Below are 57,671 nucleotides of genomic sequence, written 5' to 3' on the forward strand. Positions count from 1 at the left end.
ATGTGCAGGCGGGCGTCGCGGGCCTGCTTGAGGGCCGCGGCCAGCACCGAGGCCGGGATGCCGTCGAGCTTGGTGTCCAGCTGCAGCGCGGTGACGAACTGCTTGGTGCCGGCGACCTTGAAGTCCATGTCGCCGAAGGCGTCCTCGGCGCCGAGGATGTCGGTCAGCGCCACGTAGTGCGTCTCACCGTCGATCTCCTGGGAGATCAGACCCATGGCGATACCGGCGACCGGGGCCTTCAGCGGCACACCGGCGTTCAGCAGCGACATGGTCGACGCGCAGACCGAGCCCATCGAGGTGGAGCCGTTGGAGCCGAGCGCCTCGGAGACCTGACGGATGGCGTACGGGAACTCCTCGCGGGTCGGCAGGACCGGCAGGATGGCGCGCTCGGCGAGCGCACCGTGGCCGATCTCCCGGCGCTTGGGCGAGCCCACGCGGCCGGTCTCACCGACGGAGTACGGCGGGAAGTTGTAGTTGTGCATGTAGCGCTTGCGCGTCTCGGGCGCCAGCGTGTCCAGCTGCTGCTCCATGCGGAGCATGTTGAGGGTGGTGACGCCCAGGATCTGGGTCTCGCCGCGCTCGAACAGGGCCGAACCGTGGACCCGCGGGATCGCCTCGACCTCGGCGGCCAGCGTACGGATGTCCGTGACGCCACGGCCGTCGATGCGCTTGCGCTCCTTGATCACGCGCTCGCGGACCAGGCTCTTGGTGAGCGAGCGGTACGCGGCGGAGATCTCCTTCTCGCGGCCCTCGAACTGCGGCAGCAGCTTGTCGGCGGCGACGCCCTTGATCCGGTCCAGCTCGGTCTCGCGCTCCTGCTTGCCCGCGATGGTCAGCGCCTGGGCCAGCTCCTCGCGGACGGCGTCGGTGAGCGCCTCCAGGACGTCGTCCTGGTAGTCGAGGAAGATCGGGAACTCGGCGACCGGCTTGGCGGCCTTCGAGGCCAGATCGGCCTGCGCCTTGCAGAGGACCTTGATGAAGGGCTTGGACGCCTCCAGACCGGCGGCGACGACCTCCTCGGTCGGGGCCTCGGCGCCGTCCTTGACCAGGGTGATGGTCTTGTCGGTGGCCTCGGCCTCGACCATCATGATCGCGACGTCGCCGTCCTCCAGGACACGACCCGCGACGACCATGTCGAAGACGGCGTCCTCGAGCTCGGTGTGGGTCGGGAAGGCCACCCACTGGCCCTTGATCAGCGCGACGCGGACGCCGCCGATCGGGCCGGAGAAGGGCAGGCCCGCCAGCTGGGTGGAGGCGGAGGCGGCGTTGATCGCGACCACGTCGTAGAGGTGGTCGGGGTTGAGCGCCATGATCGTGGCGACGACCTGGATCTCGTTGCGCAGGCCCTTCTTGAAGGACGGGCGCAGCGGGCGGTCGATCAGCCGGCAGGTGAGGACCGCGTCCTCGGAGGGGCGGCCCTCACGGCGGAAGAACGAGCCGGGGATCCGCCCGGCCGCGTACATCCGCTCCTCGACGTCCACCGTCAGCGGGAAGAAGTCGAGCTGGTCCTTGGGGTTCTTGGAAGCAGAGGTGGCCGACAGCACCATGGTGTCGTCGTCCAGGTAGGCCACGGCGGAGCCGGCGGCCTGACGGGCCAGCCGGCCCGTCTCGAAGCGGATGGTACGGGTGCCGAAGGCGCCGTTGTCGATGACGGCCTCGGCGTAGTGGGTCTCGTTCTCCACCAGGAAAATCTCCTCGTCTGCGTCCCCTCGTCCGTGTGATGGGGGGACGGTGGTGGAGCAGCGCCCCTGGCCGTTGTCCGGCGGCCGGGCCGGTCTTCGATCGAAGCCACCGGAATTGCCAGTTCCGGGAGCCACTACCGAGGACCGGCGCCTGCGGCGCCCGACAGGCGCTGGAGTGAGGCGCTCCTCCTCGTTCGTTATGGCGTTGTTGGGACCAGACTACAAAGCTTCGGCCATCCTCACGACGGCTGAAGCGTCCGGTACCCGCAGTGTGCGGCGTTGTGCGGGGGCGCGCAGGCGTCTCTTTTCCGCCGCGTCACGCGGCCCGCCCGGCCACACGTACGGCAAAGGGAGCGGCCCCCTGGCGCGGGAACCGCTCCCTTCACAGCGTGTTACTTGGCGCCCGCCGCACCGCGGCGGATGCCCAGGCGGTCGACCAGCGTACGGAAACGCGTGATGTCCTTCTTCGCCAGGTACTGCAGCAGGCGGCGGCGCTGGCCGACCAGCAGCAGCAGACCACGGCGGGAGTGGTGGTCGTGCTTGTGGGTCTTGAGGTGCTCGGTCAGGTCCGAGATACGGCGGGAGAGCAGCGCGACCTGGACCTCGGGGGAGCCGGTGTCGCCCTCCTTGGTCCCGAACTCGGCCATGATCTGCTTCTTCGTAGCGGCGTCGAGCGACACGCGTACTCCTCTGGGGTTCTTCGTCTGGCCACCGAGTGCCCCTGGTCTGCGTCTCAGGAGAGCTTCCGTTACTCGGGAGGCGGGGTCCGCTGGGCGCTGTCTCCAGAGCCTTCGGGGAAGGCTCCGGGGGCGCGTACACAAACGGCCGTCACACAGCGTACCAGTCTCCGGGACGGTGCGCCCCGGAGAATCGGCGCGCGGCGGGCCGTCACGGCCCGAAGGCCATGATCAGATTGCCTGGTTCGCCGGTGCCCGACGTGTCGCGCACATGGTCCGCGGCGATGTAGAGGCGACCGTGCTCATAGGCGTACATCGCGTCCTCGAAGCCGCTCTCCGCCTCCGCCGTGGCCGCGGGGTGGCGCAGCAGGGTCCTGGGTCTCCCGCCGTCCGGGCCGATGCCGACGACTCCGCCCGCCGTCCCGGCCGCGGGGAACCGATAGGCGACGAGGTCGTCTCCCTCGGTGCGCAGCGGGCGCATGGCCTGACCGCCGGTGTGCCACTTCCGTCGGCCGGTCCCGAGGTCGTACGCCTCGATGTCGTTGGTGCGGGTCTCGCCGCTGTCGTGGATCTCGGTGCTCAGGTAGAGCGTGTCGGCGGTGGCGACGGCGCCCTGGCAGCCGTCGAGGACGCTGGTGAAGGTGTCGTTCTGGTCGCAGTGGAGTTCGTAGTCCGGGGCCCGGGTGTCCAGGACGGCGCGCTCGGTGCCGCCCTCGGTGAGGGAGCGGAAGCGGACCGACTCCGCGTCTCCCCTCCGGGCGGTGCTGACGACCACGGGGGAGGTGGACAGGACCCGGGCGACCTCGTGGCCCTTGGGCAGGCGGTAGGTCCAGGCGATTCTCCCCGAAGGAGTGATCTTCTGGAGCTTCGCGGTGTTGTCACGGCAGGAGTAGGCGCGCAGCAGGACCTCTCCGCCCGCGTAGCCGCCCACCGAGCAGGCGGGGCTGAGGGGGTCGAGGCCGACCTCCTCCCCGTCGCTCGCCCTGACGAGGGCCGAGCCGCCGGTCCAGGTCAGCCCGACGAGGTCGCCGCTCTGGGCGATCGACAGGTCGGTGTGGCCGCTGGCCCAGACGGGGCCCTTGGGGGCGGGCCGGTCCCAGAGTTTGGCGCCCTTGTCCAGGTCGACGAGGGCCAGCCGGCTGCACGCGTTCTTCCCGGGGCCTTCGTAGGCGATCACGACCTTGCCGGCGGTCCGCAGGGCGGGCGTCGCGCAGATGCGCTTCGGGAAGGCGATGGCCCAGCGCTCGGCGCCGTCGTCGGCGCGGCCGACGAGCCGGTTCTGCTCGGTCTTGACCACGTGGTCGTCGCGCACCCAGAAGCCGGGGAGGGCGACGCCGCTGCGGGGGACGTCGGGGGCGGGCGTCTGGAAGAGCACCCTGGCCTCGCCGGGGCGGCGGACGGCGTTGGGGTCCCGCGTCGGGGTCCGGCCGGCCCCGCTCGGGGTGGGTTCCGTCGTCGGCCGGTCGTCGTGCCGGGTGGCCGGTGCGGTGTCGGGACGGGCGAGGGGTCGCCCGGGGGCGTCGCCTCCCCCGCCGAGCACCGCCCACACGCCGCCGCACGCGGCCAGCGCTAAGGCCAGGGCCCCGCAGACGACCAGCGCCGTACGCCTCCGGCCCGGGCCGCGCCGCGGTCTGCCGGCGCCGGTGTGCGGCACGCCGGTGTGCGGGACCGACGGCGGTCCGTACGGGGAGGGTGCGGGCGGTCCGGGTGCCGGCGGCGGGCCGAAGCCCGGGGGCGGTAGGGGCGGCGCCGACGGGGGCGGGCCGCCAGGGGCCGGCGGTACGGCCGGATCCGACGGGGGCGCGGCGGTCGGTCCGGTTCCGACGGCCGGAGCCGGCGGCGCCGACGCGGGGTCGGCGGTGGGGCCGACGGTCGGGGTGAGCCCCGTGCCCCAGGTGTTCACCCCCGTCTGCCACTTCTGCGGCGCGCTGTCGTCCGCCGGCGCCGCGGGCCACCGCGGGGCGCCGAAGCCGGGCGGAGGACTCTCGTCACCGGGCCGGTGGGGCGGCGGGGGCATCGCGGTCACCTTTCTCGCTGGGGCCGGGGCCGGGCTCCGGCGCGCCGCCGTACGGGGTGGGCGCGCCGCCGTACGGGGTGGGCGCCCCGCCCCGCACACGGCACGCCGCAGGGCCTAAGCGGTCATCTCGCGCGCCCTGCTGTAGACGTCCAGCACCGCCAGGCACAGCGGCACCAGCGAGAGCAACAGCGCCCCCTCGGTCAGGTCGGAGACCCGGCCCCAGAACGGGGTGAGGCCCTTCTTGGGGACGATCAGCCCGATGGCGGTGATCAGGGCGGCGCCGACGGCGACGCCCGCGGCCAGCCAGACGGTCCTGATGTGCATCTCGGCGCCGTTGCCCAGCAGCAGCTCGTGGACCTTGGCGAGCGGGGGGTTGAGCGAGAGTCCGAGGATCAGCAGCGCGAGGGCGGAGATCCCGGCGCCCAGGACGGTGGAGACCTGGGAGGTGTAGCGGAACAGCCGGGCGCGCAGCAGCATCGCCAGGCCGCCGGCGAGGGCGAGCAACTGGCCCCACATCGACCCGGAGAAGCCGAGGACCGCGGCCGAGACCACGACCACCGCGGAGCAGCCGCCGAGCAGGCCCAGCAGCAGCTCATGGCCGCGGCGCGCCTGGAGCGCGATGCGCTCGGCGTCGACGGGCTCGGCCGACAGCGGCCCGTCCTGGTCGGTGTCCAGCTCGACGCGGCCGACCGCGCCGCGCGGTGCCACATAGCCGATGGGCAGCCGGGCGACGCGGGCCGAGAGGCCGGGCAGGAAGGCGATGGCGCCGATCGCGACGGCGGTGCTGACCGCCGCCGTGTTGGTGGCGCTGGCCTCGGTGAGGATCTGCAGGAACGAGGCGAGGGTGCCGAACGCGGAGAGCAGCACCGCGGCGACGAACGGGGCGTCACCGACCGGTGTGGCGGCGACCAGCGCCACGGACACCACCAGGACGCAGGCGCAGCCCAGCAGGAACTGGAGCCGGCCGACCCCCTCCCCCTCGTCGAGTTCGAGGATGCCGGATCCGGCGATCATCACATGGGGGAGCGCGGCCAGCCCGAGCGCGACGGCGGAGCCCCGGTCCCCGTACACCCGGGCCCGCACGCCGGCGAAGACCGCGAGCAGCAGGCCGAAGACGGCGGCGATGACACCGGGCGGGCTGTGCATGTCGTGTCGCACCGGGTCGGCGTACCAGAGCACGAAGCCCATCAGGACCAGCAGCAGCGAGCTGCCGGCCAGGGCCGAGTTGCGCAGGAAGCGCTCGTTCCACAGGGTGCGGTCGCGGGCGACCGCGGCGGCTATCGCATCCGACACGTCGTCATGGACGGCGGGCGGGAGGGACTGCGCGAAGGGGCGCAGCGAGAGCAGGTCGCCGTCGAGGACGCGCTGGGCGGCGAGCGACCGGTGGCCGTCCAGGACGCTGCCGTCCCGGCGCACCAGGTGATAGCCGACCGGAGCCGCCTCGGACTGCGTCTGACCGGTCAGACGCAGGATCTCCGGATACAGGTCCGCCAGGGCGATGTCGTCCGGCAGGGCGACATCGATCCGGCTGTCCGGTGCGACGACCGTCACTCGGCAGAAACCGGTCGTTGTGGTCGAACTCACCTGCTGGGCTCCCTCATTCGCTGTCGCGCATGGTGCGGGAGGTCACCCTACCGGGCGGCCTTCGGATGGTGTCCACGTAGGATCACCAGACGTCGAGCGCGAGCGCCGCCACGGGGGCGCCGGTCCAACCGTCCAGCCCACGCCGAGGGATTGATAACGCCGGTGAGTCAGATCATCGTGAAGCGACCGCCTCGGGTCACGCCACCCGAGATGCCCGCGGATGAACTGCGGCTCGAAGCCCCTCCCGAGCTCCCGCGCGGGCAACAGGAGGGCATGGCCATGCAGCTCCTGCCGATGCTCGGCATGGGCTCCTCCGTGGTGTTCTTCTTCATGCCGAACACCCACCCCTTCATGCGCATCATGGGCGCGATGATGCTGGTGTCGACACTGGCCATGGTCATCGCGCAGGTGGTCCGCTACCGCAAGGGTTCGCAGGGCGAGACGGTGGAGGGCCGCCGCGACTACCTGAAGTACCTCGCCAAGACCCGACGCAAGGTGCAGCGCACCGCGCGGGCGCAGCGGGACGCCCAGTTCTTCCTGCACCCCAGCCCGGAGCAGCTGTGGGCGCTGGTGGCCGAGGGCAGCCGGCTGTGGGAACGCCGCATCGGCGACAACGACTTCGCGCAGGTCCGCATCGGGCTGGGGCCGCAGGAACTGTGGACGCCGCTGGTGGCGCCGGAGACCGCGCCGCTGGACGAGCTGGAGCCGCTGTCCGCGGGTGCCTTGCAGCAGTTCGTGGCCACCCACAACTCGCTCGACGGGCTGCCGATGGCGGTCTCGCTGCGCGCCTTCTACCGCCTCACCGTCTCCGGGGATCCGGAGCCGGCGGCCTCCTCCACGCGGTCGTTGGTGGCGAGCCTGGCCGCGCTGCACTCCCCCGACGACCTGATGATCGCGGTGGTGGCGGCGAACAGCGCCGCGGAGCGCTGGGACTGGGTGAAGTGGCTGCCGCACACCCAGGTCCCCGGGACCGTCGACGGCGCCGGCAGCAAGCGGCTGTTCAGCGACAACCTGCCCGAGGTGGAGGAGCTGCTGAAGAGCCGGCTGGAGGGGCGGCCGCGGTTCAACCCCGACGGGCAGACGCTGTTGGACCAGCCGCACGTGGTGGTGGTCCTGGACGGCGGGCTGGTGCCGCCGGACTCGCTGCTGGCGGCCCAGGAGGGGCTCCAGGGCGTGACCCTGGTGGAGCTGGCGCCGGGGCTGCCGGACGAGCCCCGCGGCGGGCTGAACCTGATCGTCCGCCCCGGTCAGCTGCGGGTCGAGTCGGGCGGCGCGGTCTACCGCGGCACCCCGGACGAGCTGACGCTGGAGGCGGCCGAGGCGCTGGGGCGGCAGCTCGCCCCGCTGCGGATGAGCGCCGGCGGCGAGGACGACGAGCCGCTGCTGGCCAACCTCGAGTTCACCGACCTGCTGGGGCTGGGCGACGCCGCCGCGGTCAACCCGGACACCGCCTGGCGGCCGCGCTCCACCGCGGAGCGGCTGCGGGTGCCCATCGGCGTCGGCGAGGACGGCTCGCCGGTGATGCTGGACCTGAAGGAGGCCGCGCAGGAGGGCATGGGCCCGCACGGCCTGTGCGTGGGCGCGACCGGCTCCGGAAAGTCCGAGCTGCTGCGCACCCTGGTGCTGGGCCTCACGGTCACCCACTCCTCCGAGACCCTCAACTTCGTGCTCGCCGACTTCAAGGGCGGCGCGACCTTCGCCGGCATGGCCCACCTGCCGCACGTCGCCGCGGTCATCACCAACCTCGCCGACGACCTGACGCTGGTGGACCGCATGCGCGACTCCATCACCGGTGAACTCCAGCGCCGCCAGGAGCTGCTGCGCTCCGCCGGCAACTACGCCAACCTGAACGACTACGAGAAGGCGCGCGCCGCCGGCGCCCCGCTGGAGCCGCTGGCCTCCCTCGTGCTGGTCATCGACGAGTTCAGCGAGCTGCTCACCGCCAAGCCCGACTTCATCGACATGTTCATCCAGATCGGTCGGATCGGCCGTTCGCTGGGTGTGCACCTGCTGCTCGCCTCCCAGCGGCTGGAGGAGGGGCGGCTGCGCGGCCTGGACACCTATCTGTCCTACCGGATCGGTCTGCGCACCTTCTCCGCCGCCGAGTCCCGCACCGCGATCGGCGTACCCGACGCCTACCACCTGCCGTCGATCCCGGGCTCCGGCTATCTGAAGTTCGGCACCGACGAGATGGTCCGCTTCAAGGCCGCCTACGTCTCGGGCACCTACCGGGCCTCCACCACCGCGGTCATCTCCGGCGGCGCGCTGCCCACCGACCGCCGTCCGGTGCTGTTCACCGCGGCCCCGGTGCCGATGCGCTACGTCGAACCCGACCCGGACTTCTCGTACACCCCGGACACCACGGACGACGCGCTCGCCGACACCGTCCTCGACGTCATCGTGCGCTGCCTGGAAGGGCAGGGCCCGGCGGCGCACCAGGTGTGGCTGCCGCCGCTGGACGACGCGCCGTCGCTGGACCAGATCCTCTCCCCGCTGGCCGTCACGCCGGAGCGCGGACTGCACGTCTCGGGCTATGCGCGCAGCGGTGGTCTCACGGTGCCGCTGGGCATCGTGGACAAGCCCTTCGAACAGCGTCGCGACATCCTGTACCACGACTTCTCCGGCGCGGCCGGTCACATGCTGATCGTCGGTGGTCCGCGCTCCGGCAAGTCCACCCTGCTGCGCACCCTGATCGGCTCCTTCGCGCTCACCCACACCCCGGCCGAGGTGCAGTTCTACGGCCTCGACTTCGGTGGCGGCGGCATGATGGCCGTCGAGGGGCTGCCGCACGTCGGCGGGGTGGCGTCCCGTCTCGACCCGGAGAAGATCCGCCGGACGATCGCCGAGGTCACCGGCATCCTCAACCAGCGCGAGGAGTTCTTCCGGGACAACAGCATCGACTCGATCAGCACCTACCGGCAGCTGCGCGCCGCCGGTCGGCTGCCGGGCGAGGCATGGGGCGACGTCTTCCTGGTCATCGACGGCTGGCAGTCGTTCAAGACCGACTACGACATCCTGGAGCCGGTCGTCTCCGACCTCGCCACCCGCGGTCTGGGCCTCGGCGTGCACCTGATCGCCACCGTCACCCGCTACATGGAGATGCGGGCCGGGCTGAAGGACCAGCTGCTGGGCCGGCTGGAGTTCCGCCTCGGCGACCCGTTGGACTCCGAGTTCGACCGCAAGGTCGCGGCGAACGTGCCGGTCGGCGCGCCGGGCCGCGGTATGAACCAGCAGAAGCTGCACTTCCTGGCCGGTCTGCCGCGCATCGACGCCTCCTCGGACGGCGCCGACGGCCTGGCGGAGGGCACCGCCGCGTTCGTCACGGCTTCGGTCGAGAACTGGCCGGGGCCGCACGCCCCGCGTGTCCGGATGCTGCCGCGGATGCTGCCGGCGCAGGAGCTGCCGGGCGGAGCCGAGGAGCCGGGGCGCGGCGTCGCCGTCGGCATCGACGAGATGCACCTCAAGCCGGTGTTCTTCGACTTCGACGCCGACCCGTTCCTCGCGATCTACGGCGAGACCGAGTCCGGCAAGACCGCGCTGCTGCGGCTGCTCATCAAGCAGCTCACCGAGCGGTACACCCCGGAGGAGGCGCTGTTCATCGTCGGCGACTACCGGCGCAGCCTGCTGGAGTGCGTGCCCGAGCCGCACCTGGTCGGCTACGCCACCACGCAGAACGCGTTCGAGAAGTACATCGCCGACATGAACGCGCTCATCGCCAGCCGCATCCCGGGCACCGACGTCACCCCGCAGCAGCTCCGCAACCGCAGCTGGTGGAAGGGCCCGCGCGCGTTCATCGTGGTCGACGACTACGACCTGGTCGGCACCAGCTCCGGCAACCCGATGGCGCAGCTGGTGGACAACCTGCCGTACGCGCGGGACGCGGGCGTCAACATCATCATCGCCCGCAACACCGCGGGCGCCGGCCGCTCCTCGTACGAGCAGTTCATCCAGCGCTTCAAGGAGTTGGGTGCCCAGGGCGTCCTGCTGTCCGGCTCCCCCAGCGAGGGCGAGCTGATCGGCCCCGTCAAAGCGCGACCGCTGCCGCCGGGCCGCGCGCTCTTCGTCCCGCGCCGGGGCGGGGCATCGCTGATCCAGACGGGCTGGCTGCCGCCGCAGGACTGAGCGCCGGCGGCCGGGGCCGCCCGGGATACGGAAACGCCTCGCGGCCCATCGCAGCGCATGCGCTGTGGTGGGCCGCGAGGCGTTTGCCGCGTACGGAGTGGCAGTGGGGGCGAGCTCGGGAGCGCCAGGCCGTGCCGGGCTGTTCGTCGGGGCCCGGGACTCGGGCGGGGGGCGTCGGGGACGTCCGGGACGTCGGGGGCGTCGGAACTCGGGCGGGCCGTCGGGACTCGGGGGCGTCGGGACGCGGGCGGGAAGCGTCGGGGACGTCGGGGCACGCGCCGGGCCGCGCCCGGAGGAGGGAGGGGCCTCAGGAGGCGCGGCCGGCCGCGTACCGCTCGATCTCGTCCGCGGCGGCGGCCAGGGCGGGCCGCGCGGCGGCGTCCAGGGCGAGCCGGGTGGGGGTGGTCATCCGCACGGTGAGCCCCTCGTCACCGGGGCCGCCCGTGGCCACGGAACAGCTCACACCACCCCGTGCCCCGGCCTCCGGGAGCAGCTCCAGGGAGATCATCGCGCTGCCCAGCGGCGCGCCTTGGGCCTGTTGCCGGATGTCCTCCGCCAAGGGCTCGGCGTTGGCCTCCAGCGCCCCCGGCCGCAGCCGGAACTCCTGGTCGAGGTGGAGCTGGCCGAAGCCTCGGAAACCGACGGCCCGCGCGTGCAGCGCCTGTGTCGTCAGCACCCCGTGCCGATGCAGCACGTACGCCAGCACCAGGGCGGTCTTCACCAGGTCGGGGACGAGGTCCTCGCCCGGGGCGCGCGCCGCCGACCACCGCCGGTGCCCGGGCGCGGCCCGGCGCGGGGCGTGCCCCTCGGCCAGAGCGGTGAGCCCGGCGGCCACGTCGTCGCCCAGCAGCCACCAGCCGCTGAGGTCGCGGGCGAACAGCCGCCCCTCCTCGTCGACCGCCAGCAGCGCGTCGGCGTCCGTCCGGCCGAACGGGAAGAGGCGCCGGCCGAGCTCCGCGCCGAACACCGCGAGGGTGTCCAGGGCGTGGTGGGCGAGCGCCGGATCGATGACGCACCCGGTGGGGGCGACGTCGACGCCGGGACCGGCCGGGGCGATGGTGAGCCCGTGGAACTCGCGTACGGCGCGGACGGCGGCGGGGAACGGCTGCCAACCGGGGTCCCCGTAGCGCGCCAGGGCGCTCGCCGTCGGCAGCAGGTCCAGCAGGGCGCGCTCCCCGGCGTCCCGGCCGGGATGCCAGCCGGAGGCCGTCAGGGCCTGGTGCTGTATGACGCTCATGACTCCAGGATCTTCACTCCGAGCCGCTCCAGCAGCGCGGAGCAGGACCGGCAGGGCAGAGTGGTGCGGCCGTGGTCCGGGTCGCCGTCCTCGCGGATCAGCTTGGAGATGCTCACCGCCCCGACGAAGTGCGGCACCGCCTCGGCGAGCGTGGTGTGGCCGCCGTCGGCGCGTGCCTCGTCCAGACCCCACAGCTGGTCGGAGACGAGCGCGGACTCGGCGCAGTAGCCGAGGAAGGGCTCGCGGAGGGCCACGGGGAGGGCGTCGAAGAACTCCCGTACGGCGGGGTGTAGATCGGGCGTGCCCTCGCCGACCAGGTTGGTCTGGCTGTGGATGGTGCCCTGGACCAACAGGCTGGCGGCGACCCCGAAGGCGGTGTCAGACAAAGAACTCCTCCGCGTCCTCGTGGGCACCGGTCAGCAGGCTGCTCAGGACCTCGTACTTCCCGTGCCCCAGATAGTACGGACCGGACCAGTGGGTGTAGAAGAAACGGTTGAGCGGGTCGATGAGGACGACGCCGTTCTCGATCCGCTCGAAGGCCACGGGGAAGAGCGGCTGCCGCAGGTCGTCGGAGAGCTCCTTGATCGCCTCCGCGTCGCCCTCGCTGAAGAACCGGGCGGCGAAGACGCAGTGTTCGGTCCGCTCGCCGAAGGGGCGCTCCAGGTCGAGGAGCGCGAACTCGCGGAGGAAGGTGACGGCGGCCGGGGAGGGGGTGGCCGAGCAGCCGCGGGCCGCGAGCCCGGCGGTGGTGGCCCGCATGAGCTCCGCCGCCTCGGCGCCGGCGTCCCGTCCCGGCTGCCAGCCGGCCGCGCGCAGGCGCGTCTCGATCTCTTCGTGGGTGAGCTGGGGAGACACTGCTTTCTCGTCCTTGTTCCGATGTGGGCTGGATGTCATGCGGACGGTGCCGCGGCCCTACTTGACGACCCTGATGCCCAGGGCCGGCAAGGCATGTTTACAGGAATTGCACGCCGGAAGGTGATCGCCCCTCGAGAGAACCTTGTTCCCCGTCTCGCGATCAATCACATCATCGATGGTGCGCGTGTCCATCACGCCCCCCTCCAACAGCTTTCTCGCCTCCTTGGGGTCGGTGATCTGCCCGGTGGGGTCGAGCTTGTGCAGCCGGTCCGAGAGCAGCGCGATCTCGGCGCACTGCCCATGCCCCTTCCCGGTCTCGACTCCCGAGTCCTTGATGTCCTGGTAGAGCCGGTTGAGCGCCGGGTGGACGTCCGGGGTCTGCTTCCGAATCGCCTCCTCCCGCGCGTCGCCCTCCAACTGCTTGGAGATCTTCTTCTTCTGGAAGCTGGTGTGCGAGGTGATCTCGCCCTGGTGCAGAAAGCTTCCGGCGCAGCCGTCGGTGCGCCGGCTCTTGCCGACGTCCGTCACCCCCTTGGCCTCCGGCGGAATCTCCCGGCGGGAGTCCTCGATGAGCTTGTCCGTCCGCTCCCGGAGCTTGTCCTCCTGCTCCTTCTGGGACAGACCGTTCACGTTCACCGAGTCCAGCCGGTGGTGGCGGGTCTCCCGGGCGGTGCGGCCGTGCCAGTTCGGCGGGTCGTCGCCGTTCGAGCCGTTGCCACCGCCGCCCGGGCCCTTGCCGCCGCCACCGCCGCCGGGGCCCTTGCCGCCACCGCCGCCTCCGGAGCCGTCGGAGTCCTTGCCCACGTCCGGCTTGCGGACCCCGGCGAAGCTGTCGCGGGCCTTCTTGTTCTGGTCCTTCTGCGCCCCGCCCGCCTTGTCGAGGGCGGTTCCGACGTCGCCCAGGTGCTTCTTCAGCTGACCGTGGGAGTCGCCGATCGTCTTGATCGCCTTCTCGAAGGCGTTCTCGACGACCTGCGCCAGGTCGCCGCGCCCCTTCGTACGGTTGAAGTGGCCGCGCCCGAGCCGGAGGTGACCGCTGCCCTTCTCGTCCAGATGGAACGAGTGGCTGTGCACGCGCGAGGCGAAGCGGCCGTGCTCGTAGTCGTCGAACTCCAGGTCGGCCAGACCACCCGGAGCGCCGGCGCTGGCCAGCACCAGACCCCCGCCGCCGTCCGCGCTGGCGAGTTGCATGCCTTCCTTGCCCGCCTTGGCGGTCTGGTTCAGGTCGACGCCGTCCTGGATCCCCGCGGCGTCGGCGGCGACTTGGACCACGAGGTCCGTCGCCATGTTCTCCAGCGCGGCGAAGACCGGGCCGGTGACGACCGCGAGCACCTGCTCGGCGGCGACCTCGCCCGCCTCCTTCAGCAGCCGTTTGACGACGGTACGGGTGAGCGCCACGCCGGCCAGCGCCCCGAGCTCGGACAGGCCCAGGGTGAACGGCGCCGCGATCTGTGCCGCGGTGACCTCGGCGGCGAGGATGCCCAACTGCACGATCGCCGCCAGTTTGGCGCCTTCGACGACGTAGGCCGCCCCCTCCAGCGCCCCGGCCAGCAGCCGACTCGCCTCGGCGAGGTTGTGCAGGTGCTTGCCGTTGAGCTTGTTCACATGGGCGTTGATGGCGGTGGCCATCTCACCCTTGTTGGTGGAGATCAGCCGGTTCAGCGCGGTGTTGGTGTCACCCCGACCCGTGTCGACGGCCTCTGCGAAGCTTTGCAGCGACTTGGCCGTCTCGCGGTAGTCGTCCTCGTCGACGTTCGGCCAGGTGACGCCGATCAGATCGAGGACCATCGCCAACTCGTCCGGTAGGACGACTCCCATCCCCCGTACCCCCATACCTTGCTGATACAGCCATGTACGGAGTGAAGGACGTCGCTCTCCGGGGCGACAGTTCCCTGTTGATCATGAATTACGCAGGTGGGGCGGCCCGTCACCCTGAGGTGATGGACCGCCCCTGTGGCGCGTGGAGTTCACAGCTCCCTGATGAGCTTGCGGGCCACGTCCGGCGGGAGCCAGAAGTACTGCAGCCTGACCTGGCGTACGGCGCTCGCCTCTCCCCGTTCGTCCCGCGTCCGGCGGAGCGCCGCGGTGTCCACCGAGGCCCGCAGCTCATCGAACGAGGCGAACCGTCCGGCGTACCAGTCACGCTGCTTTCTGCGCCGCGCGTACACCTCGGCCCATCCCGGGCAGAAGATCGCGACCAGGCAGAGGACGACGATCACCAGCGGCGGAGGCAGCTGGACGGCGTCGTCGGTGAGCACGGGCAGCCACAACCAGCCGAGCGAGCTCAGTCCGGCCCCCCAGAGGGCCACTCGTGGTCCGTACACGGCTTCACTCCCCGCCTTCACGGTGATGACGGCTCAGGACATCCCCGGCACGCGTCGCTTCGGTGGATCAGGCCGTGCCCACCGGCCACTTGCCGTCGGGGAAGTTGGTGTTGTCGCTGGCCTCGCCGGTGAGCGTGGCCCTGTCCGACCACTGGGCGGTGATCACGGCACCGAGGGCGGCCACCGCCCCCCAGAAGACGACCCCTCCGACCGCCACCTCTCCGGCGACGAGCAGCCCGGCGGGAGCGAAGCCGACCACGGAGGCGGCCGCCGCCGACGCGGCCATCAGCGCCGGGATCAGCTGGACGAGGAAGGTGCCGATCGCCGCGTAGAAGGTGACCCCCGCCGCCGCGCAGAGCTTCAGCGAGCCCGCGATCTTGTCCGCGCTGGTGCCGATCTGCCCGGCGGCACCGGACTGGGTGTAGACGGCGTCGGTGTAGGCGCTGGCACCCTCGCCCTTCCACTCCTTGGGGGCCTTGAGGTTGAACTTCTGCGTACTGGCAGCGACGCTGGTCGCCTTCCCCCGGATCTCCTCCCCCTCCCAGGTGACGGCGTCCATGAACATGATGACCGGGGCGGCCACGCCCTTGAGGAAGTCGAGGATCTTTTCGACGATCCAGTTGATGCCCTCGATGACCTTGTTGCAGACGCTGATCAGCATTTGGGCGACCGGGTTGGGCACGTACCACTGGTTGGCCGTGTGCTCCACCTTCGGGCCGAGCTTGGTCGTCGTCGTCTGCATCGTGGTGAGGCCACCGTTCATCTTGTCGATGATGGCCTGGAACTGCGCCTGGTTGAATCCCATGAGATCTCCCCGTTCTCCCGGCTCGCCTAGTACGCGTCCTTCACGGACTTCGTCGTCTCGGTCTCTTGGTCGTCGTATGCCTTCGCGTTCTTGACCAGTGCGTCCGCGATCTCCGACATCCGGCTCTTGCCTTCGCCGCAGCGGGCCGACAGATGGTCGATGGCATCCGTGTACGGGCCGTGGATCATCTGGAACACGCCCCATTCGAGCCGGGTCGGCGTCATGCCCTTGATCTTCGTCCCGACCTCACCGATCGCCGTGGACTGCTTGTCCCACATGCCCGCGTCGGTGCGTATCGCGTCGGTGATGACTTTGAGGCCGTCACTCAAGGCTCTTCATCCTTCCGGAGGTCAGTTGAGGAAGCGTTGCGGGTTGTTGAGGATCGCCAGCGCCTCGTCCATCACGCCGCTCAAGTGGAGGTTCGCGAGTCCCGCCGCGCCGGCGCTCTCGGACTGTTCGGCCTTGGTAAGGGCCTGGGCCAGCGCCTCGTCGAGCGCCTTGCCGAGCCGGACAGCCGTCTGCTGGGCGGCCCACTGCGGGTCCACCTCACAGGAGACGAGGCCGTGCTGGGACAGGGTGATGCTGACCCGGCGGCCCGCGGACTCCCCCTTGACCTCGGGTGGCGCGAACGAGTCCTCGCTCGCGCCCTCAAGCATGTCGAAGCCGGTCAGCACGTCCTCCATCACCTGGTCCAGGGGCCGCGGAACGACATGCCGCAGATCCCGCTCGGGCATGCCGGCGGGCGGGAGACCGAACGCCGCTCCCGAACCCGAGTACGTACTGGCGGCGGGCGCGGAGCCGAGCGCACCGCGGAGATCGCCGACCCGCTCCGCCCGGCGCTCCCAGCCCATGTCGGTGAGCGACCGGGACCAACGCTCCATCCAGTCGCTCATCGCGGACCCGTACGCCTCGACGACGGCCTGTCCGATGCTCTCGGGATCCTGTCGACGCTGCCAGTCGGAGGCCACATCGATCGACTCCGGCAGCCCCTTGGTGCCGAGTCGGACACGGACGGCGCCCTGCGCGTCCATGCCTTCCGCGCGCTCCGGCGTCAGGCTGTTGATGTCCGACATGAATTGCTGCAGATTCCGCATGTAATCCTGGAATTTCTGCAACTCGCGAAAGATGTCGTCAGCCATACTTCCCCCTGTCTGGCCGGTCACAAGGTCTTTTGTGCCCTTGTGTCCAGCGACCAAGAAGCACCGCTTGTTGACCTTCGATTTTGCACACGTTAGCACGTTCTTAACGCCACAGGGGAACCCTTGTTCCCATCACCACAGGGTCATGACCTTTGCATCATTCCTGTGACAGAAAAGGGTTGACATCGCGTCGCCGGCCACACACCTCAAGCCCGCTTCATCTCACTCGACGTCGAACTCCCCGTCCCGAGCACCGAGCACGAAGGCCGTCCATTCCCGCTCGGTGTAGCGCAGCACGGTACCCGGGTCGGCCGACGACCTCATCGCCACCGCCCCGCCCGGCAGATACGCAATCTCCACTCGCTCCTCCGACTCGGCGGTCCCCGGCGCGCCCACCCACTCGACATCGGAAATGTCGAGGGCGTACAGCTCGGCCTTCTCCTGCGCGTCAGCCATCAGTTCTATTTCCCTTCAACCGGCTCGGCCCCCACCGCCTCGTGAGAGACGATGAGGGCCAAGGAAACGGGGCGATATCTGCTATTGGTCCTGCCGCGGAGGCGCCGTCGGCGGCTGCGGCGGATGGGGGAACTGCTGCCCATACGGCGGCGGTGGCCCCTGCGGGTGCTGCGGAACGTGGGGCGCCGGGGGTGCGTACGGCGCGTGCTGCGCACCCGGCGGGTACGGGTACGGGTACGGCGGCGCGCCGGCGGCGGGGGGTGCGCTCTGCGCACGGGCGGCCTTACGGCGCCGAACCACCGCCCGCACTCCGAAGAACGCTGCTACGCAGACGCCGACCGCGCCGACGACCCTGCCGGTGCTCTCAGCCGGATCGCTACCGGAGCCGCTGGCGGAGGAGTCGACCGTCTCGCTCTTCTCACCCTTCTCGCCCGGCGACGCCGGAGCCGGCTTCTTGGAGGCGGACGGCGAAGGCGACTTGCCGTCCGACGAGCGCTTCTCGTTGAGCTCCACGAGCGGATTGACGTCGGCGGGGCCCGGGTTGCCCTTGTTCTCCAGCACGTTCAGCCGAGGCCGGACGGAACCGTAGCCGAGATAGCGGCTGGGAAGGGGCGGATCCGGCTTCCCCGCGGTCTCGATCATGACCCGAAGGACCTGGTTCCCGGTCCAGTCGGGGTGTTTGGCCCAGATCAGCGCGGCGGAGGCGGAGGCGAGGGCGGTCGCTTGGCTGGTGCCGCCGCTGCGGCAGTAGCCGGGCTTGTTGTCCATGCAGCGGACGGGAATATCGTCGCCTGGAGCGGAGAGGCCGATGTGCGGACCGTAGCTTGAGAGTTTGGCCCACTTGAATTGTGGATCATAGGCGCCAATGGCGGCTACACCGTTGGCAGCCGCCGGGTACTCGACATAGTTTCCACTATCTCCACTGTTCCCCATCGCCGCAAAAATCAGCTTGCCCCGTTTGACGGCATAATCAACTGCCTGCTGAATTCTGGTGCGATTCCTCTCTTCGAGTATAGGATGCCCAAGGGAGATATTAATGATCTGGGCATCACTGTCAGCAGCATACCGAATCGCCTTTACAAGCACGGGAACACTGTTGGTTCCTGACTCATCCTCCGATCGGAAGACTGTGATTGGCAGAATCTTCGCACCAGGAGCAAGGCCCTTGATGCCCTGACCATTGCGGCCATTACCCGCGATAAGCATGGACATTGCGGTCCCGTGGCCGGCGGCGTCATGGTGAGCATCCCTCTGAGGGTTGAAGACATTCATCCCCTTAAGGACTTTACCTTGAAGCTCCGGTTCGGAAGCGTTCACACCGCTATCAATCACAGCTACCGTGATGCCCTTACCTGTGCTGACCTTCCACATTCTCTCGGCCTGCATCTTGTCCAGGTACCACTGCCGCTCACGCATGGTCTCCGCCGAAGCGGAGGGCGCAAATGCGCCACCGACGGTGAGCAAGGAGGCGAGCAAGGGAATTGTCATTCGCGCTCGTCGAAGCGAACGCCTGTACGTTGCCTTCATCCCACCTACTCGCGTTCTCTGCTCACCGTCAGCGGACACTAACTGCTGGTCTCGCCCTACTCGATGACGGGAGGGACGATGTCATCCCTTCCGGTGATCCACGTCTCCTCGTCCTCGAGCTGACGCTGGCGCGTAGCCTGATCATCTCGGTTCGAGCGACGCTGCCCGGCAGAGCCGCCAAGAGGCGCCCCCGCGAGGCCGTTCGCGCCGATCACGCCACGCCCGAGCGCCGTGCCCCCAGAGCCGACGGTGCGTCCAGTGGCGCCGACTGCTCCAGAGCGGCCGCCGACAATCCCCGATCCGCCGCCCATCACAGGGGCACCACGACCCATGGTCTGCGGAGGAACTCCGATGGCACCTCCACCGGGAACGCCTCGCACCGACCCCGTCGGCCCCTGCGGGCTCGGCATGCCCACGATGGGCTTGCCAACCGGAGAGGTTTGCGGCGTAAACGGGGTGACCGGCGGGAGAGGTGCCTTACCCAGCGGGCCTGGAATGGAAGGAACCCGCGATGGTCCCGGCCCGGGAAGGGTGGGCACGGTACGGCGACCACCCGGCATCGGAAGGCCCGGGATGGTTGGCAACTGCGGGGGCCCACCAGGAATGCTGGGAGGGGTCCCAGGACCGGGCTGGGGAAGTGAAGGACTCGGCGGTGTGGGCGTAGTCGGAACCGTGGGCGTCTCGGGAACGTGCACGCTGTCGAGATCCGTGTTGCCTTCCGGAATGCTCGGGATCTCCGGGACCCGACCAGGACCGGGGTCAGGCTTGGGCACGTCCCCGGGGTTTTCCGGAGAGGGCAAGTCGTTACCCGGAGAGGGCAATTCGACACCCGGAAGGGGCACGTCGCGGCCCGGCTTGGGGAGATCTCGAACGTCCCCGAGAGGGGGTACTTCTCCGCCGGGTCCCGGAGATCCGGGGTTCGCAGGGACGGAGTTGACGTGGTAGTTACCAGTCGACCCCCCGCCCGCTCCGCCAGAGACACCCCCAGCCGATCCACGGGGGGAGCCGTAGCTCTCCTGCCAGCCTGCGTTTCGCGTGTCCGCCACCGTCGAATCCGGCAACGGCTTGAACACCGGCTCGTTCGACGCCTGCGCGGTGATGTCGTTCTCAGACATCAGGTAGTAGGAGGCCAGCTTGTACATCACGGGAAGGGCTTCATCCCGTGCCTTGTCGACCTTCTCGAGGCGAGCCTTTTCCTTGTCCGCATCCCCATAGCACGTCAGCAGACCACTGGACATCGAGGTCAGCTGGGTCTTGGCGTTGCCGAGCGCCCCGCCCGCGGTCTCCATGGCGGAGCCGACGTTGCCGACCATCTCCGCCATCTTCAGCACCTGCTTGGCGAAGTCGTCGCCCCACTCGCGGAAGGCGTTTCCGCCCTCGCCCTCCCACGTGACGTTGCCCGCCCGTTGCTTGAGCAGGTTGCCGATCTTCTCGAACTCCCCCTTGGCCTTGGTGAGGGCCTCACCCTTCCGGATGATCTCACCGGAATCGGCACTCATGACCATGCCGACCATGCTCTCGAAGGAAGTGTTCTCAAAACCCTGTACGTAGTAGCAAGCGTCCAGCGGCGGCAGCTTCTTGTCGCCCACGTCACTATCCCCCGTTCGCCTCAGGCGCCCTTTTTGCCAAGGTCTTCATCGCCACCGGCCTTGCCCTTGCCGGATTCCGGCGCGTCCTTCTTACCGTTCTGCTTCTCCCAGGCCTCGTAATAGGCCTTGCTGCTCGCCTGGATCTGCTGCAGCCGCTGGGCGTGTTTCTGGTCGGTCGCCTGGTAGTCGCCGTCGGCCAGGCCGACCGCGATGCCCATCGCCTCCAGCTGCTCGCCCAGCATCTTCGAGAGCTGTTGGAGCTTCAGGTGCATGGTGCTGTAGGCGGTCGCCAGCGTGGGCGACTGCGGGAGTGAGCCGTATGCCGTGGCGGCGACCTTCTGCTCGCCGATACGCGTGTGGTTGGCGTCGGACTCGCCCAGTTCGAGCAGGAGCTTGTCGACCTTCTTCTTGAACTCCTGCAGTGAGTCGCTGGGAGCGTCCACCTTGCCCTTTGGGGCCGATTCTCCCATGAAGCACCTCCCCTAGTGCCTGATGCCTAACAGCCGTGAGTGTGGGATGTGCGTCAGCGCACATCCCACACTCATCGGCGGTCTTGATGTTCCGTGGAGGTCAGCCGACCTCAGAGCGAGGTGAAGCGGCGGCGCTGGGCGTCGTCGGTGTCCTGGTAGCCCGTGACGGCCTGGTTGAGCTTGGTCGCGATCGTGCCGAGGGTGTCGTGCATGTTCGTGACCCGCGTGTCCCAGTCGCGCTGGCGGTCGTGGAACGCCTCCTTGGTCTGACCCTCCCAGTGGGCGACCTGAGCCTCGACCCGCCTCTTGAGCGAGTCGAGCTCCCGCTGGAGGTCGTCGGCGGTCTTCTGGACGTCGCCGGCGGCCTTGGTCACGACCTCGTACGTAATCTTCATGAGCTTTGAGTCTCCTGGACGTGAATCGAGCTGGTGGACGGGTTAGGAAGCCTGGAAACGGTCGAGAACACCGTTGCTGCCCAGGCCGCCGGGCACGCTCGCGTCGACGCCCTTCCAGGCGTTCAGCCGCTCGATCTCGTGCTCGTCGAAGCCGTCCCGGCTCGCCGACATGGCCTCCTTGGTGAAGGCGAGCATCTCCTTGATGCGCGCGACGTCGCGGTTCACCCGCTCCTGAAGCGCGTTGTACTCACCGGCCGCGACGCCCTTCCAGTGGCCCTCGATCGCGTCGATCACACCGTTGAGGGTGCGGATCTTGCCCTCGATGCTGTCGTGCATCACCCCGAGGTCCTTGATCAGCTCCGTGAGTTCATCGGACTTAGCACCGAACGTACCTGCCACGCTGAACCATCCCCCATGATTTGGATGTTCTCGGGGCGGCCGCCGTCGCGGCGCCCGATAACCATCAGACCGAAGTTGTCAACTCCCACTCTAGCCACCCTCGAAACGCCGAACTACCGGGTAACGGGGGCTGTGACAGCGCTGTTACAGCCAAGGTCAACTTCGGTCTGCCGTACCGTCAGCTTCCTGACACCCCGTCGACCTGCTCCTTTCACGACACCGCCGGGTTCCCCCGGACGGCGTCGCTTCACGACGTCACCGGGTTTCCCGGGCCGCGTCGGCGGCGCCAGTCGCGCAGCACGACGGCCCCGCCGGTGGTGACCGCCACGAGCACGCCGGCCGTCCCGAGCGCGTAGGTGGCCAGGCGTTCGCGGCGCTCCTGCGGGGTCTCTCCCTCGGGGAGCGGGGTCACCTGCGGCGGCTTCACGTCAGCGGCGTGGGGCTTCTCGGCGGTGGGCTTGTCGATCGGGCGCTCGTCGTCGTTGAGGGCCCGAACGGGGTCGACGACGCCCCAGCCGATGTAGCGGTCGCGGCCGTTGACGCCGCGCTCCGCGGTCTGCTCGATCTGCGCCACGACCTGGTGGTTCTTCCAGTCCGGGTGCTTGGCCCGGATCAGGGCGGCGACCCCGGCCACGTACGGGGCGGAGAAGCTGGTGCCGTTGTCGACGCACTGGCCGCCCTTGGGGACGGTGGAGACGATCTCGACGCCGGGCGCGGCCACCCCGATGAAGTCGCCGCTCTGCGAGAAGACGGCGCGCTCGTTGTTGCGGTCGGAGGCGGCCACCGCGAGGACGCCCGGGTAGGACGCCGGGTAGGTCCGGTGCGACTTGCCGTCCGCGCCGTCGTTGCCGGCGGAGGCGACGACCACGATGTCCTCGCCGATGGCCTTGGCGATCGCCAGTTCCAGCTCGGGCGAGGGGCGGCGGCCCGCCGTGTCCTGGGAGATGTTGATGATCTGCGCGCCCTCGGCGATGGCCTTCTCGATGGCCAGCGCCATGGTGCGCGGGGTGCCGGTGCCGCGGGCGTCGTTCTGCTGCAGCGGGATGATCGTGGCCTCGGGGGCGAGCCCGACGAAGCCGGTGCCCGGCCGCGGGCGCGCGGCGATGATGCCGGCGGCCTTGGTGCCGTGGCCGACCTCGTCGTCCGTGCCGTCACGCGGCTTGGGCGGGGGCGGTGGCGGCGGCTTGGGCTTCGGCTTGGGCTTGGATTCGTCCTTCTTCCCGTCCTTGGGGTCCTTGGCGTCGTCCTTCGGCTCCGGCTCGGGCTCGGGCTGCGGCGGGCGCTCGGTCTCCTTCCGCGGCAGGTAGTTCGCGCCGCTGCTCGCGTCGACCGCCGTCTTCAGCTGCGGGTTCTCGTTGTCCACGCCGGTGTCGATGACGGCCACCCGCACCGGTCTGCCGTCGGGGTCGCGCCCCTTGGTGTCCTTCCACAGCTGGTCCAGGACGATCCGCTGCAACGGCCAGGGAGTGCCCTTGATCTGCTTCTTCATCGGGAAGGTGCACTCGCCGTTCCCGTCCAGGGTCGTCGAGGCCGATGCCGGGCCCGGGCCCCGACCGGCCGCGGCGGCCGGCTCGGCCATCCCCAGCGAACCGGTGAGCCCGATGAGGGCGGCCGTGGCCGCCAGTCCCGCGGCCCGGCTCCTGCGCGGCGCCCCGTCCCCGTCCATCCGTGTCACTCGTCGTTCCCTCGCTTCCCCCGTGTTCCCGGCCCCGGCGCCGGTGCCTCCCGACCCCGGTGCCGCCGGTGCCGTCCCTGCCGGCTCTACGGCCACTACCGGCCCTACGGCCACTACAGGCCCTGCGGCTGTCGAGCGCTGTTGGTGTCCAGGCGCGGCCCGATCGGCAGGAACTGCGACCAGTTGGCGGGCACCGGCAGCGGGTCCACGCCTTCGTAACCGAGCCGGGTCTGCGCCTCGTTGGCCTCGGTCTGCGGCTGTGCGGCCGGCGCCGGCGGCTCCTCGTCCGTCGGGCCCTCGCCCTCGGTGCCCTTCTGCTCCGCGCCCACGTCACCGATCTTGGACTTGTCGGTGCTGCTGTCGCTGTTGGCCTGCACCTGATAGCGCAGCCCGGTGTCGGTGACCAGGAAGACCTGTCCGGTCTTGGTGGACTTGCCCTGGATCTGCCGGTAGAGGAGGCCGGTGCCCGGGGTGACATAGGCGCTGGTGGCGCCGTCCATGATGGTCGCCGGGTAGTTCTTGCCGGCCCAGGTGCCCAACCGCGGGGTGGCGTCGGAGCCGACCCCGTCGAGGATGCTGCACACGGTGTCGTGGGCCGCGCCGCCCTCGTTCGGGTCCACGGAGTTGACCTGGCGCGGGCGCTCGACGGGCCAGTTGCGGTCGCCGGAGAACTCCTCCGCGTCCGAGGTGAAGTCGGCCGCGCTGACCTGCTCGGCCTTGCCGTTCTGCTCCAGGTCGGCCAGTTGGCCGCTGCTGAGCAGCAGGTTGGCGACGAAGTCGGAGACGCGGGCGACCTTGCCCTTGAGCACGACGTAGTGCTGCGGGCCGGTGCCGGTGGAGGCGGTGAGCACCATGCCGACCCGGTTGGCGCGCTGCCCCAGGGTGGCCACGCCGGCGTCGGTGCCGACCTCGCCGGGGACCGTGGGGAAGACGATGGGCTGGCCGTCCTTGAGGGTGCCGAGCCAGTCGTCGGTCACCTGCTGCGGGATCGCGCCGTCCGAGAAGAGGGTGCGCAGCAGCAGGTTGTACTCGGGGCCGGTGGCCTCCTGACGGTTCTTCGCGTTGCCGATCAGGTACTTCACCCCGCGCGGGTCCACCAGGTAGCGGGCGCCGGACCTGCCCTGGACGTAGAGCACCTCGGCGCCGCGCAGCCGTTCGGAGCCCTCGACCTTGTCCGCCTCGCGGTCGGCGAAGAGGAAGACCGCCTTCTGGGTGCTGGTGTTGTTGCCGCCGGGCTGTTCGCAGACCGCCCAGTGCTTCTGCTTGCGCGCGTCGTCGGCGGAGGGCATGCGGTCGGGGGCGAACGGGATGCCGAGCGTCGGGCCGCGCGGGATGTCCCCGCTGTCCAGCACCGACTCCTTCACCTTGATGATGCTGGACTTGCCCGGGCTGAGCAGGAGCTTGGCCGAGGCGAGGTTGAGCACCGGGTGGAGCTGCTTCTTGCCGTCGGTCTTCAGCACCACGTAACGGGTGGTGGAGGAGCTGCCGACGATGACATGGGCCTCGGGATCGTCCCAGCCCTTGGGGGCCGGCGGCTTGAACATGCCCCAGGCGCCGAAGCCCGCGAGGATCAGCGCCCCGATGATCAGACCCGGCAGCACCGCGCGCAGCGGGCGCGGCGCGCCTTCCTCGGTGACGCTGAGCGCAGGCTGCAGGAAGGCGGAGATGGTCCGCTTCCGCGCAAAGGTGTAGGCGTTGAGCTCGTCCCGCCGCGATGCCATGTGTAGCCGCTTCTCCCCGGTTGTCGGCCCCAGTTGTCGGCCTCGGTCCGCGGACGTCCGCCGTGCGCACCGTCCCGGACCGGCTCTCTACTATGCCGGTACCCGAGGGGCGGGTGTGATGGGGGTGTCGAGGGGCGGGGCCGATACGCCGCGTTCCGGGAGGGTTTCGGGCAGGGTTCGGGCGCCGGCGGCGCCGTGATGTGTTTCCGATACCGTGACAGCGCGATCAGCCGACCCGCCGCGACGGGTTGTTCCGGATGAAAAGGACAAGGTGGTCTCCCTGATGAGCTCTGCCCCACGCGCGCGCACTCCCGAGCGTGCCGTACCGCGGCAGCCCTCACGCACCACGAGCTTCGGGGCCCCGCGACTGCGGCAGCTGGTGCTGTTCGAGGTCGCGGCCGCCCTGGTGCTGGTCGCCTGGGCCATCTCCCCCTCCCCGCTGCTGGTCGGTCCGGCCGCGGCCGTCGCCGTTCTGCTGCTCGTGGTGGCCGTGTTGCGCCGTCGGCAGCAGCCGGTGCCGGACTGGCTGGCCACCGCGGTGGCGCTGCGCCGTCGTCAGAAGCGCGCCAAGGAGCCGGTTCCGGCCGGCACGGACCCGTCGCTGGCGCCCGCCGTCGAGTGCGATCCGGCGCTGCGTTCGTACGCGTACACCGCGCGCGACCGCCGCGAGATGGGCATGGTGGGCGACGGCACCTTCCTGACCGCCGTGCTCCAGGTGCAGGGCTCCGACGACCCGCTGCGGCCGGGGGCGGCGGATCGTCCGCTGCCGTTGGGGCTGTTGCGGGACGCGCTGCGGGTGGACGACGTCCGGCTGGAGTCGGTGCAGGTCGTCCAGCACACCCAGCCGGCGCCCGCCCCCCACCTTCCGGAGCAGTCGGTGGCGGCCCGCAGCTACGGCCCGCTTCAGGAGCAGAGCGGCGCCCCCGCCGTCCGGTTGACCTGGGTGGCGCTCAAGCTGCACCCGGAGCTGTGCGCCGAGGCCGTCGCGGCGCGCGGCGGCGGTCTGGAGGGCGCGCAGCGCTGTCTGGTCCGCGCGGTCGACCAGTTGGCGAGCCGGCTCGCCGGGGCGGGCTTCGCCGCCAAGGCGTTGGAGGAGGGCGAGCTGGCGGCCGCCGTCGCCACCTCCGCCTGCGCCAACCCTGCCGCCACCGCCCAGGCCGCGCGGGCGAGCACGCCCAACCGTCGCACGGTGGAGACATCGCGCGCCTGGCGCTGTGACGACCGCTGGCACACCACCTACTGGGTCGGCCGCTGGCCGCAGCTGGGCGCGGGCAGCGTGCCGCTGCCGCAGGTGGTCGCGCAGCTCACCTCCGTGCCGGCCCTCGCCAGCACCTTCAGCCTGACGCTGGCGCACGGCGGCGGGCGCGGCTGGGGCGGCGAGCCGCGGGTGAGCGGGCACGTGCGGATCACCGGGCGCAGCGACAGCGAACTCGTCGACGCCCGCAAGACCTTGGAGCGGGTCGCACGGGGCGTCAAGGTCGGACTGGTACGCCTGGACCGAGAGCAGCTGCCGGGCATGCTCGCCACTCTGCCGCTGGGAGGCACTCGCTGATGTCCGCCACGACTTCTCCGACCGCCGCCGGGGCGGCCGGCACCACGGGTACGTCCGGTACTCCGGGGATGCCCGGCGTCACCGGCATGCCCAGCTCCGCGGGTCGCGCCGGTGCCGCGGGGAGGCCCGGTTCCGCCGGAGCGTCGGGGGCCGCGGGAGCGCCCCAGGCGGCCTGCGCCGCGGCACCGCGCCGGGCACGCGCCGGCTTCGGTCTCATCGGTCCGCGCCGCGAGCGGCATGCGCTGTCGGCGGAGCAGTTGGCGGCGATGGCGCTTCCGGTCGGCGACGACGGGGTGACCATCGGGGTCGACGCCCAGGGCGTGCCCGCCGTGCTCGGCTTCAGCCGGCCGGAGCCGTTCGACGCGGTGCTCATCGGCGGGTTGTGGACCGCTCAGGCACTGGCTCTGCGCACCGCGGGCACCGGCGCCCGGATCGCCATCGAGACCGGACGCCCCCACATGTGGGCCAACCTGGTCCAGGCCGCCGGGGGCGGACAGCAGTGCATGACGGTCTTCGACGTCGGCCGCGTGCCGCCGCAGGGGCCGTCGGTGGGCAGCCCGGTGCTGGTGGTGCGGGACTGCGGCGTGCGCCCTCCGCGGGGGCGGGTGTCCGCGCTGCCGTGGCAGGCGGTGCTGACCCTGTTGCCGTATCTGAGCCCGGTCGCGCCGCGACTCCTGGAGAACGCGGACCTGGTGGGCGTGCAGCGCGTCTCCCCCGAGGAGGCGAAGCAGGTCGGCCGGATCATGGGGCTGCCGGAAGCGGACGTGACCGCCCTGTCAACGCTGGGGGACGGCGTCACGCTCTGGTGCAACCGGACCTCCCGGCGCTACGTCATGACGCAGCCGACCGAGGCCGAGACGGGCCTGCTGGGCTCCCCGCGCCGGGTGGACTGAGCCGAACGCGGGGCACTTCCCCGGCGTCCGCCGCGCGCATGACGACAGGTGAAGAGACGCGGTGAGACGTGCTCGAGGCGTGTGCGAGGTGTGCACGAGGTGACGGACGCCCTCCAGGGCGAGACGGGCCTGCCGCCTGGTGCGCAGGGTGATTAGTCTTGTCATACGCGGGCGGAGAACCTGATCACAGGCCCCTCGCGTCACACAAGGGGATAGCCGAGCGCACGACGGCAACGGTCGGCCTCGCCAGGGACATCCAAGGTGCTCGACCACACCAGGAGGCATTGTGAGCAGCGATCGGGACGAGATCCGCGCGGGCGGAACCACACCCGGCGATGATCGATCCGACGCGGATTACGAGCACACCGGCGAGTTCACCATCGACTACAGCACGCCGTCCTGGTACACGCAGGACGCGGCGGCGACGCCAACCCCGCCCGCGCCCGCCCCGGTCCCCGCGCCGGGTCCCGACGCCGCGGGTTCGGACCTGCCGGGCTCGGACCTGCCGGGCTCGGACCTGCCGGGCTCGGGTACTCCGGTGAGGGGCGGCGAGGACGCGGCGGCCGGCGCCATCCCGGGCGCCGGCGACGCCGAGTCGCCGACGCTCCCGCCGCCGACCGGCGAACCGTTGGTGATCCCCGGACTGCCGGCGCCCGGCGAGGACTTTCCGCCGCCGCCGTCGGTACCCGCCTTCCCGCCGGCTTCTGAGGCCGCCTCGGACACGGCGGCCGCCGACGACTCCGCGCCCGTGTCCTCCTCCGAGGTCGCGTCGCAGGACGCGGTCGCCGACGTGACGCCCGCCATGGAGCCCGCGCCGGAGTCGGAGGCGCGGATCGAGCCGGTGCCGGCGCCCGAGGCCGAGGAGCGGACCGCCGATCCGGAACCCGAGTCGGCGGCTGGGCCGCTGCCTGCGTCGGCGTCTGAGCCTGCGTCTGAGCCGACGTCCACGTCGACGTCTGAGCCGGTGTCGGCGCTGGCCGGCGCCGAGGACACCGCCGAGGGTGCCAGCGGCGACGCGCTCGGCTCCGCGGCGGTAGGCGCCGGGGCGGTCGGCGCTGCCGGGGCGGTCGGCGCTGCCGGCGCGGTGTCTGACGGCCCGTCCCACGACGTCCGCGCGGCGCAGGACGCGTCGTCGCCCGCCGCCGACGCCCCCGCCCGGGACGACGCCCCCGGCCGGGACGACGCCTCGTCCGTCGCGGCGGCGGAGACTCCCGCCGACGACGGCGCGGACCGCGGCGACCTGGTCAGCAACGCCACGATGCGCTTCCCCGGCCCCGCCGCGGCGCGCAGGGCCGCCGAGGCCCGTGCGGCGGAGGACGCGGGCGCCGCGCTCGCCGACGCTCCGGCACGCCCCGAGGGCACGATGCAGTTCTCCGGTGCCGCGCTGCGCCGCCGGGCGGCGGCGGAGGGCGTCGACGACTGGCCCGCCCCGTCGGCTGCCCCCGCCGTGGCCCCGGTCGACGCCGCGGCCACGGCCGCCCCCGTCGAGCCGCGGGACACCCCACCACCGCACGCCGCGGCCGCCGACGCTCCCGCCGCCGGCTGGACCCCGCCGCCGGCCCAGGGCGGCGGACTGCCGCCGCTGCCGCCGGACTTCCAGCCCGCCGCACCGCAGGCCGGCGCCCCGGCCCCGGCCCCGGCGGGCGCGCCGGACTCCCCGTGGCCGCCGCGGGGCGCCGACGCGCCGGTGCCGCCACAGGGTACGGACCCCGCGGCCGCCGACTCCTTCCAGCAGCAAGCCGCTGCCTGGCCCCCGCCGGTGCCCGGCACGCAGATGCAGCCCGGCCCCGTTCCGGCCCCCGGCCCGGTGCCGGCTCCCGGGGCGGGCGCCGTCCCGACGCCCGGTCAGCAGCCCGCCGGGGCGCAGGCGTCCGGTGCCCCCGGCAGTCACGAGCTCGCGCGGCCGGCGACCGCCGACGCCGCGGCGCCACAGGGCCAGGGCGCCCCGGCCCCCGCCGCGCCCGCGCCGCAGGGGGGCTACGGCTTCCCCCAGCCCGCGCCCGGCGCCGCCGTTCCGGGTTCCGCTCTGCCCGGCGCCGCCGTTCCGGGTTCCGCTCTGCCCGGCGCCGCCGGCACGTCCGGCCCGGGCGTCCCGTCGACCGCCCCCGACCCGTCGGGCGGCCCCGCCGGTCAGGCGTCCCCGCAGCCGTATCCGGCGGCGAACGTCCCCGGCGCGCCCGGCCCGACGGCGCCTGACGGGGGGCCGGCAGCACAGCCCGGCTACGGCCACCCGCAGCCCGGCGCGGCCGCCGGGCAGCCCGTGGCGCCGGGCCTCGGCCAGGCCGCTCCCCACACCTCGACCCCGCAGAGCGGCTACGGATTCCCGCATCCCGGTCCCGGCGTCGCGGCCGCGCCGGGCCAGGGCGAGGGTCCGGGCCGGCCTTCGGCCCCCACCCCCGACACCCCCTCCCCGCAGGGCGGCTACGGCTTCCCGCAGCCGGGTGCCGGCGCGGTGCCGGGCCAGCCGGCGGCTCAGCAGCCCGCCGCCCATCCGGCCGGTTACGGCTATCCGCAGCCGGGCACGGCCGCTCCGGTCCCCGGACAAGCCGGACAGCCGGGTCAGCCGGCGCCGGCCGGCTTCGCCCATGCCCAGCCGCCGGTCCAGGCCCAGCCGCCGGTCGACGTCGCCGCGCGGCAGCCCGCGCCGGGCCTGCCGACCGGGCAGCAGCAGCCGGCCGCGGGGCAGCAGCCCTTCGCCGTGCAGCAGGACGCCCGACCCGCCCAGCCGCAGCCAGCCCAGCCGCAGCCCGACCCGCGGCAGGGCGGCGCGCCGCTGCCCGGTGCCGACGCTGGCCCCGTGGACCCGCGGACCGGCGGCTGGCCCACCATCTCGCCCGAGCAGCGCCAGCGCGGGCACGGGGCAGGTGCGCCGCTGGGCTACACGGCGGCCGTGGAGCTCTCGTCCGACCGGCTGCTGCGCTCGAAGCCGAAGCCCAAGAAGCAGGGCAATCCGGGCGGTTCGCGGTTCAAGATCGGTGGCAAGAAGGAGGAGGCCGAGCGGCAGCGGAAGCTGGAGCTGATCCGTACGCCGGTGCTGTCCTGCTACCGGATCGCGGTGATCAGCCTCAAGGGCGGCGTCGGCAAGACGACGACCACCACCGCCCTCGGCGCGACGCTGGCGAGCGAGCGCCAGGACAAGGTGATCGCCATCGACGCCAACCCGGACGCGGGCACCCTGGGCCGCCGGGTGCGCCGCGAGACCGGGGCGACCATCCGCGACCTGGTGACCGCGATCCCGTACCTCAACAGCTACATGGACATCCGTCGGTTCACCTCGCAGGCCCCGTCCGGCCTGGAGATCCTCGCCAACGACGTGGACCCGGCGGTCTCCACGACCTTCAACGACGAGGACTACCGCCGCGTCATCGACGTGCTCGGCAAGCAGTACCCGATCATCCTCACCGACTCGGGCACCGGCCTGCTGTACAGCGCGATGCGCGGGGTGCTCGACCTAGCCGACCAGCTGATCATCATCTCGACGCCCTCCGTGGACGGCGCGAGCAGCGCGAGCACCACGCTGGACTGGCTCTCCGCGCACGGCTACGCGGACCTCGTCTCGCGCAGCATCACGGTCATCTCCGGGGTCCGCGAGACCGGCAAGATGATCAAGGTCGAGGACATCGTGTCGCACTTCGAGACGCGATGCCGCGGCGTGATCGTCGTGCCCTTCGACGAGCACCTGGCGGCGGGCGCCGAGGTCGACCTGGACATGATGCGGCCGAAGACCCGTGAGGCGTACTTCAACCTCTCCACCATGGTCGCCGAGGACTTCACCCGGGCGCAGCAGGCCCAGGGCCTGTGGATGGCGGACGGCGACTCCCAGCTGCCGCCGCATCTGGCCCCGCCGATGCCCGGCCAGCAGCAGCCCGGCGCCCCCGCCCCGTACCCGCCCCACCAGGCCCAGCCCGGCCAGCAGCAGCCGGGCTACCCGCAGGCGCCGCAGCCGGGTGGCCCGCAGGCCGGCTGGCAGCACCAGCCGCAGCCCGGCGCGCCCGGGGCGCAGCACCCGGTGCCCGGCCAGCCGTACGCCCAACAGCCGGGCCAGCCCTGGCCGCCGCAGGCCTACGGGCAGGGGCAGCAGGCCCAGCCGGGCCAGCAGGTGCCACAGCCCGGGGCCCAGCCGGGCCAGCCCGGCCCGGCGCCCGAGGGCGCACAGGGCGCACAGCCGGGGCCGTACGGCCAGCCGTACCCGCAGCAGCCCGCCGGCCCGCAGCAGTAGCCGGGCGCCCCGGCCCGGTCGGACCAGCCGACCGGGCCGGGTCAGCCGGCGGTCACCCATCGCGCGTCCCTCACGTCGGCATCACGATCCGTATAACGAGGTAAGGCCCCGGGCACGTCGCCCGGGGCCTTACCTCATACATGATCACGAATGCGGGGGTTGAGGGACCCCGGCCGGCCGGTCGGACGCGGTGGACGGGCCCGGCGGTGTCAGCTCCGGCGCGCCGCCGCGTGCTCCTCGACCAGCTCGCGAGCCCGCTTCACATCGATCGCCATCCGCTCCAGCAGCGCCTCGATCGACTCGAACTTCTCCTGGCCGCGCAGGTAGGCGAGGAAGTCCACCGCCACGTGGAGCCCGTACAGATCCAGCCCGACGCGATCGATGGCGTACGCCTCGACCGTCCGGTCCACCCCGTCGAACTGCGGGTTGGTGCCGACCGAGATCGCCGCGGGCATCATCTCGCCGGCAGCCGTCAGCCAGCCGGCGTAGACGCCGTCGGCCGGGATCGCGGTGTGCGGCAGGGTCTCCACGTTCGCCGTGGGGTAGCCCAGCTCGCGGCCGCGCTGCGCGCCGCGCACCACGACGCCCTCGACGCGGTGCGGACGGCCGAGGACCTCCATGGCGCCCTCGACGTCGCCGGCGGCGACCAGCCGGCGGGCGAGCGTGGAGGAGAACGGCTCACCGCCGCCCGCCTCCCCGCGCTCGTGGAGGTCGATGACCTCCACGTCGTAGTCGTAGGTGGTGCCGAGCTCCTTCAGGAACTCCACGGTCCCGGCCGCGCGGTGGCCGAAGCGGAAGTTCGGACCCTCCACGACGACGCGCGCGTGGAGCTTGTCGACCAGCACCTTCACCACGAAGTCGGCCGGCGTGAGTTGGGAGAACTCCGCCGTGAAGGGGAGCACCAGGACGGCGTCCACGCCCAGCTCGGCCATCAGCTCCGCGCGGCGGTGGTGCGGCGCGAGCAGCGGCGGGTGGCTGCCCGGCCGCACGACCTCGCTCGGGTGCGGGTCGAAGGTGACCACGACCGTGGGCAGCCCCAGCTCACGGGCGCGCGCCACCGCACGCCCGATGATCAGCTGATGACCGCGGTGCACGCCGTCGTAGGAGCCGATGGTGACGACGCTGCGTCCCCAGTCCTCGGGGATGTCCTCCAAGCCACGCCAGCGCTGCACTGTGCCCGCTCCTCGCCCGAACCTTTGTCTGCCTGTCATGATTTCGCAGGTCTAAGACTGCCATGCCGGTGCGACACCGCTCGCATCGGCCGCCCGGCACGGCCGTCACCTGCCCCTCTGGTCGGCCGTCCACTCCCCGGCCCGCCCTCCCGGCCACTCGACGGGCCGCCCCTCCGCCCACTCGGTCCGCCGGCCGACGCGCCCTCCCTGCGGCCCGCCGGGCCACTCCCCGGGTCGCTCGTCCGGCCACTCCCCTGGGCGCTCGTCCGCGCGGCCGGCAGTCCGGCCGCGCGGATGTTGCCGAAGGCGCCGCCGCACCGGGACCGTCACCGCCTCGGGCGGCTCGCGCGGCCACAGCAACGAGTTCCCGGCCAGCACCTCGCACTCTCGGCGCGCGCCCGGCCCCACCACCGCCGCCCACTCCGTCGGCGCGTCCTCCAACCAGCCGCGCACCAGCCGTGCGAACCCCGGCACCTCACGGGCCAGCTGCACCAGCCGCCGGTCGAAGCAGGCCGCGCCCTCGGGGGTGCGGACCATCAGGGCGCCGATGCGGTGCACCAGGTCGCGGGAACGGGCCTCGCCGCGGTCCGCCGCGCCCTCGGCGGCCGCCCGCAGCAACGCGTCCAGTACGGCCGCGTTCCCACAGCCCGCGCCGCCCGGCTCGTAGCCGCCGTACGGATCGTCGCCGCTGTACGGATCGTCGCCGCCATACCGCTCGCGCTCCAGCAGGACGTCCAGGAGCTCCTGCCGCAGCGGACGTGAGACCGCCGTGCCCGGCGCCGCCAGCACCGGCGCCAGGGCGTGCCGCACCTGCGCGGGCTGGCGCCGCAGCAGGCCGACGACGAGCGGAAAGAGCACCGCCCGCGCGGACGGGCCCTGCTCCAGCCGGCGGTCGACGAACTCCGCGGCGTAGCGGGCGGCGGAGGGGCGGCGCTCCACCAGCTCGCGGACGAGGGCGGCGGCGCGCCGCGCGAGGGCGGGGGCGCCGATCTCGGCCAGCGCGCGGAGCACCTCTCCCACTCCCTCCCCCGGCTCGTACAGCCGCGCCTGTAAGACGGTGAGCACCGGCTCGGGGTGGGTCTCCAGGGCGGGTACGAGCGTGATCGGCGGCAGGTGCGGATCGCCGGCCGCGAAGCGCGCCAGCGCCTGCGGCAGATGCCGGGCCCGGGTCGCCGGGTCGCGGACGAGGAGCGCGAGCGCGGCCCCGTGCAGCGTGCAGTCGGCGGGGCGGTCGAGCAGGGTCAGCGCCGAGTAGCGCAACAGCTCGCGGTCGACCTCGGTGCCCACCCAGCGCACCGCCTGCAGTCCGTAGGCCGCGGCCGCCACGTGCCGCTCCGTGCGCTCGTCGTGCGCCCATCGGTCCACGGCCCGGCAGACCGCCGACGGCTCGTCCTCGGCGAGTGCGGTCAGCAGCTCGTCGGCGCGCGGGTGCGCCGACTCGACCAGCGCCTCCACCAGGTCGTCGACGGCCCGCAGGCGATGGGTGTGCAGCAGGGCCTGCGCCGCGGCCGCCACGGTGGGCCGGAGGTCGAGCTCGTCCGGCGGCGCCGAGACCGCCAGCGGGCGCTCGTCCGTGAACCACCGGCACAGCAGCGGCTGCACCCCACACGGATCGGCCCGCAGCAGCCCCGCCACGGCCCCCAGGAAGCGGTCCGCGGCGCGCCGCGCGGTGCCGTTCCCCGAGGGCGCGGGCGGCGCGTCCGCGGGGATCAGACGGCGCAGCAGATCGACGCGGTCGGCGGTGGTCAGCGGCAGCCGCAGCCAGAACCACGGGCCGAACTCGGCCAGCGCGCCGAGCGGGTGCGGGGGGCGGGGGCCGCCCCGGCCGCCGGGGGCGCGGTATCCGCCCGGCGGGCGGACAGCGGCGGGGCCCAGCGGCCGGCCGACGGCCCCGGGGCAGGTGGTGGGGCCGATCCATCCCGGCGTGTCGAGCGGGTATCCGGACGGCGCCCCGCGCGGCGTTTCGGACGCCGTTCCCGGCGGGGGCGGTGAGGGCGGTGAGGGCGGCGTGGGCGGACGGGCACCGCTGGTGAAGCCGCCCTGCTCGATGGAGCGCTGGGTGATGCGGTCCGCCAGCGGCTCCAGGACCTCCCGGTACGCGCCCGCGTCCGGCACCCGCAGCAGGACCTCCCCCAACAGGTGGGCGGCCCACCACGAGGCGTCCGCCGGCGGGGACGGGACGCACGCCGCCAGATGGTCCAGGGCGTCGATCAGGTCCCGCAGCCGGCGGACCAGGGCCCCGGGGCCCGCGCGGCGGCTGAGCAGCAGCAGGGCCTGGACGACGGGGCCGATGCGATGCCGGGGCACGGGGATGCGCCCGGAGCCGCCGACGCGCCCCGCCCGGCCGCCCCCGCCCCCCGCTCCGTCCGGCTCCCCCGCCACCGCCTCCTCCCACACGGACGCGGCGGCGGAACCGGGCGGGGGCGGCACGTGTTCCGCGTTCACCGGCGCCGAGGGCGGCCGGGACGGCAACCGCCCCGGGCCGACCGGGCCCCGCGCTCCCTCGCCCGACCGGGCACCGGGCCCCCCGTCCGATCCACCCCCTGGCCCGCCGCCCGCGCCCCCGCCCGCCGGGGCGGCATCCGTCCCGGCTCCGGCCGGCGGCGTCGCCTCGGGCTGGGGCCGGAAGCCGTTCCGGGGGCTCGGCGCGGCGATGACCTCCGGGTCGTACCAGCGGTGGACCAGCGCGTAGAGGGCGGCGTCGAGGTCGAGATGGAGGCCCTCCAACCAGTCCGCGAACTCCTCGTGGGCGAAGCGGTAGCCTCCGCCGGCCGGAACGAGCAGCCCCTCGGACAGCACGGCCGAGGCCCACCCGGTGCGCCAGGGGAAGATCTCCTCGAAGGAGTCGCGGTCCAGCTCGCCCTGGCCGGGGCCCAGGCAGCGGCGGGCGGCCTCATGGACCTGCCCGGCGACGCGCGCGGCGAGCCGCCGTACGGCCGTGCCGCGTCGGGGCGGCCGCTCGGCGGCGGCGAGCCGGACGGCGACCCGCAGACAGACGAGGTCGAGATAGGCGGCGAAGATCTCGCAGCGGTCGGGGGGCGGCTCCTCCGGTTCGGGGGCGCGCCCCGTACGGCCGTCGGCGCGGCGGTCTGCGCCGGCCGCTTCCCCGTCCCCCGCTCCGCCGTCGCCGCTGTGGCCTGCGCCGGCCGCCGCCCCGTCCCCCGCTCCACCGTCACCGCGGTAGCCTGCGCCGGCCGCCGCCCCCTCCCCCGCTCCACCGTCACCCCCGCCGCTCCCGTCGCCGACCGCCCCAGGCGCCCCCGGGAGCGCCGCGCGGACCTCCGCGAGCAGGCGGAGGGCGAGAGGGTGCCGGGCGTCGCGCTCGGCGAGTGAGCCCGCCGGCAGACCGTAGCGCTCACGGAGGTGCTCCGCCTGGCGGGGCGAGAGCTCGCCCAGTCGTACGCAGTCGGGCAGCGTCCGCGCGGGGGCGCCGGGCGGGACGGACACCGCGCGGCGCGGGCGGTGGAGGGCGTGGTCGGGGAAGAGCGCCCCGGCCCGCTCCCAGTGTTCGGGGCGGCAGGCCACCACCAGCCGGGCGTCGGCCTCGCGCAGCCAGCGGGCCGTGGCCGCGGTCCACTCGGCGAGCCGGTGGGCGAGCCGGGGCGGCATCTCCTCCGGGCCGTCGAGCAGGACGAACAGCGGTCGGCCGGCGGCGCGCGCGAGGCCGGCGACGTCCTCGGGGGTGACGGCCGAGGCGTCGCCGACGGTGCCCGCCGGGCCCGCCGAGGCGGTGACGACGCGGCCAGCCGCGCGGAGCGCGCGGGCCACCGCCTCCCGTACGCTCCCGTCCCCCGCGCTCAGGTCCGCCCCGCGCAGCCACACCGTGGGCGCCGGCTCGGGGCCCCGGGCGCGGCGGGCGGCCAGGGCCGCCAGCTCCGTCGTACGGCCCGTCCCCGCGTCTCCGACCAGCCCCAGGACGAGCGCTTCGCCCTGGGCGAAGCGCTCGAACTCCCTGCGGGTCCGGGGCCGCTCCACCGGGCTCTCCGCGGCGCCCGGCGCCCGCCAGGCGCGCGGGCCGCCGGCCGAGCCGGCGGAGGTGGCGGTGAGCTGGAGCGCCCCCGCCAGGTTGAGGTCCCGACCGTAGGCGGGCACGGTCGCGGCGTTCCGGTCGAGCAGGGCGGCGAGCGGCCCGCCCGGGTCCGCCGCGGCGGCGGCGCGCAGCGGAACGGCGAAGCCGCCCGCGCGGTGCCCCGCGTGCAGGGCGGTGCCCACCACGGCGACCACGGCCCCGGTGCGCGCGTCGAGCACCGGGCCGCCGGCCGCCTCCCCGCCCAGCTCCATGTCGACACTCGGGACGCGCCCCCGCCTCCGCGCGGCACCGGTCTCCAGGGTCAGCTCCAGCGCCGTGCCGAGGAGGTGGAATCGGTCAGTCGCGGTGTACGTCACCGTGGCGGAACCGACCACCCGCGCGGTGAGCCAGTCACGCACCCGCAGCCGCACCGCCGCGTCCGGCTCGATCGTGCCGGCCGCCGCCACCGGCAGCGGCGGCACCCCGAGCCCCTCGGTCCGCACCAGCGCCAGATCGGCCTCCGGAAGGGCGGTGACCGCCTCCGCGTCCACCAGGAACGTGCGGTCCCCCGGCGCGTACAGCACCAGCCGGGCCAGCCCGTCCACGGTCTCGTGGCTGGTCACCAAGGTGCCGTGGGCGTCGGCGAGGAATCCGGTGCCGCGCGGGCGCCCGGCCAGGTCGCGGATGCGCACCAACGCCTGGTCCGCCCCGGCCCGCCGCGCCACCATCCGCCGTACCTCCCCCTGGCGCCGCCCCGGGCACCCGCCCCCGGCACCGCGTGCCGCCCCTTACCAAGCCGTCCGTAGACGTCTCCGGAGGTCCCTGGACGTTCCTGGGCGCCCTCCTCCCCCGGCGTCCTCCGACGGTAGGGAGCGGATGATCAGCGGGACAGTGCGTGGCTGGAACGCGCCCCCTTCCACCCCCGTGATTCACTCCGAGCGCCTGCCCGAAGGGGTGAATCATGCCCTCCGAATGGATAGGCAAGAGGGGGTGGGGGGTGAGGAGACGTGGGGCGGGCGGCGCGCGCACGGGGCTGCGCCGCCGCCCGCCCCACGGGGCCGCTCGCGCGGCGCGCTTACGCCGTGCGGCGCGCTTACGCCGTGCGGCGCGCTTACGCCGTGCGGCGCGCTTACGCGGTGCGGCGCGTGATGACTGAAGGTGGCTGGTCCGGTCGGCGGGGCACCGGTGCGCGGTGACCCGGCGGGTGCGGTGGGTTCGGCACCGCCGGAACCGTTCGAAGGGCCTCTCGCCGTCGCGGCGGGATGTGGGGGCTGATCCGCCGGAACCGTTCGATGGATCTCTCGCCGTCACGGCGGGACCGCGCGCCGGCCCCGCGGAGAAGTGGCCGTCGTGACGGGATCGCGCGCCTGGCCCCGCGGAGACCTGAGGCCGTCGTGGCGGGATCGCGCGCCTGACCCGGCGGGTCACCTCCCGGGGCGGGCTGGAGAAAGCGCCGGCCGGGCTGGTGGCAGCCCGGCCGGTGGGATGACCTTGGGGCCGGAGCCCGAAGGTCTGGTTCAGGCGAAGACGGCCAGGCTCTTCGCCTTGCCGCCGCGGTTCTCGATGAGGGCCAGGAAGCGGCCGTCCGGGGCGAAGACGGCGATGGGGCCGTCGGTGGCCGCGGCGGCCGGCGAGAGGCCGGCGGTGGCGATCCGCACGCCGTTGCCGAGCAGGCGGGCCTGTTCGGCGTCCACGTCCCAGCGGGGGAAGGCCGCGGCCGCCGCCTCGGCGATCGGCATGATCTCCAGGGACTCCTGGTGCTGCTCCAGCGTGCGGCCGCTGTCCAGGCCGTACGGGCCGACGCGGGTCCTGCGCAGCGCCGTCAGGTGACCGCCGACGCCGAGGGCCGCGCCCAGGTCGCGGGCGAGCGCCCGGATGTAGGTGCCGGAGGAGCAGACCACGGTGACGTCCAGATCCAGCACGTCGGTGCCGTCCTCGGCGGTGGCCGGGCGGTCCGCGTGCAGGACGAAGGAGGAGACGGTCACCGGGCGGGCCGGGAGCTCGAAGTCCTCGCCCTCGCGCACCCGCGCGTACGACCGCTTGCCGTCGATCTTGATGGCGCTCACCTTGGACGGCACCTGCTGGATGTCGCCGGTCAGCGCGGCGATGCCCTGCTCGACGGCGGGCAGCTCCACCCCGGTGGCCCCGGTCGACGCGGTGATCTCGCCCTCCGCGTCGTCGGTGAGGGTGGTCTGGCCGAGCCGGATGGTGGCCCGGTACTCCTTCTCGGTCAGCGCCAGGTGGCCCAGCAGCCGGGTGGCCTTCTCCACGCCGATGACGAGCACGCCGGTGGCCATCGGGTCCAGCGTGCCCGCGTGGCCGACCCGACGGGTGCGGGCGATGCCGCGCATCTTGGCGACGACGTCATGCGACGTGAAGCCGGACGGCTTGTCGACCACGACAAGGCCGTCCGGCGTGTGGGGCTTGTCGACACGCTTCATTCCGCGGCGGCGCCGTCCTCGTCGTCGGTGCCCGGCTTGCGGTACGGGTCGGCCTCGCCGGCGTACCGGGCGCCCGAGGACGCCTCGCGCACCCTCGCGTCCGACTGCTTCGCCTTGGCGAGCAGGTCGTCGATGGTGCGGGCGGTGTCCGGCAGCGCGTCGGCCACGAACGTCAGCGTCGGGGTGAACTTCACCCCGGCCGCCCGTCCGACCTCGGAGCGCAGGATGCCCTTGGCGCTCTCCAGGCCGGCGGCCGCGCTGGCCCGCTCCTCGTCGTCGCCGTAGACCGTGTAGAAGACGGTCGCCTCCCGCAGGTCGCCGGTGACCCGGGTGTCCGTGATGGTCACGTGCGAGCCGAGGCGCGGGTCCTTGATGCCACGCTGCAGCTTCTGGGCGACCACCTCCCGGATGAGGTCCGCCAGCTTCTTCGCCCGCGCGTTGTCGGCCACTGGTCCGTCTCCTTCTTGTCTTCCACAATCTTTACTCGGCTGGGGCCTGGGGGCCCGCGGCGGCGCCGCTGATGTCACAGCCTCCAGGTCAGCACAGTCGGCGACCCCGACGCACTCAGTCGTCATGGTCGCCGTGGAGCCGCCGCCGAACGGACAGCAGCTCCACTTCCGGCCGTGCGGCGACGAAGCGCTCGCAGCGGTCCAGTACGTCCGTGAGGTGCCCCGTGTCCCCGGAGACCACCGCCAGGCCGATTCTGACCCTGCGATAGAGGTCCTGGTCCCCGACCTCCGCCGCACTCACCGCGTACTTGCGCTGGAGCTCGGCGACGATCGGACGGACGACGGAGCGCTTCTCCTTCAGCGACCGTACGTCGCCAAGGAGGATGTCGAAGGACAACGTCCCTACGTACATATGAGACGGGTCAAGCCACCCGTGGGGCCTCGTGTGTATGCCCTGCGTACTCCGCCGCCATCGGGCGACGGGAACACCAGAACCGTACACGCAACGGCCGGGGCCGATCGACGGAAATAATCCGCCGACCGGCCCCGGGCCGTCTACCGCGTGTCAGCTACGCGATGAGGCGATCAGCCGCGCGGCTTCTCCCGCATCTCGTAGGTGGCGATGATGTCGTCGACCTTGATGTCGTTGAAGTTTCCGAGGTTGATACCGCCCTCGAAGCCCTCGCGGATCTCGGTGACATCGTCCTTGAAGCGACGCAGACCCTCGATGTTGAGGTTCTCCGCGACCACCTTGCCGTCGCGGATGAGGCGCGCCTTGGTGTTGCGCTTGACCTCGCCGGAGCGGATGAGCACACCCGCGATGTTGCCCAGCTTGGACGAGCGGAAGACCTCGCGGATCTCCGCCGTGCCCAGCTCGACCTCTTCGTACTCCGGCTTCAGCATGCCCTTCAGGGCCGCCTCGATCTCCTCGATCACCTGGTAGATGACCGAGTAGTAGCGCACATCCACACCCTCGCGCTCGGCCATCTGCGTGGCACGCCCCTCGGCGCGCACGTTGAAGCCGATGACGATGGCGTCGGAGCCCGTCGCCAGGTCGATGTCGGTCTCGGTGACCGCACCCACACCGCGGTGCAGGACGCGCAGGTCGACCTCGTCGCCGACGTCGAGCTGGAGCAGCGAGGACTCCAGGGCCTCGACCGAACCGGACGCGTCGCCCTTGATGATGAGGTTGAGCTGCTGCACCTCGCCGGCCTTGAGCACCTTGTCCAGGTCCTCCAGGGAGACCCGGCGGGTCCGCTTGGCGAAGGCCGCGTTGCGCTCGCGCGCCGCGCGCTTCTCGGCGATCTGGCGGGCGGTGCGGTCCTCGTCGACGACGAGGAAGTTGTCGCCCGCGCCCGGCACGTTGGTCAGACCGAGCACCAGGACCGGGGTGGACGGACCGGCTTCCTCGATGGTGTTGCCGGTGTCGTCGTGCATCGCGCGGACACGGCCGTACGCGTCGCCGACGACCATGGTGTCGCCGACCCGCAGGGTGCCGCGCTGGACCAGCACGGTGGCCACGGCGCCGCGGCCGCGGTCCAGGTGGGCCTCGATCGCGATGCCCTGGGCGTCCTGCTCCGGGTTGGCGCGCAGGTCGAGCGCGGCGTCCGCGGTGAGGACCACGGCCTCCAGCAGGTTGTCGATGTTCAGACCCTGCTTGGCGGAGATGTCGACGAACATGGTGTCGCCGCCGTACTCCTCGGCCACCAGGCCGTACTCGGTCAGCTGGCCGCGCACCTTGGTCGGGTCCGCGCCCTCGACGTCGATCTTGTTGACCGCGACCACGATCGGCACGTCGGCCGCCTTGGCGTGGTTCAGGGCCTCGACCGTCTGCGGCATGACACCGTCGTTGGCCGCCACCACGAGGATCGCGATGTCGGTCGACTTGGCACCGCGGGCACGCATGGCGGTGAACGCCTCGTGACCCGGGGTGTCGATGAAGGTGATCTTGCGCTCTTCACCGTTGACGCCGGTGGAGACCTGGTAGGCGCCGATGTGCTGGGTGATGCCGCCGGCCTCGCCCGCCACCACGTTGGTCTTGCGGATGGCGTCGAGCAGGCGGGTCTTACCGTGGTCGACGTGGCCCATGACGGTGACCACCGGCGGCCGCGGCATGAGCTCCTCGTCGCCGCCCTCGTTCTCGCCGAACTCGATGTCGAAGGACTCGAGCAGCTCGCGGTCCTCCTCCTCCGGGCTGACGATCTCGATGTTGTAGTTCATCTCGTCGGCGAGCAGCTGCAGCGTCTCGTCGGAGACCGACTGGGTCGCGGTGACCATCTCACCCAGGTTGAACATGACCTGGACGAGCGACGCCGGGTTGGCGTTGATCTTCTCCGCGAAGTCGGTGAGCGAGGCACCCCGCGACAGCCGGACCGTCTGGCCGTTGCCGCGCGGCAGCATCACGCCGCCGATGGACGGGGCCTGCATGGCCTCGTACTCCTGGCGCCGCTGACGCTTCGACTTGCGGCCACGACGCGCCGGACCGCCGGGGCGACCGAAGGCGCCCTGCGTGCCACCACGGGCACCCGGGCCGCCGGGACGACCGGCGAAGCCGCCGGGACGGCCACCGCCGCCACCGAAGCCGCCGCCACCGCCGGCACCGCCGCCGGGACGACCGGCGAAGCCGCCGCCACCACCGGGACGGCCAGCGCCGCCACCGCCGGGACGACCGGCGAAGCCGGGACGACCGCCCCCGCCGCCGCCGGGACGACCGGCACCGCCGGGACCGCGACCGCCGGCACCGGGGCCGGGACGCGGGCCGGCAGCCGGACGCTGCGGCATCATGCCCGGGTTCGGGCGCGGGCCGCCGGGACCGCCGCCGGGACGCGGGCCGCCGCCCTGGGCACCCTGCGGACGCGGCATGGCGCCCGGGGTGGGACGGGGACCACCAGGACCGGACGGACGTCCGGCACCGGGGTGTCCGGCCTGGCCGGCACCCTGCGGGCGCGGGCCGCCGGGCGCGCCGGGGGCACCCGGACGCGGAGCACCGCCCGGCCGGGGCGCCTGCGGGCGCGCCATGCCGGTGGAGCCACCGGAGGTGAAGGGGTTGTTGCCCGGACGCGGGCCGGCCGGACGAGCGCCGGGGCGCGGCGCGCCGGAACGGCCGCCGGGGCCCTGGTCACGGCCCTGGCCGGGGCCACCCGGACGGGCGCCGGGGCGCGGGCCGGGAGCGGCACCGGGCTTGCCGGGACCACCGGGCTTGGCGCCGGTCGGCTTGGGGGCCGCGGGCGCCGGGGGCGCGGTGAACTCGGGCTGCGCCGGGGCCGGAGCCGCGGGCGCGGCCGGGCCGGGCTTGGGACCGGGCACCGGAGCCTTGGGGCCGGGCGTCGGACGCGGGCCCGGGGTGGGCGCCTGGGCGATCTTGGGGGCCGCCGGAGCCTCGGGCGTGACCGGCCGCGGGCCGGGCGTCGGGGGCTTGGGGGCAGCCGGACGGGCCGTCGGGGCCGGGGCGGCCGCCGAAGGCGAGGGGGTGGGCTTGGCCGGCGCTGCCTTACGCGGCGCCGAGGGCTTACCAGCGGATCGGCCGGAGCCGCCCTGGAAAGCGTCAGTCAACTTGCGAACAACCGGCGCTTCGATCGTCGAAGACGCCGAACGGACGAATTCGCCAAGTTCTTGGAGCTTGGCCATGACGACCTTGCTCTCAACTCCGAACTCCTTGGCGAGTTCGTATACCCGGACCTTAGCCACTTCGCTCCTTCTAGGTCCGGGGTGGTCGTCCGCCGGACCGTCGCTACTTCATGGGCGTACTCATCGCGTACTCATCGAGTGCTCATCGCAATCTCGACCTACTTCCGACTCGCGAGGTACCTGACCGCACGGTGTGCCGTGCCGTTCTTCTTCCTGCTTCTTACGGTGTTGCCTGCTCTGCCCGAGCAGACTGCTCGACGTACCGGCGCAAGGCCGTGGTGTCGAGCGGCCCCGGCCCCCTGAAGGCCCGAGGCAGTGCCCGGCGGCGGACCGCCAGATCGAGGCAGACCAGTGCGGGATGCACATAGGCACCCCGGCCGGGCAGCGTACCGCGCCGGTCGGGGACGCAGGCGTCCTCGATCACCACGGTCCGCAGCAGATCGCCCTTAGCCGCTCGCTCCCGGCATCCCACACAGGTTCGCTCAGGGCATGCGCGGATGCGCGTCCGGCCAGACACTGTTTAAGTCTACCTCCCCGCGCCGACCTCACCCCTTCGGGGCAGCGATCGAACGGTTACTCGTTCTCAACTGATTGTCGAGTGGTTTTCCGGCGCCACGGCCGGAAACCGGCCATCGCGCGCGACGGTGGGGATCCGGCCACCCCCTCGGCGGGGGCGGCGATGGAAACCGGCCACTCGTCCGGGCGGGGCCGTGCGGTCCGGTGCCCGGCTGTTGCCCCGTGTGGTCTTCACCCAAACGGGTAGCGCGGACGCCGTCGACGGTGCAACGCGCGGAACCGGCTCCCGTGCGCCGCGCGAGCCGGCCCCCGGCCCGCGAACCGATCCCGTCCCCGCTCGGCGAGCGGAACGGAACCGGGCCGGTGCCGGGACGGCGGCCTCGCGACCCAACGTTCCGACACCGGCCCGTCCGGCGTGTCAGCCCTGCCCGGCCGGCTGCTGCTCGGTGTCCGGGCGGATGTCGATCCGCCAGCCGGTCAGTCGCGCGGCGAGTCGGGCGTTCTGCCCCTCCTTGCCGATGGCCAGCGACAGCTGGTAGTCGGGGACGGTCACCCGCGCGGAGCGCGCGGCCAGGTCCACGACCTCGACCTTACTCACTCGGGCCGGAGACAGCGCGTTGGCCACCAGCTCGGCCGGGTCGTCCGACCAGTCGACGATGTCGATCTTCTCGCCGTGCAGCTCGGCCATGACGTTGCGCACCCGGCCGCCCATGGGGCCGATGCAGGCGCCCTTGGCGTTCAGGCCGGAGCGGGTGGAACGCACCGCGATCTTGGTCCGGTGGCCGGCCTCGCGGGCGATGGCGGAGATCTCCACCGAGCCGTCCGCGATCTCCGGCACCTCCAGGGCGAAGAGCTTCTTCACCAGGTTGGGGTGGGTGCGCGACAGGGTCACCGACGGACCGCGCACGCCCTTGACCACCCGAACGACGTACGTCCGCAGCCGCGTGCCGTGGGCGTAGTCCTCGCCGGGGACCTGCTCCTGCACCGGCAGGATGGCCTCCAGCCTGCCGATGTCGACCAGGACGTTCTTCGGGTCCTTGCCCTGCTGCACGATGCCGGAGACGACGTCGCCCTCACGGCCCGCGTACTCACCGAAGGTGATCTCCTCCTCGGCGTCCCGCAGCCGCTGCAGGATGACCTGCTTCGCGGTCGTCGCGGCGATCCGGCCGAACCCCGACGGGGTGTCGTCGAACTCGCGCGGCTCCTCGCCCTCCGGCAGGTCCTCGAGGTCCTCCGGGTTCTCCTTCGCCCACACCGTGACGTGGCCGGTTTCGCGGTCCAGCACCACGCGGGCCCGCCGACGGCTTCCCTCGGTGCGGTGGTAGGCGATGAGGAGGGCCGACTCGATCGCCTCGACCAGCAGGTCGAACGAGATCTCCTTCTCCCGTACCAGACCCCGCAGGGCACTCATATCGATGTCCACGGCTACGCCTCCTCCTTGCTCTCGTCGTTCTCGCCGGCGGCAGCCTGGTCCGCGTCGTCGTCCAGGTCCTCGTCGGCGTCCGCGTCCACGGGCGCGCTCGCGGAGGCGGCGGCCGGCTTGCGGTTGAATTCGATCTCCACCCGGGCCTTGGCGATCTCGGCGAAGGCCAGCCTGCGGGCGGTGGGCTTGCGCCCCTTCACGCCGGGCACTTCGAGGTCCACGCCCTCGTCGTCCACGGAGATGACACGCGCGACCAGCTCGCCGCCCTCCACCAGCTGCGCCTTGATCAGCCGACCGGTGGCGCGGCGGTAGTGCCGCCGCTCGGTCAGCGGGCGGTCGGCACCGGGAGAGGTGACCTCAAGGGTGTACGGGGCGCCGCCCATGGCGTCGCTCTCGTCGAGAGCCTGGGAGACCTCACGGCTCAGCTCGGCACACTCGTCCAGCTGCACACCGGCGTCCGAATCCACCACGATCCGCAGCACCCGCCGCTTGCCCGCCGGGGTCACCTCGACCTCTTCCAGATCCAGGTCTCGCGCGGCGACCAGCGGTTCCAGCAGTCCGCGCAGCCTCTCGCTCTGGGTGGTGCTCATCCGGGTGACTCCTCGGCCGCGTGTGCTGTTGTGGGAAGGTCGCGTGTCGGGTCAAAGCCTATCCGCTCCGGCGCCGGACTGACGATTCGGCTGCGTACGGGTGGCCCCGGCGGCCCGTCAGGCCGTCGGCACGGCCGACGGTTGACCGCGCGATCCGGTCACCGGGCGGCGCGATTCGGCTGCTCGCGGCGGGTCGCGGACGGTTGCGGCGGGGGCGCCACAGCGGGCGCTTCGGTGCTGGGTACGCTCACCTGCGGTGATCATCGCACTGGAGCGCCCGGTTCCGCGCCGGAGACACCCCGGGCGGCCGACCCGCGTGGGAGGGACCGGCGGAGGCCCGAGGCGATCCGGGAGGAGCGGGCGAGACCGGGGCGAGCCGGGAAGGGCCGTGCCCGGTACCGGAGTCACCGAGAAACCGGCACACCGCCGGACGCTGGGAAGACGCTGAGAACCGCCGGAAACACACCGGGAAGCCGGGAAACGCCGAGAACGCCGAGATCGCACCGAGTACGCCAAGTACGCCGATGACGCCGAGAAACGAAGACACTGGGAACGCCGGGAATGAGGAACGTGGGGCTCACGACGCATCAGCGGGACCCTGTGGGCCCGCGCAGACGACACCTGCTGCTGGTCGGCGGCGCGGCCGGCGCCGCCGCACTGCTGGCGGGCTGCTCCGAGACGCCGGCCCGGTCCGACGACGCGCCCGCCGAGAGCCCGGCCGCCATCCGGCTGCGCGAGCGCGCCCACCGCGACTCGGCCACGCTGCTCGCCCGCTATGACGCGACCGCCAAGGCGCACCCGGCCCTCGCGGAGCGGCTGCGCCCGCTGCGCGAGGAGACCGCACGCCATGTGGCGGCCTTCGCCGCGCGGCCGGATACCGCCTCCCCCGCACCCGGCTCTCCCTCCGCGCGGGCGGGCGCCGGGAGGAAGCCGGCCGCCGCCCCGGAGGTGCCGAAGGACGGCCGCGCCGCCCTGACCGAGCTGGCGCGCGCCGAGCGGCTCACCGCGGACGAGCGCACCCGCGCCCTCGTCGACGCCCCCGGCGAACTCGCCCGTCTGCTGGCCTCCGTGGCCGCCTGCGGCGCCGCCCACGCCTTCCTCCTCTCGAAGGACGACTGATGCGGCGGCCGACGTACGAGACACGGCCGGCACCGCCGGGCGGGTCGCCGCGGGGCGGGCCCACGCCCAGGGCGACCGGCCCGGTCGCCGTCGCGGGCCGGGCCACCGCCCAGGCCATCGCCGCGGGCCGTGCGGCCGGCGGTTGCCGGACGGTTGGCGGTTGTCGGGCGGCTGGCGGTTGTCGGACGGCTGGCGGTTGTCGGACGGTTGACGGTTGCCGGACGGTTGGCGGTTGTCGGGCGGGCGGCGGCACCGATGCCGCCACGGTCGGGCTCCTCGCAGACCCGCCCTTCGCGCCTGCTCGGGCCACCCGCCGGGCCCTCCGGGCCCGAACCGTCGACCGCGGGCCGGCCACGGACCCCGCTGCCGCGGCCCGGACCACCGCACGCCCGGTCGCGGTCGACCGAACAGCCGTCAGCCGGACGGCCGTCGACCGGACGGCCGGCTGCCGCGCGGGCCGGCGAGCGGTCCGGGGCGTGAAGGGCGGCCCGGGGTGCCGGGGCGTCGTAGAGCAGTCGGCCGTGGGCCGGACCGTCGGAGAGGGGACGCTGAGATGACCATCGGAGGGGTCCCGGCGAGGGCTGGGCGCGCGGCGCGCGCGGCCGCGTTGAAGGCCGTACAGGCCGCGCTGGCGGCCGAGCACGCGGCGGTCTACGGCTACGGCGTCGTGGGCGGCCGGATCGGCGACGACCGGCTCGACGAGGCGCGCGAGGGGTACGCGGCCCATCGGGCGCGGCGGGACGCGCTGGAGCGCACCGTACGGAAGCTGGGCGCCACCCCGGTCAGCGCCGCGGCCGCGTACGCGCTGCCCTTCCCGGTGCCGGACGCGGCGGCGGCGGTGCGGTTCGCGGCGGAGCTGGAGCAGCGGGTGTCGGGCGCGTACGCGGACCTCGTGCGGGCCGCGGACGGCGCGCTGCGACGCGAGGCGGCGGGCGCGCTGCGCGAAGCGGCGGTCCGCTCGGTTCGCTGGCGCGGCGGCGGCGTAGCCTTCCCTGGGCTGGCCGAGCGCACCGCGTCGAAGGGCCCGGCCACTCCGGCGCGCAGCAAGGCCGACGCCCGCTGAACGACCGTGGCGCACGCCGGGACACCCCGGCCCCGCCGGTCGCCCGTCAGGCACCGGGTAGCCGACGACCGACAGCTGAATGACCGACGACGACGATGAAGACGATGAAGGGGACTGCTCAGGAATGGCAGCAGCACCGCAGCCCGGCGGCCGGGACACGGCCCCCATCACACCGCCGCAGCGGCTGCTGAATGCGCTGAGCGACATCTCCGAGGGCCCGGTGCGGGCCTGGCTGGACGCGCTGCCCGCCACCGTCGAACGACAGTTGGCGGACTGGGAGCTGACGCTGGAGCGGGTCCAGGTCCCCGGCGGCCTGGGCAGCCTGGTCGCGCTCGTGCGGCAGGCCGACGGGACCCCCGCGGCACTGAAGTTCCCGGTGCCGGGGCCCGCCGCGCGGTACGAGGCGGCGGCCCTGGAGCACTGGGACGGCTGGGGCGCGGTGCGACTGCTGCGCGCCGACGCCGAGTCGGGCGCGCTGCTGCTGGAGCGGCTGCGCGCCTCCGTGACGCTGCGTTCGCTGGCGGAGGCGAAGGCGATGCTGGAGGCGGCCGGCACGGTGCGGCGGCTGTGGGTGCCGCCGGCCGACGACCATCCGTTCTCCACGCTCGTCGAGCGGACGGAGGCGGACGCGGACGCGCTGCGCGCCCTGGAGGCGCGGGGTTCGGCCGCCGACGCCGGGCCGCTTCTGGAGGAGGCCCTGACCCTGCGCGCCGAGTTGGCCGCGTCCACGCCCGAACAGGTGCTGCTGCACGGCGACTTCCGGCAGGGCAAGGTGCTCGCCGGCGAGCGGGCGCCCTGGCTCGCGGTCGGGCCGAAGCCGGTGGTCGGCGAGCACGCCTACGACCTCGCGCGGCTGGTACTCGACCGCTACGAGGACCTGGCCGCGGGCTCCGGCCCCGCGGCCGCCACCCGACGCCGCGTCACCCGGCTCGCCGACTCCCTGGACGTCGACCGCGACCGCCTCCGCGGCTGGGCCCTCTACCGCGCGGTCGAAGAAGGGCTCCGCGCGATGGCCGCCGGCGAGCGTCGGCGCGGCGAGCTGCTCCTGGAGTTCGCGGGCTGGCTGTAGCCGCCCGCCGCGCGGGGCACCGCGGAAGCGCCGGCCCGCGCGGCAGGATCTGCGGGGGTGCCGGGTGCGGTGGACCCCCGCGTACGGGCGCACACCGCGCGGGCGTGTCCTCGGACGCGGCCCCGCGCGGTGCTCGGATATCCGGGTGCGTCCGGCGAGCCCCCAGGTCCCGGCGCGCCGCACGGTCCCGGCGGGCCCGCCGAGTCGGGCGGCTCGCAGGATCGGGCGGCTCGCCGGGTTCCGAACGGCCCGCCCGGCCGGGTGCCTGCCGACGCGGATGGCCGGCGGGTCGGGCGTCAGGCCGTGAGTCGGCCGACGGCCTCCTCGACCGGGAGGTCCTGACGCTCGCCGGTGCGGCGGTCCTTGAGCTCGACGAGGCCGTCCTTGGCCCCCCGGCCCACGATGAGGATGGTGGGCACGCCGATGAGCTCCGCGTCGGTGAACTTGACCCCGGGAGAGACGCCCGCGCGGTCGTCGACCATGACCCGCACTCCGGCCGCGCCGAGCCTCTCGGCGATGTCCAGGGCGAGTTCGGTCTGCAGTGCCTTGCCCGCCGCGACGATGTGCACGTCGGCGGGTGCGACCTCGCGCGGCCAGCACAGACCGGCCTCGTCGTGGGTCTGCTCGGCCAGGGCGGCCACCGCGCGGGAGACGCCGATGCCGTAGGAGCCCATGGTGACGCGGACCGGCTTGCCCTCCTGGCCCAGGACGTCGAGCTGGAAGGTGTCGGTGTACTTGCGGCCGAGCTGGAAGATGTGGCCGATCTCGATCGCCCGGTCGAGCGCGATGCCGGCGCCGCAGTTCGGGCAGGGGTCGCCGGGCTCGACCACGACGACGTCCAGGTACCGGTCGACCTGGAAGTCCCGGCCGCAGACGACGTTCCTGGCGTGCGTGTCGGGCTTGTTGGCGCCGGTCACCCAGGCGGTGCCGGGGGCGACGCGCGGATCGGCGAGGTAGCGGAAGGCGGTGCCGGCCATGCCCTGCGGACCGACGTAGCCCCGGACGAGATCGGGCCGGTCGGTGAAGTCCTCGGCGGTGACCAGTTCCACCACCGCGGGCGCCAGATGCTCGGCCAGCTTGCCGAGGTCGACCTCGCGGTCCCCGGGCACGCCGATCGCGGTGATCTCGCCGTCGACCTTGACCAGGAGGTTCTTGAGGGTGGCGGAGGCGGGGACGCCCAGGTGCTCGGCGAGGGTCTCGATGGTCGGGGTGTCCGGGGTGTCCAGTTCCTCGACCGGGCCGTGCTCCACGCCCTCGACCGGCGGCACGGTGACCGTCACGGCCTCCGTGTTGGCGGCGTAGTCGCAGTTCGGGCAGTCGACGAAGGTGTCCTCGCCGGCCGCGGCCGGGGCCAGGAACTCCTCCGACGCCGAGCCGCCCATCGCGCCCGAGACCGCCGAGACGACGCGGTAGTCGAGGCCCAGCCGGGCGAAGATCCGCTGGTACGCCTCGCGGTGCAGCCGGTAGGACTCGGCCAGCCCCGCGTCGTCGGTGTCGAAGGAGTACGAGTCCTTCATCTGGAACTCGCGTCCCCGCAGCACGCCGGAGCGCGGCCGCGCCTCGTCCCGGTACTTCGTCTGGATCTGGTAGAGGATCACCGGCAGGTCCTTGTAGGACGTGCACTGGTCCTTGACCGTCTGGGTGAAGATCTCCTCGTGGGTGGGTCCGAGCAGGTAGTCGGCGCCCTTGCGGTCCTTGAGCCGGAAGAGCAGGTCGCCGTACTCGTCCCAGCGGCCGCTCGCCTCGTACGCCTCACGCGGCAGCAGCGCCGGCAGCAGCACCTCCTGGGCGCCGATCGCGTCCATCTCCTCGCGCACCACACGGGAGACGTTCTCCAGCACCTTCTTGCCGAGCGGCAGCCAGGTCCACACGCCCGCGGAGGAGCGACGCACATAGCCGGCGCGCACCAGCAGCTTGTGGCTGGCGGTCTCGGCGTCGGCCGGGTCGTCCCGCAGCGTCTTCAGCATCATCCTGGACATGCGCTGGACGTGGACCATGATCTTCTCCTGCGGCGTGGCTGGTGGCGCTGTGCGCTCGTGCGACGGGGACGTGCGAGAGGTTAGCTCCGGCGGTCGGCATCGGGGAAATGAGTTGTGCCCCGCCGAACGGGTCGTGCATGCATTCCTGCCTGCTGAACGGCCTCGGGTCGGTGGTGCCCTAGAGGTGGCGGTGCAGCGGCAGCCAGGCTCCCATCACCGCGTAGGGGCTGGGCGCGCTGGGGAAGACCACCGCGCGAGCGAGGTCCCGGTAGCCGAGGCTTCGGTACAGGGCGCGCGCCGGGGACTCCGTGTCGATCGCCGAGAGGATGGAGCGCGGCTCGCTGGCGCCGTCGGTGATCGTCGTGATGAGGGATCGGCCGATCCCCCGGTTCTGGTACGCCGGGTGCACATGCAGCTCCGTGATCACGAACGAGTCGCTCAGCCAGTCCTCGAATCCGGTGGCGCGCAGATACGGTTCGACGACCGTGGACCACCAGTGCGTGCGATCGTTGGGCATGCCGTACACGAAGCCGACGAGGCGGCCGGTGTCGGTGGTGGCGCCCAGTGCGCGCGCCCCGGGGCTGGTGAGATGGCGCAGCACGATGTGGCGTCGTACGCCGACCTCCTCCTCCGTGAGGCCGAAGGCGAGCGCCTGCACGGCGAGGGCGTCGTCCACCCGTGCGGCGAGATCGAGTGGCCCGACGACGACGTCATCCATGGCGGCACCCTACTGGGCCGCGACCGGCCGTGGATCGGAACAGCGCGCCGGGGGAGGACGGGGGGCAGGACGGGAATGAGGGCGGGGTGAGGAGGCGCGGGCGGCTCAGAAGAGCACGCTCATGAACGCCCCGACCTCCGCGAAGCCGACGCGGCGGTAGGCGGCGCGGGCGGCGGTGTTGAAGTCGTTGACGTACAGGCTGGCGACCGGGGCGACCTCGCGCAGCGCGTAGCCGAGGACCGCCGCCATGCCGATCTCCGACAGCCCGCGGCCGCGGTACTCGGGAGCCACCCACACGCCCTGGATCTGGCACGCCTGAGGGGTGGCGGCGCCGATCTCGGCCTTGAAGACGACCTGGCCGTTCTCGACCCGGGCGAAGGAGCGGCCGGCGCCGACCAGCTCGGCGACCCGCGCCTGGTAGAGCAGCCCGCCGTCACCGGCGAGCGGGGAGACCCCGACCTCCTCGGTGAACATGGCCACGCACGCCGGCATGATCAGGTCCATCTCGTCCTTGCGGATGCGGCGCACCAGGGGGTCGGGGGCGACATCGGCGGGCATCGAGGTGGTGACCATCAGCGGCTGGTGCGAGCGGACCTCGCGGGCGGGGCCCCAGCTCGGTTCGAGCAGCGACCACAGCTCGGCGGTGGCCTCGGCGGGGCCGACGATGGAGGAGCAGCGCCGGCCGGAGCGGCGGGCGCGCTCCGCGAAGGCGTGCACGGCCTCGGAGGTGGCGCAGATGGGGACGAGGTTGGCGCCGGCGTAGCAGAGTGATTCCAGTCGGCCGCCGCTGTACCAGCCCCACATCTCGCCGCCGAGCCGCCACGGGTCGAGTCCGGCCGCCTGGACGCGGGCGGTCACGAAGGCGTTGGAGACCGGGTCGCGGTCGAGGACCGCGAGCGCGGCGTCGAGCTCGCCGGGCTCCAGCACCCTGGTGGTGGTCGTCAGCACGTGTCGGTCTGCCTCACCGTTGCGGGGCCACGGGGGCCGGGGGACTCGATCTCACGAACTGTACCTCGGGCGTTTGCGCGGGTGCCCGGCGCGTATGGGACGTTCGCGGAGCCGTGTGTGCGGGGCCGGGGCTGTGCGTGGGGGGCCGGGGACGGGGCCTCCGGGTCAGGGGTCCGGGACCGTATATTTACGGGCAAGTAACCCAACACGCGGCGCTCTCGCTCTTTGCCCACAAATATACGGAAGCGTCCCGGACCTCCCTGCCCCTGCGGCCCCGCCCCCTCCCGCCGTCTCCCGGCTGGCCGAGGACGGGGGGAGGCCGCCCTGGTTCCTGCCGAGTTCCGTCGTCTGGCGGTCTCGCCCGCTGCCGTCCGTCGCCTGGCGGCTCTTGGTGCCTGCCCTGGTCCCGCTGACTTCCGTCGTCTGGCGGCCGGGCCCCTGTCGGGTGGGTGGCTCTGGCGTTCAGCCGGCTACGGAGACCTGAGGCTCGCCCGAGGGGATGCCGTCCTGCTCCATCTGCTCGGCGAGCTTCATGGCCTCTTCGATGAGGGTCTCGACGATCTTCGACTCGGGCACCGTCTTGATCACCTCGCCCTTCACGAAGATCTGCCCCTTACCGTTGCCCGAGGCCACCCCGAGGTCGGCCTCCCGAGCCTCGCCGGGACCGTTCACCACACAGCCCATCACCGCGACCCGCAGCGGCACCTCCATGCCCTCCAGACCCGCCGTCACCTGATCGGCCAGCTTGTAGACATCCACCTGGGCCCGGCCACAGGACGGGCAGGAGACGATCTCCAGACGGCGCTGGCGCAGGTTGAGCGACTCCAGGATCTGGATGCCGACCTTGACCTCCTCCGCCGGCGGGGCGGAGAGGGAGACGCGGATGGTGTCGCCGATGCCCTCCGAGAGCAGGGCACCGAAGGCCACCGCGGACTTGATGGTGCCCTGGAAGGCGGGGCCCGCCTCGGTGACGCCCAGGTGGAGCGGGTAGTCGCACTGGGCGGCGAGCTGCCGGTAGGCGTTGACCATGACCACCGGGTCGTTGTGCTTGACGGAGATCTTGATGTCCCTGAAGCCGTGCTCCTCGAACAGCGAGCACTCCCACAGCGCCGACTCCACCAGCGCCTCCGGGGTGGCCTTGCCGTACTTGGCCAGCAGCCGCTTGTCGAGAGAGCCGGCGTTGACACCGATACGGATCGGGACACCGGCGTCGGACGCCGCCTTCGCGATCTCCTTCACCTTGTCGTCGAACTGCCGGATATTGCCCGGATTGACCCGCACCGCCGCACAACCGGCGTCGATCGCCGCGAACACGTACTTCGGCTGGAAGTGGATATCCGCGATCACCGGGATCTGCGACTTCCTCGCGATCACCGACAACGCCTCCGCGTCATCCTGCGACGGACACGCCACCCGCACGATCTGACAACCCGAGGCCGTCAACTCCGCGATCTGCTGCAACGTCGCACCGATGTCCGCCGTCACCGTCGTCGTCATGGACTGCACCGACACCGGCGCGTCCCCACCCACCGCCACCGACCCGACCTGGATCTTGCGGCTCACACGGCGGTCGGCGAGCTTGGTCGGTACGGAAGGCATTCCGAGCGAAATCGCGGTCATGTTGCGGCAACCCCAAGGTATGGATCAAGGTCCCGAGATCGGCGGGCTCCAGGGTTCGAGGTTACGGCACCGCCAGACCGCCGAGCACATCGCGCCCCCGCCCCCGAACACACGTCGGCGGCCGGGCGTGCATGCCACCCGGCCGCCGTATGTCCTTCCGGTGAAGGGCGTGTGCGTCAGCTGATCCGTACCGGATTCACCACATCCGCTATCAGCACCAGGAGGGTGAAGCAGATGAAGATCCCGGCGACGACATAGGCGACCGGCATGAGCTTGGCCACGTCGAAGGGTCCGGGGTCGGGCCGCCGCACCAGCCGTGCCACATGCCGGCGGATCGACTCCCACACCGCGCCCGCGATGTGCCCGCCGTCCAGCGGCAGCAGCGGCAGCATGTTGAACAGGAAGAGGGAGAGGTTGAAGCCCGCCAGCAGGAAGAGCATCATCGCGACCTGCTGGGAGGCCGGGATGTCCAGCTGCGGGATCTCGCCGCCGACCCGTGCCGCGCCGACGACGCCCATCGGGGAGTCCGCCTTGCGCTCCCCGCCGCCGAAGGCCGCGTCCCACAGGTCGGGGACCTTGGAGGGGAGAGAGATCAGCGAGTCGACGCCGTCCTCGACCATGGTGCCCATGCGGTCGACGGACTCGCCGAAGGACTGCTTGACGACGCCGTTGGCCGGGGCGAAGCCGAGGAAGCCCGCCTTGATGTAGCTGCCCTCGACGTAGCCGCCCCTGCCGTCGGTCTTGGCCACCTCGTTCTGGATGAGGTTGGCGTGCAGCTCCTTGCGCTCGCCGTCGCGCTCGACGGTGATCGTGGCCGGGCCGATGGTCTTGCGGATGTTCTGCTGGAGGGTGGACCAGTCGGGGGTCGGGTGCCCGTTGAAGGCGACGATCTTGTCGCCGGCGCGCAGCCCGGCTGCCTTGGCCGGGGAGTCCTTGGCACCCGCGGGGCACTTGTCGGTGTCCTTGGCGGAGGCCGCGACCACGCACTTGTTGACCGAGCCGACCGTTGTCGTCTGCGTGTTGATCCCGAAGGTCGTCATCACGCCGAGGAAGATCACGACGGCCAGCACCAGGTTCATGAACGGGCCGGCGAACATCACGATGACGCGCTTCCACGGCTTGCGCGTGTAGAACAGCCGGGTCTCGTCGCCGGGCTTGAGCTCTTCGTAGGCGGCTGACCTGGCGTCCTCGATCATGCCGCGCCACGGCGAGGTGGAGCGCGCGACGATCTTGCCGTCGTCGCCGGGCGGGAACATCCCGATCATCCGGATGTAGCCGCCGAGCGGGATGGCCTTGATCCCGTACTCCGTCTCGCCCTTCCGCCGGGAGAAGATCGTCGGCCCGAAGCCGACCATGTACTGCGGCACCCGGATGCCGAAGAGCTTGGCCGTGGAGAGGTGGCCGAGCTCGTGCCAGGCGATGGAGAACAGAAGTCCGAGGACGAATACGACTATGCCGAGGACGGTCATCAGTGCCGTCATACGCGAGCCTCCGGGGTCGACGTGGCCTTCGCCGCACGAGCGGCCAGTTCACGGGCGCGGGCGCGGGCCCACGTCTCCGCTTCCAGGACGTCCGCGACGGTCAGCCGGGTTCCCGTGGCGGGTGTCCCGCTCTGCTGCGCTCCGCCTTGGCTCATGTTCACGACTCCGGATGCCAGACCCTCGGCCACCACTTCCGCGACCGTATCGACAATGCCATTGAAGGGCAGCTTGCGCGCCAGGAACGCGTCGACACACTCCTCGTTCGCGGCGTTGAAGACGGCAGGCGCGGTCCCGCCCAGGGTCCCCACGTGCCGGGCCAGGCCGACCGAGGGGAACGCCTCGTCGTCGAGCGGGAAGAACTCCCAGCTCGCGGCCTTGGTCCAGTCGCAGCCGGGGGCCGCGTCCGCGACCCGCTCCGGCCAGCCGAGACCCAGGGCGATCGGCATCCGCATGTCGGGCGGGCTCACCTGGGCGAGCGTGGAGCCGTCGGTGAACTCGACCATCGAGTGGATGTAGGACTGCGGGTGGACGACGACCTCGATGCGGTCGAAGGGGATGTCGAAGAGCAGGTGCGCCTCGATCACCTCCAGGCCCTTGTTGACCAGCGTCGCGGAGTTGATCGTGACGACCGGGCCCATGGCCCAGGTGGGGTGCGCCAGCGCCTGCTCGGGGGTGACCTGGGTCAGCTCGTGCTTCGACCGGCCTCTGAACGGGCCGCCGGAGGCGGTGACCACCAGCTTGCGGACCTCCCGGCGGGTGCCGCCCAGCAGCGCCTGGAAGAGCGCGGAGTGCTCGGAGTCGACCGGCACGATCTGGCCGGGCTTGGCGACCGCCTTGACCAGCGGCCCACCGACGATCAGCGACTCCTTGTTGGCCAGCACCAACACCCGGCCCGCCTCCAGGGCGGCCAGAGTGGGGGCGAGGCCGATGGAGCCGGTGATGCCGTTGAGCACGGAGTGGCACGGGGAGGCGGCCAGCTCGGTGGCGGCGTCGGGCCCGGCCAGGATCTCGGGCAGCGGCTCGCCGGTCCCGTACGCGGCGGCCAGTGCCTCCCGCAGTGCGGGCACCTTGTCCGCCTGGGAGACCGCGACGGTGCCCACCCGAAGCTTGCGGGCCTGCTCCGCGAGCAGCTCGACCCGGCCGCCGGCGGCGGAGAGTGCGGTCACGCGGAAGCGGTCGGGGTTGCGCAGCACCACGTCGATGGCCTGGGTGCCGATCGATCCGGTGGAGCCCAGGATCACGATGTCGCGGGGGGCTCCGTCGGCGGCGGTGGCCGCCGGGAAGCGGAGGTGCGGGTCAGCCAGGGAGTCCGTCATCCCCCCATTGTGTCCGGTCGCGCTGGTGGCTCGAGCAAGGGCACCCCCGGGGTCCGCGTTGTCGGGCCGGCCGCCGGGAGTCCGGCGACCGGCCCCACACACCGACGAGTGAGCCGAGACCCTGAGACCACGTACGCGATCCGCCCCCGCGCGGCCCGCCTCACGAGCACCGCCACCTCACGGCTGCGAACGCACTCCCACCCCGCACGCACCGGCGAGTGAGCCGAAGGGCGCGCGACCGCCGAAACGGAGAGCCCCGCCACCTCACGGCCCCGCGCGTACTCCGGCCCCGCACGCACCGGCGAGTGAGCCGAAGGGCGCGCGGCTGCCGAAAGGGAGAGCGCGCGGAGCCTGTGAGGAACGAGCAGGCGAGCACGGTCGACTGTCGGCAGTCGCTTAAGGCGCCCGGAGGCGAACCGAGCCCCCAGAAAAGGGGGCGCACGGTCGACTGTCGGCAGTCGCTTAAGGCGCCCGGAGGCGAACCGAGCCCCCAGAAAGGGGGGCGCACGGTCGACGTCGGCAGCCGCTGAGAGCGCCCGGAGGCGAACCGAGCCCTCAGAAAAAAGGGCGCTCAGCGGAACGGGCGGTGCACGTTGTCCTTTCGGGACGGGCCGGGGGTGGCGTCGGCGATCCAGGGGCCGTCGTCGCTGGGATCGAGGACGCCCTCCTCCAGCCACCCGTAGGAGCCGGACATCACACCGGCGACGATCGAGCGATCGAGGTCGTCGGTGTTGGTCCACAGTCGCGCGAACAGCTCGTCCGCGCGGATCCGGGCCTGTCGGCAGAAGACGTC

43 protein-coding genes (2 of these 43 running past the window's edge) are annotated in these 57,671 nt (G+C 72.7%); 7 read left to right on the plus strand and 36 right to left on the minus strand.

The window, feature by feature from the left end:
* The 4 genes from LRS74_RS08580 to eccD all read right to left on the minus strand — a co-directional run.
* Positions 1-1,682: the 5' portion of a polyribonucleotide nucleotidyltransferase gene (locus LRS74_RS08580; protein WP_277740447.1), read on the minus strand. Its footprint begins 538 nt before the window's first position; only the first 1,682 of its 2,220 coding nucleotides appear in the window; it begins with the start codon at positions 1,680-1,682; its stop codon lies beyond the left edge, outside the window.
* 392 nt (positions 1,683-2,074) lie between these two features.
* A complete protein-coding gene (gene rpsO, locus LRS74_RS08585) occupies positions 2,075-2,362 on the minus strand; it encodes a 30S ribosomal protein S15 (protein ID WP_144381799.1) in 288 nt (95 codons plus the stop codon).
* A 208-nt stretch (positions 2,363-2,570) separates the two neighbouring features.
* Positions 2,571-4,376 (minus strand): PQQ-binding-like beta-propeller repeat protein, encoded by a 1,806-nt coding sequence (locus LRS74_RS08590; RefSeq protein WP_277740448.1) that lies wholly within the window; start codon positions 4,374-4,376, stop codon positions 2,571-2,573.
* 114 nt (positions 4,377-4,490) lie between these two features.
* Positions 4,491-5,960 (minus strand): type VII secretion integral membrane protein EccD, encoded by a 1,470-nt coding sequence (gene eccD / locus LRS74_RS08595; protein WP_277740449.1) that lies wholly within the window; start codon positions 5,958-5,960, stop codon positions 4,491-4,493.
* Between the two features lie 162 nt (positions 5,961-6,122).
* Here eccD and eccCa point away from each other — a divergent pair, with 162 nt between their 5' ends.
* Positions 6,123-10,082, plus strand: coding sequence for a type VII secretion protein EccCa (gene eccCa / locus LRS74_RS08600; protein WP_277740450.1), 3,960 nt, complete (start codon positions 6,123-6,125; stop codon positions 10,080-10,082).
* Positions 10,083-10,389: 307 nt separating this feature from the next.
* Here eccCa and LRS74_RS08605 read toward each other — a convergent pair whose 3' ends face one another.
* From LRS74_RS08605 to eccB, 16 genes are all read right to left on the minus strand, one after another.
* Positions 10,390-11,319, minus strand: a complete 930-nt coding sequence (locus LRS74_RS08605; protein WP_277740452.1) for an SUKH-3 domain-containing protein — start codon at positions 11,317-11,319, stop codon at positions 10,390-10,392.
* Positions 11,316-11,705 (minus strand): YwqJ-related putative deaminase, encoded by a 390-nt coding sequence (locus tag LRS74_RS08610; RefSeq protein WP_277740453.1) that lies wholly within the window; start codon positions 11,703-11,705, stop codon positions 11,316-11,318. The genes LRS74_RS08605 and LRS74_RS08610 overlap by 4 nt, the downstream gene beginning before the upstream one ends.
* Positions 11,698-12,174 carry an SUKH-3 domain-containing protein gene (locus LRS74_RS08615; protein ID WP_277740454.1) on the minus strand — a complete coding sequence of 159 codons (477 nt, stop codon included), beginning with the start codon at positions 12,172-12,174 and terminating at the stop codon, positions 11,698-11,700. The genes LRS74_RS08610 and LRS74_RS08615 overlap by 8 nt, the downstream gene beginning before the upstream one ends.
* Positions 12,175-12,231: 57 nt before the next feature.
* Positions 12,232-13,992 carry a YwqJ-related putative deaminase gene (locus LRS74_RS08620; protein WP_277740455.1) on the minus strand — a complete coding sequence of 587 codons (1,761 nt, stop codon included), beginning with the start codon at positions 13,990-13,992 and terminating at the stop codon, positions 12,232-12,234.
* Positions 13,993-14,141: 149 nt separating this feature from the next.
* Positions 14,142-14,498: a hypothetical protein gene (locus LRS74_RS08625; protein ID WP_277740456.1), complete on the minus strand. Its 357-nt coding sequence runs from the start codon at positions 14,496-14,498 to the stop codon at positions 14,142-14,144.
* A gap of 67 nt (positions 14,499-14,565) precedes the next feature.
* Complete coding sequence (locus LRS74_RS08630) at positions 14,566-15,303, minus strand: hypothetical protein (protein ID WP_277740458.1); 738 nt, start codon at positions 15,301-15,303, stop codon at positions 14,566-14,568.
* 26 nt (positions 15,304-15,329) lie between these two features.
* A complete protein-coding gene (locus LRS74_RS08635) occupies positions 15,330-15,632 on the minus strand; it encodes a hypothetical protein (RefSeq protein WP_277740459.1) in 303 nt (100 codons plus the stop codon).
* A 21-nt stretch (positions 15,633-15,653) separates the two neighbouring features.
* Complete coding sequence (locus LRS74_RS08640; protein WP_277740460.1) at positions 15,654-16,442, minus strand: hypothetical protein; 789 nt, start codon at positions 16,440-16,442, stop codon at positions 15,654-15,656.
* Between the two features lie 222 nt (positions 16,443-16,664).
* Positions 16,665-16,898: a DUF397 domain-containing protein gene (locus LRS74_RS08645; RefSeq protein ID WP_144381787.1), complete on the minus strand. Its 234-nt coding sequence runs from the start codon at positions 16,896-16,898 to the stop codon at positions 16,665-16,667.
* Positions 16,899-16,979: 81 nt separating this feature from the next.
* Positions 16,980-18,386: a S8 family serine peptidase gene (locus LRS74_RS08650; protein ID WP_277740461.1), complete on the minus strand. Its 1,407-nt coding sequence runs from the start codon at positions 18,384-18,386 to the stop codon at positions 16,980-16,982.
* 95 nt (positions 18,387-18,481) lie between these two features.
* Entirely contained in the window at positions 18,482-20,014 is a 1,533-nt protein-coding gene (locus LRS74_RS08655) for a hypothetical protein (protein WP_277740462.1), read from the minus strand.
* Between the two features lie 20 nt (positions 20,015-20,034).
* Positions 20,035-20,484 carry a hypothetical protein gene (locus tag LRS74_RS08660; RefSeq protein ID WP_277740464.1) on the minus strand — a complete coding sequence of 150 codons (450 nt, stop codon included), beginning with the start codon at positions 20,482-20,484 and terminating at the stop codon, positions 20,035-20,037.
* Positions 20,485-20,594: 110 nt separating this feature from the next.
* Positions 20,595-20,879: a WXG100 family type VII secretion target gene (locus tag LRS74_RS08665; protein ID WP_277740465.1), complete on the minus strand. Its 285-nt coding sequence runs from the start codon at positions 20,877-20,879 to the stop codon at positions 20,595-20,597.
* 42 nt (positions 20,880-20,921) lie between these two features.
* On the minus strand, positions 20,922-21,278 hold the full coding sequence (locus LRS74_RS08670) for a WXG100 family type VII secretion target (RefSeq protein WP_277740466.1): 357 nt from the start codon (positions 21,276-21,278) through the stop codon (positions 20,922-20,924).
* A 247-nt stretch (positions 21,279-21,525) separates the two neighbouring features.
* A complete protein-coding gene (gene mycP, locus LRS74_RS08675; protein WP_277744659.1) occupies positions 21,526-22,944 on the minus strand; it encodes a type VII secretion-associated serine protease mycosin in 1,419 nt (472 codons plus the stop codon).
* Between the two features lie 122 nt (positions 22,945-23,066).
* On the minus strand, positions 23,067-24,674 hold the full coding sequence (gene eccB / locus LRS74_RS08680; RefSeq protein WP_277740467.1) for a type VII secretion protein EccB: 1,608 nt from the start codon (positions 24,672-24,674) through the stop codon (positions 23,067-23,069).
* A 283-nt stretch (positions 24,675-24,957) separates the two neighbouring features.
* Here eccB and eccE point away from each other — a divergent pair, with 283 nt between their 5' ends.
* The 3 genes from eccE (at position 24,958) to LRS74_RS08700 (ending at position 31,338) form a co-directional block, all read left to right on the plus strand.
* On the plus strand, positions 24,958-26,226 hold the full coding sequence (gene eccE / locus LRS74_RS08685; protein ID WP_277740468.1) for a type VII secretion protein EccE: 1,269 nt from the start codon (positions 24,958-24,960) through the stop codon (positions 26,224-26,226).
* Positions 26,226-27,119 carry a hypothetical protein gene (locus LRS74_RS08690; RefSeq protein ID WP_277740469.1) on the plus strand — a complete coding sequence of 298 codons (894 nt, stop codon included), beginning with the start codon at positions 26,226-26,228 and terminating at the stop codon, positions 27,117-27,119. Before eccE ends, LRS74_RS08690 begins: the two co-directional genes overlap by 1 nt.
* Before the next feature lie 286 nt (positions 27,120-27,405).
* A complete protein-coding gene (locus LRS74_RS08700) occupies positions 27,406-31,338 on the plus strand; it encodes an SCO5717 family growth-regulating ATPase (RefSeq protein ID WP_347178115.1) in 3,933 nt (1,310 codons plus the stop codon).
* A 209-nt stretch (positions 31,339-31,547) separates the two neighbouring features.
* Here LRS74_RS08700 and LRS74_RS08705 read toward each other — a convergent pair whose 3' ends face one another.
* The 9 genes from LRS74_RS08705 to rimP form a co-directional block, all read right to left on the minus strand.
* Positions 31,548-32,510, minus strand: coding sequence for a bifunctional riboflavin kinase/FAD synthetase (locus LRS74_RS08705; RefSeq protein ID WP_277740470.1), 963 nt, complete (start codon positions 32,508-32,510; stop codon positions 31,548-31,550).
* Between the two features lie 105 nt (positions 32,511-32,615).
* A complete protein-coding gene (locus LRS74_RS08710; protein ID WP_277740471.1) occupies positions 32,616-37,247 on the minus strand; it encodes a serine protease in 4,632 nt (1,543 codons plus the stop codon).
* Positions 37,248-38,036: 789 nt separating this feature from the next.
* A complete protein-coding gene (gene truB / locus LRS74_RS08715) occupies positions 38,037-38,960 on the minus strand; it encodes a tRNA pseudouridine(55) synthase TruB (protein ID WP_277740472.1) in 924 nt (307 codons plus the stop codon).
* On the minus strand, positions 38,957-39,409 hold the full coding sequence (gene rbfA, locus LRS74_RS08720) for a 30S ribosome-binding factor RbfA (protein ID WP_144381778.1): 453 nt from the start codon (positions 39,407-39,409) through the stop codon (positions 38,957-38,959). Before rbfA ends, truB begins: the two co-directional genes overlap by 4 nt.
* A 115-nt stretch (positions 39,410-39,524) precedes the next feature.
* On the minus strand, positions 39,525-39,821 hold the full coding sequence (locus tag LRS74_RS08725) for a DUF503 domain-containing protein (RefSeq protein ID WP_144381777.1): 297 nt from the start codon (positions 39,819-39,821) through the stop codon (positions 39,525-39,527).
* Positions 39,822-39,994: 173 nt separating this feature from the next.
* A complete protein-coding gene (gene infB, locus LRS74_RS08730) occupies positions 39,995-43,096 on the minus strand; it encodes a translation initiation factor IF-2 (protein WP_277740473.1) in 3,102 nt (1,033 codons plus the stop codon).
* A 160-nt stretch (positions 43,097-43,256) separates the two neighbouring features.
* Complete coding sequence (locus LRS74_RS08735) at positions 43,257-43,553, minus strand: YlxR family RNase P modulator (protein ID WP_277740474.1); 297 nt, start codon at positions 43,551-43,553, stop codon at positions 43,257-43,259.
* A 417-nt stretch (positions 43,554-43,970) separates the two neighbouring features.
* A complete protein-coding gene (gene nusA, locus LRS74_RS08740; RefSeq protein ID WP_277740475.1) occupies positions 43,971-44,975 on the minus strand; it encodes a transcription termination factor NusA in 1,005 nt (334 codons plus the stop codon).
* 2 nt (positions 44,976-44,977) lie between these two features.
* Positions 44,978-45,565 (minus strand): ribosome maturation factor RimP, encoded by a 588-nt coding sequence (rimP, locus tag LRS74_RS08745; RefSeq protein ID WP_277740476.1) that lies wholly within the window; start codon positions 45,563-45,565, stop codon positions 44,978-44,980.
* A 570-nt stretch (positions 45,566-46,135) separates the two neighbouring features.
* Here rimP and LRS74_RS08750 point away from each other — a divergent pair.
* The 3 genes from LRS74_RS08750 (at position 46,136) to LRS74_RS08760 (ending at position 48,816) form a co-directional block, all read left to right on the plus strand.
* Positions 46,136-46,684: a hypothetical protein gene (locus LRS74_RS08750; protein WP_277740477.1), complete on the plus strand. Its 549-nt coding sequence runs from the start codon at positions 46,136-46,138 to the stop codon at positions 46,682-46,684.
* A 553-nt stretch (positions 46,685-47,237) separates the two neighbouring features.
* Positions 47,238-47,747, plus strand: a complete 510-nt coding sequence (locus LRS74_RS08755; protein ID WP_277740478.1) for a ferritin-like domain-containing protein — start codon at positions 47,238-47,240, stop codon at positions 47,745-47,747.
* Between the two features lie 124 nt (positions 47,748-47,871).
* Entirely contained in the window at positions 47,872-48,816 is a 945-nt protein-coding gene (locus tag LRS74_RS08760; protein WP_277740479.1) for an aminoglycoside phosphotransferase family protein, read from the plus strand.
* A 296-nt stretch (positions 48,817-49,112) separates the two neighbouring features.
* On the opposite strand, the gene LRS74_RS08765 is transcribed toward LRS74_RS08760, so the two are convergent.
* From LRS74_RS08765 to LRS74_RS08795, 7 genes are all read right to left on the minus strand, one after another.
* Positions 49,113-50,813 (minus strand): proline--tRNA ligase, encoded by a 1,701-nt coding sequence (locus tag LRS74_RS08765; protein ID WP_277740480.1) that lies wholly within the window; start codon positions 50,811-50,813, stop codon positions 49,113-49,115.
* A gap of 160 nt (positions 50,814-50,973) precedes the next feature.
* Positions 50,974-51,513, minus strand: coding sequence for a GNAT family N-acetyltransferase (locus LRS74_RS08770; RefSeq protein WP_277740481.1), 540 nt, complete (start codon positions 51,511-51,513; stop codon positions 50,974-50,976).
* Positions 51,514-51,618: 105 nt separating this feature from the next.
* Complete coding sequence (locus LRS74_RS08775; protein ID WP_277740482.1) at positions 51,619-52,461, minus strand: GNAT family N-acetyltransferase; 843 nt, start codon at positions 52,459-52,461, stop codon at positions 51,619-51,621.
* A gap of 462 nt (positions 52,462-52,923) precedes the next feature.
* Entirely contained in the window at positions 52,924-54,081 is a 1,158-nt protein-coding gene (gene ispG / locus LRS74_RS08780) for a flavodoxin-dependent (E)-4-hydroxy-3-methylbut-2-enyl-diphosphate synthase (RefSeq protein WP_277740483.1), read from the minus strand.
* Between the two features lie 176 nt (positions 54,082-54,257).
* Entirely contained in the window at positions 54,258-55,562 is a 1,305-nt protein-coding gene (locus LRS74_RS08785; protein ID WP_277740484.1) for a site-2 protease family protein, read from the minus strand.
* Entirely contained in the window at positions 55,559-56,878 is a 1,320-nt protein-coding gene (gene dxr / locus LRS74_RS08790; RefSeq protein WP_277740485.1) for a 1-deoxy-D-xylulose-5-phosphate reductoisomerase, read from the minus strand. Before dxr ends, LRS74_RS08785 begins: the two co-directional genes overlap by 4 nt.
* 571 nt (positions 56,879-57,449) lie before the next feature.
* A protein-coding gene (locus LRS74_RS08795; RefSeq protein WP_277740486.1) for an acyl-CoA dehydrogenase family protein crosses the window boundary here: on the minus strand, positions 57,450-57,671 show its final stretch. Its footprint extends 1,743 nt past the window's final position; the window shows 222 of its 1,965 coding nt (coding positions 1,744-1,965); the start codon falls outside the window, past its right edge; its stop codon occupies positions 57,450-57,452.

It is taken from the genome of Streptomyces sp. LX-29 (assembly GCF_029541745.1).
Lineage (GTDB): Bacteria > Actinomycetota > Actinomycetes > Streptomycetales > Streptomycetaceae > Streptomyces.

Coding starts and splice junctions, on each gene's coding strand:
- LRS74_RS08710 (WP_277740471.1), bottom strand. CDS start 37,247: ATGGTGGCGCGGCGGGCCGGGGCGGACCAGGCGTTGGTGCGCATCCGC.
- dxr (WP_277740485.1), bottom strand. CDS start 56,878: ATGACGGACTCCCTGGCTGACCCGCACCTCCGCTTCCCGGCGGCCACC.
- eccE (WP_277740468.1), top strand. CDS start 24,958: ATGAGCTCTGCCCCACGCGCGCGCACTCCCGAGCGTGCCGTACCGCGG.
- mycP (WP_277744659.1), bottom strand. CDS start 22,944: ATGGACGGGGACGGGGCGCCGCGCAGGAGCCGGGCCGCGGGACTGGCG.
- truB (WP_277740472.1), bottom strand. CDS start 38,960: ATGAAGCGTGTCGACAAGCCCCACACGCCGGACGGCCTTGTCGTGGTC.
- LRS74_RS08770 (WP_277740481.1), bottom strand. CDS start 51,513: ATGGATGACGTCGTCGTCGGGCCACTCGATCTCGCCGCACGGGTGGAC.
- LRS74_RS08630 (WP_277740458.1), bottom strand. CDS start 15,303: ATGGGATTCAACCAGGCGCAGTTCCAGGCCATCATCGACAAGATGAAC.
- LRS74_RS08690 (WP_277740469.1), top strand. CDS start 26,226: ATGTCCGCCACGACTTCTCCGACCGCCGCCGGGGCGGCCGGCACCACG.
- LRS74_RS08725 (WP_144381777.1), bottom strand. CDS start 39,821: ATGTACGTAGGGACGTTGTCCTTCGACATCCTCCTTGGCGACGTACGG.
- LRS74_RS08620 (WP_277740455.1), bottom strand. CDS start 13,992: ATGGGAGTCGTCCTACCGGACGAGTTGGCGATGGTCCTCGATCTGATC.
- LRS74_RS08760 (WP_277740479.1), top strand. CDS start 47,872: ATGGCAGCAGCACCGCAGCCCGGCGGCCGGGACACGGCCCCCATCACA.
- LRS74_RS08650 (WP_277740461.1), bottom strand. CDS start 18,386: ATGACAATTCCCTTGCTCGCCTCCTTGCTCACCGTCGGTGGCGCATTT.
- LRS74_RS08590 (WP_277740448.1), bottom strand. CDS start 4,376: ATGCCCCCGCCGCCCCACCGGCCCGGTGACGAGAGTCCTCCGCCCGGC.
- LRS74_RS08755 (WP_277740478.1), top strand. CDS start 47,238: ATGACCATCGGAGGGGTCCCGGCGAGGGCTGGGCGCGCGGCGCGCGCG.
- LRS74_RS08605 (WP_277740452.1), bottom strand. CDS start 11,319: ATGAGCGTCATACAGCACCAGGCCCTGACGGCCTCCGGCTGGCATCCC.
- ispG (WP_277740483.1), bottom strand. CDS start 54,081: ATGACCGCGATTTCGCTCGGAATGCCTTCCGTACCGACCAAGCTCGCC.
- LRS74_RS08665 (WP_277740465.1), bottom strand. CDS start 20,879: ATGAAGATTACGTACGAGGTCGTGACCAAGGCCGCCGGCGACGTCCAG.
- rimP (WP_277740476.1), bottom strand. CDS start 45,565: ATGAGCACCACCCAGAGCGAGAGGCTGCGCGGACTGCTGGAACCGCTG.
- eccB (WP_277740467.1), bottom strand. CDS start 24,674: ATGGCATCGCGGCGGGACGAGCTCAACGCCTACACCTTTGCGCGGAAG.
- LRS74_RS08645 (WP_144381787.1), bottom strand. CDS start 16,898: ATGGCTGACGCGCAGGAGAAGGCCGAGCTGTACGCCCTCGACATTTCC.
- LRS74_RS08640 (WP_277740460.1), bottom strand. CDS start 16,442: ATGGCTGACGACATCTTTCGCGAGTTGCAGAAATTCCAGGATTACATG.
- LRS74_RS08765 (WP_277740480.1), bottom strand. CDS start 50,813: ATGGTCCACGTCCAGCGCATGTCCAGGATGATGCTGAAGACGCTGCGG.
- LRS74_RS08660 (WP_277740464.1), bottom strand. CDS start 20,484: ATGGGAGAATCGGCCCCAAAGGGCAAGGTGGACGCTCCCAGCGACTCA.
- LRS74_RS08785 (WP_277740484.1), bottom strand. CDS start 55,562: ATGACGGCACTGATGACCGTCCTCGGCATAGTCGTATTCGTCCTCGGA.